At 42.3% G+C, this 57,671-nt stretch carries 40 protein-coding genes and 1 rRNA gene (2 of these 41 only partly in view); 23 read left to right on the top strand and 18 right to left on the bottom strand.

Features of this window, described 5'->3' with window-relative positions; genetic code table 11:
• Together NEE14_RS07630 and NEE14_RS07625 are read right to left on the bottom strand one after the other, a co-directional pair.
• A protein-coding gene (locus NEE14_RS07630; protein WP_251968147.1) for a RagB/SusD family nutrient uptake outer membrane protein crosses the window boundary here: on the bottom strand, positions 1-476 show its beginning. It extends 1,063 nt beyond the left edge of the window; 476 of the gene's 1,539 nt are visible here — the first part of the coding sequence; its start codon is at positions 474-476; its stop codon lies beyond the left edge, outside the window.
• 19 nt (positions 477-495) lie between these two features.
• A complete protein-coding gene (locus NEE14_RS07625; protein WP_251968148.1) occupies positions 496-3,648 on the bottom strand; it encodes a SusC/RagA family TonB-linked outer membrane protein in 3,153 nt (1,050 codons plus the stop codon).
• Positions 3,649-4,391: 743 nt separating this feature from the next.
• On the opposite strand from NEE14_RS07625, the gene NEE14_RS07620 reads away from it, so the two are divergent.
• Entirely contained in the window at positions 4,392-7,571 is a 3,180-nt protein-coding gene (locus NEE14_RS07620) for a SusC/RagA family TonB-linked outer membrane protein (RefSeq protein WP_251968149.1), read from the top strand.
• A 23-nt stretch (positions 7,572-7,594) separates the two neighbouring features.
• The gene (locus NEE14_RS07615) at positions 7,595-9,175 is read left to right on the top strand and encodes a RagB/SusD family nutrient uptake outer membrane protein (protein ID WP_251968150.1); all 1,581 of its coding nucleotides are present in this window, start codon (positions 7,595-7,597) and stop codon (positions 9,173-9,175) included.
• Positions 9,176-9,395: 220 nt separating this feature from the next.
• Here NEE14_RS07615 and NEE14_RS07610 read toward each other — a convergent pair whose 3' ends face one another.
• Entirely contained in the window at positions 9,396-10,142 is a 747-nt protein-coding gene (locus NEE14_RS07610) for a nitroreductase family protein (RefSeq protein ID WP_251968151.1), read from the bottom strand.
• A gap of 55 nt (positions 10,143-10,197) precedes the next feature.
• Positions 10,198-10,809, bottom strand: a complete 612-nt coding sequence (locus NEE14_RS07605; protein ID WP_251968152.1) for an ORF6N domain-containing protein — start codon at positions 10,807-10,809, stop codon at positions 10,198-10,200.
• Between the two features lie 126 nt (positions 10,810-10,935).
• On the opposite strand from NEE14_RS07605, the gene NEE14_RS07600 reads away from it, so the two are divergent.
• Both NEE14_RS07600 and NEE14_RS07595 read left to right on the top strand, forming a co-directional pair.
• Complete coding sequence (locus tag NEE14_RS07600; RefSeq protein WP_251968153.1) at positions 10,936-12,093, top strand: acyltransferase; 1,158 nt, start codon at positions 10,936-10,938, stop codon at positions 12,091-12,093.
• 93 nt (positions 12,094-12,186) lie between these two features.
• Entirely contained in the window at positions 12,187-14,373 is a 2,187-nt protein-coding gene (locus NEE14_RS07595; protein ID WP_251968154.1) for a tetratricopeptide repeat protein, read from the top strand.
• A gap of 3 nt (positions 14,374-14,376) precedes the next feature.
• Here NEE14_RS07595 and NEE14_RS07590 read toward each other — a convergent pair whose 3' ends face one another.
• From NEE14_RS07590 to NEE14_RS07570, 5 genes are all read right to left on the bottom strand, one after another.
• The gene (locus NEE14_RS07590) at positions 14,377-15,228 is read right to left on the bottom strand and encodes a hypothetical protein (RefSeq protein WP_251968155.1); all 852 of its coding nucleotides are present in this window, start codon (positions 15,226-15,228) and stop codon (positions 14,377-14,379) included.
• Between the two features lie 95 nt (positions 15,229-15,323).
• Positions 15,324-16,091, bottom strand: a complete 768-nt coding sequence (gene lpxA / locus NEE14_RS07585; RefSeq protein ID WP_251968156.1) for an acyl-ACP--UDP-N-acetylglucosamine O-acyltransferase — start codon at positions 16,089-16,091, stop codon at positions 15,324-15,326.
• 20 nt (positions 16,092-16,111) lie between these two features.
• A complete protein-coding gene (locus tag NEE14_RS07580) occupies positions 16,112-17,500 on the bottom strand; it encodes an efflux transporter outer membrane subunit (protein ID WP_251968157.1) in 1,389 nt (462 codons plus the stop codon).
• A 5-nt stretch (positions 17,501-17,505) separates the two neighbouring features.
• On the bottom strand, positions 17,506-20,934 hold the full coding sequence (locus NEE14_RS07575; RefSeq protein ID WP_251968158.1) for an efflux RND transporter permease subunit: 3,429 nt from the start codon (positions 20,932-20,934) through the stop codon (positions 17,506-17,508).
• A gap of 37 nt (positions 20,935-20,971) precedes the next feature.
• Positions 20,972-22,180, bottom strand: a complete 1,209-nt coding sequence (locus NEE14_RS07570; protein WP_251968159.1) for an efflux RND transporter periplasmic adaptor subunit — start codon at positions 22,178-22,180, stop codon at positions 20,972-20,974.
• A gap of 677 nt (positions 22,181-22,857) precedes the next feature.
• Between NEE14_RS07570 and NEE14_RS07565 the strand changes: the two genes are divergently transcribed.
• From NEE14_RS07565 to lepA, 3 genes are all read left to right on the top strand, one after another.
• A complete protein-coding gene (locus tag NEE14_RS07565) occupies positions 22,858-23,487 on the top strand; it encodes a hypothetical protein (protein WP_251968160.1) in 630 nt (209 codons plus the stop codon).
• A gap of 80 nt (positions 23,488-23,567) precedes the next feature.
• Positions 23,568-24,386, top strand: a complete 819-nt coding sequence (locus NEE14_RS07560) for a M23 family metallopeptidase (RefSeq protein WP_422394686.1) — start codon at positions 23,568-23,570, stop codon at positions 24,384-24,386.
• A gap of 399 nt (positions 24,387-24,785) precedes the next feature.
• Complete coding sequence (lepA, locus tag NEE14_RS07555) at positions 24,786-26,573, top strand: translation elongation factor 4 (RefSeq protein WP_251968161.1); 1,788 nt, start codon at positions 24,786-24,788, stop codon at positions 26,571-26,573.
• Between the two features lie 105 nt (positions 26,574-26,678).
• On the opposite strand, the gene NEE14_RS07550 is transcribed toward lepA, so the two are convergent.
• The 7 genes from NEE14_RS07550 to NEE14_RS07520 all read right to left on the bottom strand — a co-directional run bounded on the left by NEE14_RS07550 (position 26,679) and on the right by NEE14_RS07520 (position 34,894).
• Positions 26,679-28,400 carry a bifunctional metallophosphatase/5'-nucleotidase gene (locus tag NEE14_RS07550; RefSeq protein ID WP_251968162.1) on the bottom strand — a complete coding sequence of 574 codons (1,722 nt, stop codon included), beginning with the start codon at positions 28,398-28,400 and terminating at the stop codon, positions 26,679-26,681.
• Positions 28,401-28,539: 139 nt separating this feature from the next.
• Positions 28,540-29,787, bottom strand: coding sequence for a DUF1015 domain-containing protein (locus NEE14_RS07545; RefSeq protein WP_251968163.1), 1,248 nt, complete (start codon positions 29,785-29,787; stop codon positions 28,540-28,542).
• 3 nt (positions 29,788-29,790) lie between these two features.
• Positions 29,791-30,714: an NAD(P)-dependent oxidoreductase gene (locus NEE14_RS07540; protein ID WP_251968164.1), complete on the bottom strand. Its 924-nt coding sequence runs from the start codon at positions 30,712-30,714 to the stop codon at positions 29,791-29,793.
• 2 nt (positions 30,715-30,716) lie between these two features.
• The gene (serC, locus tag NEE14_RS07535) at positions 30,717-31,784 is read right to left on the bottom strand and encodes a 3-phosphoserine/phosphohydroxythreonine transaminase (RefSeq protein ID WP_251968165.1); all 1,068 of its coding nucleotides are present in this window, start codon (positions 31,782-31,784) and stop codon (positions 30,717-30,719) included.
• A gap of 259 nt (positions 31,785-32,043) precedes the next feature.
• Positions 32,044-33,318 carry a replication-associated recombination protein A gene (locus NEE14_RS07530; RefSeq protein ID WP_251968166.1) on the bottom strand — a complete coding sequence of 425 codons (1,275 nt, stop codon included), beginning with the start codon at positions 33,316-33,318 and terminating at the stop codon, positions 32,044-32,046.
• A 228-nt stretch (positions 33,319-33,546) separates the two neighbouring features.
• A complete protein-coding gene (locus tag NEE14_RS07525) occupies positions 33,547-34,050 on the bottom strand; it encodes an RNA polymerase sigma factor (protein WP_251968167.1) in 504 nt (167 codons plus the stop codon).
• Positions 34,051-34,225: 175 nt separating this feature from the next.
• Positions 34,226-34,894 carry a helix-turn-helix domain-containing protein gene (locus NEE14_RS07520; RefSeq protein ID WP_251968168.1) on the bottom strand — a complete coding sequence of 223 codons (669 nt, stop codon included), beginning with the start codon at positions 34,892-34,894 and terminating at the stop codon, positions 34,226-34,228.
• 70 nt (positions 34,895-34,964) lie between these two features.
• On the opposite strand from NEE14_RS07520, the gene NEE14_RS07515 reads away from it, so the two are divergent.
• From NEE14_RS07515 to NEE14_RS07505, 3 genes are all read left to right on the top strand, one after another.
• The gene (locus NEE14_RS07515; protein WP_251968169.1) at positions 34,965-37,223 is read left to right on the top strand and encodes a cation:proton antiporter; all 2,259 of its coding nucleotides are present in this window, start codon (positions 34,965-34,967) and stop codon (positions 37,221-37,223) included.
• 22 nt (positions 37,224-37,245) lie between these two features.
• Entirely contained in the window at positions 37,246-38,001 is a 756-nt protein-coding gene (gene kdsB / locus NEE14_RS07510; protein ID WP_251968170.1) for a 3-deoxy-manno-octulosonate cytidylyltransferase, read from the top strand.
• Between the two features lie 214 nt (positions 38,002-38,215).
• Entirely contained in the window at positions 38,216-39,289 is a 1,074-nt protein-coding gene (locus tag NEE14_RS07505; RefSeq protein ID WP_251968171.1) for a Gfo/Idh/MocA family protein, read from the top strand.
• Between the two features lie 128 nt (positions 39,290-39,417).
• Here NEE14_RS07505 and yidC read toward each other — a convergent pair whose 3' ends face one another.
• Positions 39,418-41,355: a membrane protein insertase YidC gene (gene yidC, locus NEE14_RS07500; RefSeq protein WP_251968172.1), complete on the bottom strand. Its 1,938-nt coding sequence runs from the start codon at positions 41,353-41,355 to the stop codon at positions 39,418-39,420.
• 7 nt (positions 41,356-41,362) lie between these two features.
• Positions 41,363-42,973, bottom strand: coding sequence for a CTP synthase (locus NEE14_RS07495; RefSeq protein WP_251968173.1), 1,611 nt, complete (start codon positions 42,971-42,973; stop codon positions 41,363-41,365).
• Positions 42,974-43,283: 310 nt separating this feature from the next.
• Between NEE14_RS07495 and NEE14_RS07490 the strand changes: the two genes are divergently transcribed.
• The 13 genes from NEE14_RS07490 to NEE14_RS07430 all read left to right on the top strand — a co-directional run.
• Positions 43,284-44,807 carry a DUF3078 domain-containing protein gene (locus NEE14_RS07490; protein ID WP_251968174.1) on the top strand — a complete coding sequence of 508 codons (1,524 nt, stop codon included), beginning with the start codon at positions 43,284-43,286 and terminating at the stop codon, positions 44,805-44,807.
• Between the two features lie 231 nt (positions 44,808-45,038).
• The gene (locus tag NEE14_RS07485) at positions 45,039-46,151 is read left to right on the top strand and encodes an acyltransferase family protein (protein WP_251968175.1); all 1,113 of its coding nucleotides are present in this window, start codon (positions 45,039-45,041) and stop codon (positions 46,149-46,151) included.
• Between the two features lie 108 nt (positions 46,152-46,259).
• Complete coding sequence (locus NEE14_RS07480; protein WP_251968176.1) at positions 46,260-46,679, top strand: SoxR reducing system RseC family protein; 420 nt, start codon at positions 46,260-46,262, stop codon at positions 46,677-46,679.
• Positions 46,680-46,688: 9 nt separating this feature from the next.
• Positions 46,689-47,651, top strand: coding sequence for a Fe-S cluster domain-containing protein (locus NEE14_RS07475; protein ID WP_251968186.1), 963 nt, complete (start codon positions 46,689-46,691; stop codon positions 47,649-47,651).
• A 12-nt stretch (positions 47,652-47,663) separates the two neighbouring features.
• The gene (gene rsxC, locus NEE14_RS07470; RefSeq protein WP_251968177.1) at positions 47,664-48,995 is read left to right on the top strand and encodes an electron transport complex subunit RsxC; all 1,332 of its coding nucleotides are present in this window, start codon (positions 47,664-47,666) and stop codon (positions 48,993-48,995) included.
• Between the two features lie 11 nt (positions 48,996-49,006).
• Entirely contained in the window at positions 49,007-49,975 is a 969-nt protein-coding gene (locus tag NEE14_RS07465; RefSeq protein WP_251968178.1) for an RnfABCDGE type electron transport complex subunit D, read from the top strand.
• 1 nt (position 49,976) lies between these two features.
• A complete protein-coding gene (locus NEE14_RS07460) occupies positions 49,977-50,585 on the top strand; it encodes an RnfABCDGE type electron transport complex subunit G (protein ID WP_251968179.1) in 609 nt (202 codons plus the stop codon).
• 19 nt (positions 50,586-50,604) lie between these two features.
• Positions 50,605-51,189: an RnfABCDGE type electron transport complex subunit E gene (rsxE, locus tag NEE14_RS07455; protein ID WP_251968180.1), complete on the top strand. Its 585-nt coding sequence runs from the start codon at positions 50,605-50,607 to the stop codon at positions 51,187-51,189.
• 12 nt (positions 51,190-51,201) lie between these two features.
• Entirely contained in the window at positions 51,202-51,777 is a 576-nt protein-coding gene (gene rsxA, locus NEE14_RS07450; protein WP_022456510.1) for an electron transport complex subunit RsxA, read from the top strand.
• A gap of 18 nt (positions 51,778-51,795) precedes the next feature.
• On the top strand, positions 51,796-52,836 hold the full coding sequence (gene galE, locus NEE14_RS07445) for a UDP-glucose 4-epimerase GalE (protein ID WP_251968181.1): 1,041 nt from the start codon (positions 51,796-51,798) through the stop codon (positions 52,834-52,836).
• A gap of 236 nt (positions 52,837-53,072) precedes the next feature.
• Complete coding sequence (locus tag NEE14_RS07440; RefSeq protein WP_251968182.1) at positions 53,073-54,785, top strand: PNGase F N-terminal domain-containing protein; 1,713 nt, start codon at positions 53,073-53,075, stop codon at positions 54,783-54,785.
• A 117-nt stretch (positions 54,786-54,902) separates the two neighbouring features.
• Complete coding sequence (aldA, locus tag NEE14_RS07435; protein WP_251968183.1) at positions 54,903-56,339, top strand: aldehyde dehydrogenase; 1,437 nt, start codon at positions 54,903-54,905, stop codon at positions 56,337-56,339.
• A 915-nt stretch (positions 56,340-57,254) separates the two neighbouring features.
• Positions 57,255-57,671 (top strand): 16S ribosomal RNA (locus NEE14_RS07430) (it continues 1,110 nt past the right edge of the window).

Here is a 57,671-nt window from a genome sequence, read left to right as displayed (position 1 = left end):
GCGCGGATAGCATGCGCCTGGCCCATGATATAATTGATGTCGGTCTGATCGCCTTCCATTGATTCTTCAGCAGCCAGAATATAGTTGGCATTTGAAACCCATGTATAATATCCGTTCCACAAGTCGTATGAACGCCAAGCCGAAGAAGTATATCTGTCTTTTACCATGTAAAGGCAGTCATACCAGAACCATCCGCTACCTTGAGCAGCCTGGATAAAGTCTTCACCCATGACTTCTGCCATCAGGTTGTAAGAGCTGATACCAAAACTCTGGTGTGTATTGCCTGTTGGTGACCAGGAAGCATACATCGAACGATAGATACCGTTTAATGGAACAAGTGCCGCATTGGCATTTGCCAGCAAGCCCGTTCCTGACATTGAATCGGTCGGAGCTGTCTCCAAAGCACTTTCCAGACAGGATGACAACGTTGCGCATCCCATTAAACCTACAAATAGATATTTGAATATTTTTTTCATCTCTTTTCTTTTTAATTAATTAGAAATTAACTTCAACACCTAATGAAACAGTTCTGTTTGGTGAATAGCTGTAATCAGTCTGTCCTGAGAAATTATACTGCGGATCCATACCTTTCAGATGGCTGAAAATAGCCAGGTTGTCGACAGAACCGAATACGCGGACTGTATTCAGCGTAGCTTTTTTAGTCCAAGCTTTCGGCAACGTATATCCTAAAGTGATGTTCTTGATTGTGAAATAAGAAGCATTGATCAGGAAGCGGTCGCTGGTTGTATTTGAGCTGGCTACTTCAATACGCGGAACATCGGTTATATCACCCGGCTTCTGCCAACGGCGTAAAGCATGTTCGTTCCAGGCGTTGTTGTAGTACATATTTTCCATTGAACCTTGGTACAGGCTATCGTAGATCTTACCACCGATAGAATAGGTTGTCAGGATAGAAATATCCAGGCCTTTCCATGATAAATCGGTGCCTAAGCTACCATACAGATCCGGAATACGGCTGCCTAAATAATATTTACTGTTGGCTGCTTTTGTATAGTCGCTACTGATACGTTCGTTGGTAATATTACCATTTTCGTCTTTGTCATAAACCCAGTATAACTGAGCACCGGTAGCAGGATCAACGCCGGCCGATTTAGCCATATAGAAGGTATTGATAGGCATTCCTTCTTTGATACTGTACACACCACTGATGATTTCAGGAGATTCTCCTGTCAGCTTTAATACTTTGTTCTTTACGGTTGAACCCATCCAGGTTACGTTCCATGTAAAGTTATCCGTACGGACCGGAGTTACTCTCAATTCGAATTCGAAACCGCTGTTACGCATATTACCTACGTTGGCATTGTAACCGTTGAAACCGGTTGAAGTAGCCATCGGGTATGACAACAGCATGTCTACAGTTTTCTTGTTGTAATATTCAGCATTCAAACTGATACGGCTGTCGAACAGTAAAGCTTCGATACCTACGTTCATGTTGCCGTTCTTTTCCCAGGTAACATTCTTGTTTTCCAAAGAGCTGACCATAGCACCGATCTGATTTTCGTTTGCCCAACTCAAGTCATACAAACTCTGCCACAAATAATAGTTGCTGGCACCTAAAGAGTTCAGAATATTATCATTACCCTGCTGACCGTAACTGAGTTTTACTGACAAGTTGTCTACCCAGTTTACATCTTCCATGAATTTTTCCTTAGAAATACGCCAGTTTCCACCTAATGACCAGAATGTACCCCAACGGTTATCTTTATAGAAACGAGAAGAACCATCAGTACGGATAGAAGCCGATACATAGTACTTTTCATCGAAGTTGTAGTTGATACGTCCCATCCATGATTCAATACGATATTTATCTGTATAAGAATCGGCTGCATACAATGTTGTACCCGGACGTAATTCCAAGATACCGTCTACCAGATTGGTTTTACCAGCTTCCAGATATTCGTATTGGTAAGCATAGAATTCATGACCTACCATCACATCGAAGTTATGTAAATTGAAGGAACGGTTCCAAGTCAGCAACTGGTTGAAGGTATAACTCTGCATGCGGCTGTTGTTCTTGGTCAATAAACCGCCGGCTGCAGCTTGGTTACCATGATACATGTTCATGTACGACATCTTATTCTGGCTGCGGTAGTCCATACCGAAGTTGACATTCAGCTTCAGTCCTTTGAATACACCGTATTCATCTTTGTCTGATCCTAACGTGATACCCGTACGAACACCGGCTACGTCATTTTTGATGTTGGCTTTATCATCAACCAGTCCACCTAACGGGTTATAATCGTTGTAACTACCCGGACGTCCGTTTTCACCGTAGTCTAACTGTGGATTACCATTCTCATCCAATACGTTGTTTCCGTTGGCATCTTTGATATAAAGAGGCAACAGCGGTGAAACAAACTGAGAAGAATACCAGACGTTAGACGTAGAAGATCCGTCGTAATCACTGTAATTCTGGATAGAATGAGAAAGAGATGTATTTACGAAAGCATTGAACCAGTCAGTAATCTGAGAATTGACATTGGCACGGGCATTATAACGCTGGAATCCGGTAGTAACCAAAATACCATCTTCATTCAGATAACCCAAAGAGAACATGTACTTTGTCTTTTCAGTACCACCGTTAACACCTAACTGATGTTCGTGACGGAAAGCATTGTTCTTTAATAAGGCATCCATCCATCGTTCATTCCATACTGATTGAGCATCTGCTCTTACCATACCGGTTTGTGGATCAATGATATTGTCCCAGGTATAATTCTTGAATGGGTTATAAAGCTCTCCTCCTAACGTACCGCTCAAATCGACTCTGGCTTGCGCTTCAGCATCTGCCCAGTCATAACCGTTGTTGAAGATATATCCGTTACGTAAAGATTCGTATGTCAATTGAACGAAGTCTTTCTGATTTACGGTACTGTATTCAGGTAATGCTCTGGATGACCAGCCTACTGTTGAACGCCAGGTTACAGAGGTTTTACCTTCTTTACCCTGCTTGGTTGTGATCATAACGACACCATTGGCACCACGTGCACCATAAAGAGCACCGGCAGAAGCATCTTTCAAAACTGTCATGGACTGAATATCCGAAGGATTGATAGATGACAAATCACCATCATAAGGAATACCATCGACTACATATAACGGGTTTTGTGATGCGTTGATAGAACCATAACCACGAATAACGATTTTTGCTGATTCACCAGGCTGACCAGAACCTGAGGTTGTCAATAAACCGGTAGTTTGTCCTTCAAGTCCTTTGGTTACGTTCGTAATAGGACGAAGCTCAAGTTTTTCGTTGCTGATATTAGAAGCAGAACCAGTAAAAGAAGATTTCTTGGCAGTACCATAAGCTACGACCATTACTTCATCCAACGCTTGTGAGTCAGATTCCAGAACAGCTTTTACCTGAGGAGAAACGCGCACTTCCACTTTCTTCATACCGACGTATGAAATCTCCAGATGTTTTTCGTTCGAAGGAACATCTAATGTGAAGTTACCGTCGAAATCAGTTACAGTACCGATTGTTGTTCCTTTTACGACTACTGATGCACCAATTACCGGTTCGCCGTTTTCATCAAGAACTTGACCGGTCACTTTGGTGTTTTGAGCCATTACCGCAGTCATACCCATCAGCAGGCAAGCCGCAGTCATAGTAAACCTTTTCATCATAAATACACTTATTTATTAAACATATAAATATTCAAACCTTTACTAAAAAGACTTAGTCCATACCGAACCGCTTTTTAAGCACAGATGAAACCCTTGTTTGCACAGCTAAAACGCCGATTTTAACCGTGGAAAGTGCATAAAGTAAAGTATAGTAAAGAAAAGGATAAGAAAGTATATTTATTATTGAGAGAGAGTAACGCGCCTACGCGCGAAAAGCGATCAATTATTAGTATTCCGGCCTTCGGAGTGTAAGCCTTGACCTTTTGGTTCTTTTGGGTAAAGCCAAAAGAACGGAGAACCGATGACAGACAACGAAATAAGCATCATATGATAGGGAAATTTCTATTTTTAGCTATTTCTATGCTAAGAATAGAGAATTTTTAGGGGTGAATGATTGTATATTTAAAAAAAAGAGATAAATTTATGGCGAACAAAATTACATTAAAACGTAATAAATACAACAATAGTGTTACGTTGTGTGGTCTGAATTGGTATGTATAATGTTTTATTTTGTGACTTTCTGATATATTTCGGGTGATAATACGTAAATGATTAGATTGTTAAATTTATGATTCGTTGCATTTTTACATTTTTTGTTGTAATTTTGCAGCCTCTAATAAGCGAAAGCAAAGAAACAAAACATTAGAGAGGTCGATGATAGACAGAACTGTAAGTTCGGTATGTACTAAGTCTGTCTTTAGAAAAGGTTTGAATATTTATATGTTTAATAAATAAGTGTATTTATGATGAAAAGGTTTACTCTGACTGTAGCCAGCCTGTTGATGGGTATGACTGCGGTAATGGCTCAAAACACCAAGGTGACCGGTCAAGTTCTTGATGAAAACGGTGATCCGGTAATTGGTGCATCAGTAGTCGTAAAAGGAACAACAATCGGTACAGTAACTGATTTTGATGGTAACTTCACATTAGATGTTCCTTCCAATGGCAAGCTTCTGGAGATTTCATACGTAGGTATGAAGAAGGTAGAAGTGGGTGTTTCTTCAAAGGTAAATGCTGTTCTGGAATCTGACTCACAAGCGTTGGATGAAGTAATGGTCGTAGCTTATGGTACTGCCAAGAAATCAGCTTTTACAGGTTCTGCTGCGACGATTAAGGATGAAAAGATTACTTCTCGTCAGACATCTAACGTAACAAATGCTTTGGCAGGTCAGGTAGCCGGTGTACAGACAACCAGTAGTACTGGTCAGCCGGGTAAAGACGCTACGGTTCGTATCCGTGGTATCGGTTCTATTTCTGCCAGCAACACTCCGTTGTATGTAGTCGATGGTGTTCCTTATGATGGTGAGATCTCAGCTATCAGTACTTCTGATATTGAGTCAATGACTGTCTTGAAGGATGCTGCTTCAAATGCCTTGTATGGTGCACGTGGTGCCAATGGTGTTATCTTGATTACGACCAAACGTGGTAAGACGGGTGATGCCCGCGTTACTTTCGATGCTAAGTGGGGAGTAAACAAACGTGGTATTCCATCATACGAAACAGTTACAGATCCGGGTAAGTTCTATGAAATGGCTTATTCAGCCATCTATAATGGCGACTTGAAGGGCTATGCAGCTGCTGGTGATCTGGCAAGTGCCAATGCATATGCCAACCAGGCCATGTTGTCTTCTTCTTATTTAGGATATCAGGTATTTACCATTCCGAATGGTGAACAGCTGATCGGTATGGACGGTAAACTGAATCCGAATGCAACATTGGGTTATTCTGACGGTACATATTATTATACACCGGATAGCTGGAGTGACGCATTGTTCGAAAACAACACCCGTCAGGAATATAACCTGAGTGTGAGCGGTGCCAACGACAAGATGAACTATTATATGTCTGCCGGTTATCTGGATGATCAGGGTATCGTTCCGAACTCAGGTTTCCAGCGTTATTCTGCCCGTTTGAAAGCAGATTATCAGGTGAAGCCTTGGTTGAAGATGGGTGGTAACGTATCGTTTACGCACTACGACAGCCGTGAGCAGGATACTGAAGGCGGTACTTCGAATGCGAATGCTTTCTACGCAGCCAATATTATGGGTGCCATCTATCCGATGTATATCCGTGATGCTTCCGGAAATATCATGACAGACAACCGTGGTTTCTTACGTTATGATTATGGATCGGATACGAACTTTAAGCGTAACAATGTAATCCCGAATGCTAACCCGTTGGCAAGCTACATGCTGGATAAGATGAGATATGCAGGTGATGTTATCAGCGGTAAGTGGTTTGCAGATATCGATATCTGGGGTGGTATCAAGGCAAAGATCAATATTGGTGTAGATGCCAACAATGTGCGTTATACTAATATGGTCAATCCATTCTATGGACAATATTCTGAAACGAGTGGTGTTGGAGGTATGATTTATGTCGCATCTCAACGTACATTCAGTACGAACCAGCAGTATTTGCTGACTTACAACAAGACATTCAACGAGGTGCACAATTTGGATGTATTGGCCGGTCATGAAAACTACAACTATAAATATCAAGAATTGTATGGTTCACGTGAAAAGATCTATAATCCGGATGTTTCCGAATTGTACAACGGTATTTTGAACCAGAATAATTATTCTTATACGAACAACTATGCAACCGAAGGCTGGTTGTTCCGTGTGCAGTACGATTATGATGGCAAGTACTTCGGTTCTGCTTCTTATCGTCGTGATGCTTCTTCTGCCTTCCACCCGGATAACCGTTGGGGTAACTTCTGGTCAATCGGTGCTGGTTGGTTGATGAACAAGGAAGCCTTCTTGGAAAACCAGAAATGGATTGACATGTTGAAGTTCAAGATCAGCTACGGTTTGCAGGGTAATGATAACTTGATGTACGAAGGTGGTCTGTACCGTAACTATTATCCGTATATGGACCAGTATACATTGGCAAACAATAACGGTGACTTTGCTACTTCTTTGTATTATAAAGGTAATCCGGATATTACGTGGGAAACTTCACACAGCTTCAATACTGGTTTTGACTTCACATTCTGGGGTGGTAAGTTGAGCGGTAGCGCTGAGTATTTCTCTCGTAAGACAACCGACATGCTTTACTTCAAACCGGTATCTCCGTCAATGGGTTACTCTCGTTACCCAGAAAACGTAGGATCAATGGTGAACCGTGGTGTTGAATTGGATTTGAATTCAAACATCATCAATACAAAAGACTTTACATGGGATATCAACTTCAACCTGACTCATTTCAAGAACAAAGTATTGGAACTGGCTCCTGAATTGAACGGTCAGTTGATAGATGGTAGCCGTATCTATCGCGAAGGTGAATCTATGTATCAGTTGTATTTGCCAAAATATGCAGGCGTAAATCCGGAAACCGGTGAAAGCCAGTGGGCTCTGACAGAACCAAATGCAGAAGGTAAGACTGTTACGACTTCTTATTCTGAAGCATCTTCTAACCGTTTTGCTTCAGGCGATATCCTGCCGAAGGTATATGGTGGTTTCGGAACCAGCTTTACATTCCATGGTTTTGATTTCTCAATTGCCTTTGCTTATCAGTTAGGCGGTCGTATCCTGGATTACACGTACCAGGCTTTGATGAGTACAGATGCTATGGGGGCAGCTTGGCACGTAGATATGCTGAATGCCTGGACTCCGGAAAATAAGAATACCGATGTTCCCCGTTTGAATGTGCAAGACCAATATACAGGAACTGTGACGCAAGACCGCTGGTTGACAAGTTCTGATTACCTGAGCTTACAGAACATTACTTTCGGTTATACATTGCCGAAGACATGGACTCGTAAATTGCAGATCGACGGTATCCGTCTGTATTTCGTAGCTGATAACGTAGCGTTGCTGACGGCTCGTAAAGGTTTGGATCCACGTCAGGGGTATGTGACTGCTGATAACGTTTATTCACCGATCCGTACGATTTCTGGCGGTATCTCATTGAATTTCTAATCCGTTAATTGTTTTTAGAGTATATGAAAATGACAAATAAATATTTAATGTTCGCAAGTGCCGCTTTATTGCTGGCTTCTTGTGATTTGGACAAGTTTCCGGAAGGCCAGTATGTGAGTGGTGAACAGAAGGAAGATATCATCGCTGAACGCCCGAACTTGATTACAGCCGAAGTAAATGCAATGGCTGCCAAACTGAATGTGTTTGGAACTATTTCGGACGATGCAACGACTTATCATAACGATTATGGTGTAGCGGCTGTCAGCCAGTTCCTGGAACAAGGTGGTCAGGATATGCCTTGTTCTACATCTGGTTATAACTGGTTTGGAACAGCTCAGAATTATTCAGACCGTCTTTATACCAGCGTAGGTGATGAACTGATCTGGAAGACCTTCTACAATCACTTGAAGGCTGCCAACAATGTATTGACGCTGACAGACGGAAGTGAAGATGAATCGATGAAGCGTTACCGGGGTCAGGCTTTGGCTGCCCGTGCCTACGATTATCTGAATCTGGCTCAGATCTATCAGTTCACTTATGCCGGACATGAGAATGAGCTTTGCGTTCCGATCGTTACTGAGACAATGACGGAAGAAGAAATGCAGACCAACCCGCGTGCTACGGTTCAGCAGGTATATGACCAGATCATGAGCGATTTGAATCAGGCAATCGAACTGTTGGCCGGTTTTGATAATGGTTCAAACAAGGATCAGATTGATGAGGCTGTTGCTTATGGTTTGCGTGCCCGTGCTAATCTGCTGATGCAGAAATGGGCTGAAGCTGCCAGTGATGCAGAAAAGGCCATTGCCGGTGGTACTCCGCAGTCATTGGCTGAAGTTTCTAAACCGACATTCAACTCTGCTACTGCCAACTCTTGGTTATGGGGTGTTCTGATTACTCCGGATAACGATGTAGTAACAACAGGTATTATCAACTGGCCGTCTCACTTGTGTTCATTGACAGGTAACGGTTATACTACGCTGACCGGAACATTCCGTTATGTAAGTTCTGCTTTGTATGATCAGATCCCTGATACTGATATCCGTAAACAGTGGTTCATTTCTCCGGAAGGAACATCTACTTTGGTTGATAATGAAACGGTAGACGGTACTCCGGTGATCGATTACTTTGGTTTGGCTCCTTATACGAATGTGAAGTTCGGTGCTTATCAGGATGTAATGGGTAATACAACCAACTCACAGGACTGGCCTTTGATGCGTGTAGAAGAAATGTATCTGATCAAGGCTGAAGGTGAAGCGATGTCGGGTAACCTGACTACAGCTAAACAGACACTGGAAGACTTCGTGAAGACTTATCGTAACCCGTCATACACTTGCACAGCTACATCTGCTCAGGCAATGCAGGACGAAATCTGGTTGCAGCGTCGTATGGAATTGTGGGGTGAAGGTTTCTCCTTGTTCGATATCCTGCGTCTGAAGAAACCGATTATCCGTAAGAATACCAACTACGAAGCAATCGTTCAGTACAATCTGGAACCGGAATCTCAGATCATGATCTATCGTATTCCGCAGTGCGAAATGGAAACAAACAAAGGTATTGCTGAAAGCGATAACAACCCGGCTGCTCCGCAACCGACTGTATAATGTATGAGGCTAATACATACCTTATATAAATAGTAATGTCCGTCTGGTTTATTCGTAAATCAGACGGATATTTTTTTGCCTCGGTCTGAACTGTAAAAAAACACGCCGGCTTTTCATCAAAAGCTGGCGTGTTTTGAGTAAAAGCCGGCGTATTTGAGATTAAAAGTAACGAGGTTTAAAAAAGCTTCTCGTTACTTTCATCTACGATTCTCGTTATCTTCTATTTCAAGAATCCCTGATCTTTCAGCACCTGAAGAAGAACTTCAGAGAAATGTTCGTTGTTGGCTTTTGTGTAACGCAAGTCGGTGAAGACCTGGGCCAATGTCTCTTTCTGGTTGATGCGTACAAATTCTTGGTTGACAGCCAGCTCTTCCTTTTCCTGATAGAACTGATCGATGGATGCCGGTGTGTAGTCGGTATATGTTTCCTGATGCATGATGGCTGCCAAAGGCAAGCGTTCTGATTGTTCAGGCAGTGGCTCTGCCGGATATCCTAAGGTGATCGTAATAATCGGAACCACTAATTTCGGTAATGAAAGAATCTTTATGATCTGGTCGGCATTATAGGCCGTTGTTCCTAAGTAGCAAAGTCCGAGACCTTTCTCTTCGGCTGCTTCGGCAAAAGCTTCAGCAAAAAGCATTGCATCGATGGTAGCAGCCATGAACATTTGCAGGTTGTCAAAGCCCGCCTTTGCCTTCCGTTGTTCTGCCCATTTGACAAACCGGTTGGCGTCTGCACAAAATGTCAAGACTACGGGTGCACTTGTCACCATCGGCTGGTTGAAATGAGCCGGAGCCAGTTGTGCTTTCCGCTCCGGGTCGCGGGTAACAACCACACTGTAAAGCTGCATATTTCCCGTATTGGAAGCCCGGGAAGCGACTTCCAGTAATTCACATAATAATTCTTCAGGAACATCCTGTTCTGTGTATTGACGGATAGTCCGTCTTTTCTTCATACATTCAATCATAAATAATATAAGTATTTGAATTTATTAGCTGATGATTTAACGGCTGATGTAAACATTATTCTGTTTCGGTGTAATCAGGATCATTTTGTCTTCTTACCCGTTTCACCGTATGCTTTATCTTGCCTATCAAGAAATTGATTTCCAAACTGGACTCTGTTTCAGATGTTTCCAAATCGGGCATGACGATGCTTGAAAGCAAATCTCCAAAATACTGCATCTTGGATTGTTGCTGCTGTTTGTCGTGTTCTTCGTGTAAATTACGGAGTTCCCGTTTCAGATGGCGAACTGTAGCAAAAGTTTCTATAATGGCAATGGTAGTTTGTGTTGCTTGAGAACTTTTTAAGATGGTTGCAAGCATATACAAGCCTTTTTCTGTAAAGGCTTTGGGCATAGTACGGCTCTTAGATTTATTTGCGATCAAAAATTTTGATCGCAACTCTGTAAGTTCTTGCCTATCAATCTCAAATACATACCCTTTTGGAAACTTATTGGGATTGTTGCGTACGGCTTGGTTAACCTCTCGTGTCTCCACGCCATATAATTGAGCAACATCCGCATCTAATATGACTTCTTGATTTCGGAGGAATAATATTTTCTCTTGAACCTCTTTGAATAGGTTAATGGTGTCATGAGGCTCTCTTTTTTCCATCATATGATCTTTTTCCATGTTGTTTGAATTTATTGGAGTGAGACACTTTTTATTTCCTTACAAACTTACATATAAAAATCCGACTGTAGCTTCTATTATTCTTGTTATCTTTATCCCATTAATAATACTTAATCAAATAAAACAATGAAAGAAGCACTTATTTCTAAACCATCTAAACACATTGTCTGGCTTGATGTCGTTCGTTTAGTAGCTATGTTTACCGTTGTCTGTTGCCATAGCGCAGATCCGTTTAACTTCTATGCCGGTGATCCGACGGCAGATATTGCAAGCATCAAATACTGGGGCGCTGTTTATGGCTCTTTGCTCCGTCCGTGTGTTCCGTTGTTTGTGATGATTACCGGAGCCTTGCTGCTTCCGGTAAAAGAGGAGAGTGGTCCGTTTTATAAGAAGCGGATCAGTCGTGTGTTCTGGCCTTTCCTGGTGTGGTCTGTTATTTACAGTCTGTTTCCATGGCTGACGGGATTGTTGGGTTTAGATCCCTCTGTGATTCTCACGTTCTTCCCATACGCAGGTGAAGACGCACTCCGTCAGTCGCTGACCGTATCGTTGGGCTTTATCGGACAAATTCCGGTGAATTTTTCGATTGTCGATGTGCATATGTGGTATATTTATCTGCTGATCGGATTGTATTTGTATATGCCAATCTTCTCGGCCTGGATAGAAAAGGCTTCCGAAAGAGCCAAATTGTGCTTCCTGATTGGTTGGGGCGTTACTTTATTTGTTCCTTATCTCCGGGCATTTGTAAACGAGTATATCTGGGGCGCTTGTGCCTGGAATGAATTTTACATGCTATATTATTTCGCCGGTTTCAACGGCTATTTGCTGTTAGGTCATTATTTACGTCACCACGACTGGTCTTTGCCGAAGATACTGGTGGCAGGTATTCCGATGTTTATCATAGGTTTTGGCATCACCTTTGCGGGTTTCCGACACATGACTTCGCTGCCAGATTTCACCGATGAGCAGCTGGAATTGTTCTTTTATTATTGTTCGCCGAATGTCGTGATGATGACGATACCTATTTTCCTGCTGTGCAAAAAGGTAACAGTTCGTTCGGAGCGGATACAGAAAGCCTTGGCCAATCTGACCGTCTGTGGGTTTGGCGTGTATATGATTCATTATTTCTTTGTTGGACCGAGTGTCGCTTTGATGCGTATGGCAGAAGTTCCTATTTGCCTGCAAATACCGGCGGCGGCAGTCATCGCCTTTCTTGTTTCCTGGGGTTTGGTTATCCTGATCCGCCGCCTAACAGGAAAGACAGCGAAGTATTGGGTCGGATGAACCGGCATCTAAACTTAAAAACTTATAAACATGCCCGCTTAGAAACTCAAAACATGTTATCTTTGTGCAAGGATTATTGTTTATTAGACTTTTATGACTATACAGGATATAAATAAAACATACAGTCGGATTATTGAATGGCTGGACCGGAAAGAACTGAAAAATGCTTTTGATGGCTTGCAGGGCTTGATTGCCGGTTCAGGTCATTACGATTTTCAGGATAAACTGAATGAACTGCAGGAAACTTATAAATATATGTTGCGCTATCGGATGGATGGCATACAAGATCCGATGCAGGAACAGATTTATCGGCAAATACAAGCATCAACTTATGAACTAGCCGACATGGTGAAACAAAAAGCGCTGGCGGTCGATTCTCCGTTGTATTTCTACAGCCGGCGTCGTTCGCTGAAGCAGTCCTGTGCAGTCTCTTATACGTATTTGTATCAACAGCTGAGCAGTGAGCCTGATATACAGGCTGCCCATGCCGATATCAGTGCCAAGCAACAATTGGAGGCGGCTTCTCTGACATTATTCAATAAGATTTGGATTTCCGGACCATTAACGACCGAAGAAGTCTGCGAACTTCAGGCTATTCTGCAGGATACAGAAATGCCGGAGAGTGTCGGTTGCCAGGTCGTTTCAGCCCTGTTGCTCAGTCTCGAGGAATATTTTGACAAAGAGAAAATGACACTTCTGTTTGATGCCGCTTCCAGTCAGAAACAGGAGATTTCGGTCCGGGCTTTGATCGCTATTTTACTTGTCTTGTATAAATATCGGAAACGGACTTCGTTATATCCTTTCATCAGTGACCGGATGCATGCGCTGGCAGAAGCTTTGCCTTCGTTTTCGCAGACCATACAGACCATTATTCTTCGCTTCATTCTCTCCCGGGAAACAGAGAAGATTTCCAAGAAACTGTGGAACGAAATCTTACCGGGAATGATGAAACTGAGTCCAACGTTGGGAGAAAAGATAAACCTGAAGGATTTGAATCCGGAGCAGCTGGGCGATGAAATGAATCCGGAATGGCAGGATTCGATTTTTGCCGACAAAGAATTAAGCCGGATGATGACGGAATTCAGCGAATTACAGATGGAAGGAGCAGATGTTTTACATTCAACATTTGTCCATCTGAAAAACTATCCGTTCTTCCGGGAAATCGGAAACTGGTTTTTACCGTTTGATGCCGGGCATTCAGTGCTTACTTCCGGTTTTAAAGGCAATCAGAACGAGTTGCATCTGTTTGAACAGGTAACGCAGACATCGTTCATGTGTAATTCAGATCAGTATTCCTTTTTCCTGAGCATGCTGCAATTGCCCGAAAGTGCACGGACGGCTATGATGGGACAATTCGACGGGCAGGCGGCAGAGATGCTTCGTCAGAATCAGGAAGAATTGCAGGAAAAGCATTCGAAAGTGGAACAGATTGCCGGGCGATACATTCAGGATTTGTATCGTTTCCATAAACTTTTCCCCAGTCATCTTGACTTTGATGACATATTTACTTATACGCTCGACTTTCATCACCTGGCAGAAGTTAAACCATTTATATCAGATGCGGTCAGCCTGACAGCTATCGCTGAATATTATTTGCGTAAGAATTATTTTCAGGATGCGTTGAACATCTTTGAAGAACTGATCCAGCAAGATAACGAGAATGACATCCTGTATCAGAAAGCCGGGTATTGCCGTCAGATGAACGGTGATCTGGAAGGCGCTTTGAAGGATTATCTGCATGCAGACTTGCTGAATCCAAACAGCAAATGGATTATTCGCCGGATAGCTGTCTGCTATAAAACGCTGAAGCAGCCGGACAAAGCGCTGGAGTATTATCATCGGTATGAGGTGCTGAACCCGGATAATCTGTCTGTTCAGATCAGTATCGGGCATTGTCATCTGGAACTGAAGAATTATAACGAAGCGTTGAAGTATTATTATAAGGTAGATTATCTGGATACGACAAGTCATAAAGCCTGGAGGCCGATTGCCTGGTGTTCGTTTCTGACCGGTAAGTATGATCAGGCCCGGAAATATTATAAGAAGATATTGGAGGCACAACCGAATACCCAAGATTTCCTGAATGCCGGACATACAGAATGGGTCTTACAGAACAACAAGGCGGCGTTGGCCTACTATAAGCAGGCTGTAGAAAAAGAAGGCGGAGACTGGTTCAAGTTCTACAAGCAGTTTGAGCAAGACATCGCAGACCTGAAGAATGCCGGTATTGAAGAAGAGGAAATTCCGCTGATGCTGGATCAACTGCGGTATATGCTGTAACTTTTATCGTTTGAGACGGACATAATAGAGTCGGGTATATTTGATACCGCGGTATTCGAATATCTTAAATATACGAGCCGTAGAGACGTGCAGAATCTCTCCGGCCCGATATGCATGTTCAAGAGCTGATAATTGTCCGGAAACCAGGCTGGGATAAAGTGCCGGGAAAATGATAATCACCCGATTGCCGTGAATGTCGGTGAGTCCGACAATCTGGTTCACATAAAACACCGGTTCATTGCCCTGAACGCCTGTTTTATAAGGATCGTCTTCCAACCGGACATGAGAAACCTTTAGTGTGAGATCTTTGACGGTCTGCCCTTTCTTCCCGAGGTAGTGAGATGTTTCAGTCTGCTTTTTCTTCTGCCAGATGCGATCCAGATAGACAGATACATATACACGGGCTATCTGGACAAAGCGTTCTTGCTTCGGAATACGAGGTGTATATTTGTTGGCAATCCAGACTACATACGCCGGATCTATTTGCAGTATCTCATATAAATAATGACCTCTGTACTTGCCGAACCCGATCAGATCATCCCCCTTTGAAGTCATTCGTTTTGCGTTGTATTCAACAATCAGCAGCTTACGTTTGGAATAAAAGAACATAGAAGTGGCAAGCCTCAGTGATTCCTGAATCTGTTCACTTAAATCCTGAATGAAGAGAATCGGATTTCGTTCGAGTGTAGGCGAGTAGCACCAGAGAGAGTAACACTTTTTCCCATCATGCGGAATCACTAATAAATACACTCCAGCTACTTTATACGAATCGCGCTCTGCATTGTAATGCTGTAATTGTTCATACAGTTTGAGCTGTTCATCTGCCGACATCCCGGGAATAACGGGTCTAGCCATAGTAACCTCCTTTTCTATTTAGAACAAAAAAAGCGGCGTCATGGTTCAATGTTACCAGAACGCCGCTTTTATATATTCAAGAATCTGTTCGGATATCAGTCTCGAATGATTCCTAATTTAGAAGCTTCGACAAATTGTATGATGTGTTCGATTTCTTCACTCATCGGAACCTGATCCCGAATCATCAGCAGGGCATCAAATATACTGCAGTTACTTTGGTAGAGGATACGGTAAGCATGACCGATATGCTTAATGATCTTTTCGTTGTACCCTTCATGCGATAAGATGACTGCATTTACTCCGTAGTAGCTTGTCGGTTCTTTGGCTGCTACAATATAAGGCGGAATATCTTTCCGGAAGCGGCATCCTGTCTGGATCATGGACCATGAACCAACTCGGCATCCTTGGCTGACCAGAATGTTTCCACCAAATATGGTACAATCTTCAATCTCGCAATTACCGGAGATCTTGCTTCCATAGCCAATGACACAGTGATTACCTACTTTTGTATCGTGAGAAATATGGACGCCTTCGTGAATGAAATTCCCATTACCCAGCTGTGTCTGTCCGTCGGCCGTAGCCCGGTTGATTACAACATTTTCACGGATCACGTTATTATCACCGATGACTAACAGCGTGTCACCGCCTTTATATTTGAAATCTTGAGGTTCGGCAGCCAGTACGGCATGCTGGAAAATGCGGTTGCCTTTTCCCATGCGGGTTCCGCTGAGGACACTGGCATAAGGCATAATCTCACAGTTGTCGCCTATTTCTACATTTTTATCAATGTATGCAAACGGATGGACAGTTACATTGTTTCCTATTTTTGCATTTGCATCGACATAAGCTAAAGGACTAATCATAATTGTATTTGTTTATAGGGTTATTCTCTACCACCGCCTAATGCACTGTAAAGATTGATAACAGCCTGGATTCGCTGGATATTATCAGATACTTCTGTTAACTGTGCACTGAGCAGACTTTGTTGTGATGTCAATATTTCCAGATAAGTAGCATCTCCACTTTGGAACAGGTCTTTTGTATAGACAACGGCTTTTTCCAGCTGTTCTACACGAGCTCTGTCTTCTATCAGCTTGTTGTTGCTGGCATCATATAAATGCAAGGCGTCACTGACTTCCTGACCAGCCGCTAAGATAGTCTGCTGATAGTTCATCTTGGCGATCTCTTCTTCTGCTTTAGTTACCTTCAAGTTGGCAATTAATTTACCGTTGTTGAAGATCGGCTGTGCCAACGCCGCCAAAGCCTGGAACATGAACTGTCCGGGATTAGCAACACTGATGCCCGAACCGTTTGTCCATCCCGCAGTAGCTGTGATGTTCAATCCCGGATAGAAGGCTGCTCTTGCCTGGTTCGTAGAATAATAAGCACTTGCCAGGTTCATTTCTGCTATCTTTACATCCGGACGATTGGCCAAAAGCTGGATAGGAACACCGGCTGTCAATTCTTCCGGCATGATCTGCTCGTCTAATGTTCCTCTGTCGATATGCTGAGGCGCTTTTGCCAACAGGACAGACAAAGAGTTTTCTACTTCTCTGATCTGGCGTTGCAAGTCGATCAATGAAGCTGCCGTCTGATGATAAGCCGCACGGGTTTGAGTAACGGCTGCTTCTGTCGTCATACCGGCTATCTTCATGGCTTCCATGACGCGGACATTCTCTGCATAGATATCTACTGTTCTGGCTGTGATATCTTCCTGCTTGTCGAGCATCAACAAGGTATAATACGAATTGGCAATGCCGCAAATGAGCTGTGAGCGGACAGCCTGCTGGCTGTACTGGCTCTGTAGATAAGCTGTCTTCTGGCTGCGGCTTGCGTTCAATAACTGACCGAACAGATCTACCTGCCAGCTGGCTGCAACCGGAAGTGTATAGGCCTTGACAAAATCGCCGCCATCCATAGTGGTTACTGATCCTTGTGGAGCCAGGTTAATGGAAGGCAAGAACGACAAGCGTGCTGATGTCAGCATGACGCGGGCCTCTTCTACACGCAATACGGCTGCCTGCATATCTACATTGTTTGCCAGGCCTTCTTCTATCAAAGCCTGCAGTTTCGGATCCTTGAATAATTCTTGCCAGGGAATGTTTCCCATATTGGTCGTATCGCTGACAGCCAGTGTGTCAGTCAGAGATACGGGATCCCGATAAATTCCATCAGCGTTGATATCCTCAGGACGATCATACGCTTTGTAAATGTGGCAACTGCTTAATAAAGCAGTCGCGCACATCATATAAAATATATTACTTCTTTTCATCCGAATCATTCTTTTATTTGTTCATATTGTTCAATTTCGCTATTCATATCACTGTTGTCCAAATCATCCCATTCAAGCGGTTTAACTTTTTCTTGCAAGTACTGGAATGCGACGAACAATACAGGAACAATAAAGATCTGGAAGATCATACCGATAAACATACCTCCAATGGCGGAAGCTCCTAATGTACGGTTACCGTGTGCTCCAACACCGAAGGCAAACATCAACGGAAGCAAACCGATGATCATGGCCATTGATGTCATCAGGATAGGACGCAGACGAGCTGCGGCTCCTAATACGGCAGCCCAGGATATACTCATACCCATTCGACGTCGGTCGAGGGCGAACTCTACAATCAAGATCGCGTTCTTTGCCAACAGACCCATCAACATGATTAAGGCAATCTGCATGTAAATATCATTTGACATGGTTCCCAAAATCATCTTCAAGGCCGGAATACTACCTAATGCTCCCATACCATTGACGAACAGGAAGCTTCCGAACAGACCAAACGGAATTGACAGCAATACGGCCAGCGGCAAGATATAACTTTCATACTGGGCACTCAGCAACAAGTAAACGAAGACGAAACACAGCAGGAAGATAATAGCTGTCGTTCCGCTACTTGTTTCAGCCTCTTCACGCGCCATACCTCCTAATTCATAACCGAAACCGGTCGGCAGATTCTGCTGGGCTACTTCGGCAATGGCCTGCAAAGCCTGACCTGAAGTATAACCTGAAGCCGGAGCTACCATCACCTTGATAGATGTATACAGGTTGAAACGGCTGATGACATCCGGGCCGTATACTTTCTTCATGGTTACGAACTGGGTGATAGGAGCCATTTCTCCGTTGCTGCTACGAACCTTGATGCTATTCAGTGTTTCGAGGTTTTTCGTAGCGCTTGGTTCTGCCTGAATCATTACACGGTACATCTTACCATAACTGTTGAAGTTAGATGCGTAAAGACCTCCGTAATATCCTTGCATGGTTGAAAGGATGTCGCTCGGACTGATACCTGCTTTTTTACAAGCTGCCGCATCAATATCCAACATGTATTGCGGGAAGCTCGGGTTGAACGTGGTCTGCGCACGGCTGATTTCCGGACGGGCATTCAAGGCGGCGATATAATCTGTAACCACGTTGAAGAAACGATCCAGTTCTCCACCTGTTTTATCCTGCATGTTTAATTCAATATCACTGGATGCTGAATAACCCGGAATCATAGGAGGTGCGAAGAACAGTACCTGTGCGTCTTTGATGATTTTCTGTGAACGCATGAACAACGAACCGACGATGATATCTGAGTTTTGCATCAGCGAACGTTCTTCCCAGTCTTTCAACTTGATGATGATTGATCCGTAAGAAGGACCCTGACCACCGATGAAACCGAAACCGGAGATAACGGTTCTTGACTGAACGGCTGGTTCGGCAGCTATCAGGCTGTCTACTTTGTTCAATACTTCCATAGCTCGTTCCTGAGATGTTCCAGGAGGCAAGGTAACGGCACCCATGATGGTCCCGGTATCTTCATTCGGCACCATACCGGTTGGTGTTGTATTCATCAAAAATACCAAGAGGGCGATGGCCGCAACCACCAGTCCAAAAGAAATAACTGATTTCTGAATGAAGAACAATACGTTTTTCTTATATCGGTTCAAAATCTTTTCGTAAGCAGCATTGAAGGCTTGTTTAAATTTATCGGTTGTCATACCTAACAATGCTAAAACGCTGATAACGATAAAGAGGATACACAAAGCCGGATGGTTGCTGAAACTGAACATACCGAAGATCATACCCAAAATAGCAATGACTGTAAAGATTAAGGTAATGCTTGGGTGAAGCAATCTTCCGATGGCGTCGGTATAGCGGCGCAACATGATTTTACCTGAAGTCTTCACGGCGGTATTCACGCGTTCCTTCAGGGAAGAGTCATCTCCATGAGCCTTCAACAGAATGGCACAAAGGGCCGGTGACAAGGTCAAGGCGTTCAATGCAGAGAATCCGATAGAAATAGCCATGGTCAAACCGAACTGGCGGTAGAAGGTACCGGCGGTTCCTTCCATGAAACTTACCGGAATGAACACAGACATCATGACCAAGGTAATAGAAACGATGGCACCACCTAATTCGCTCATCGCGTCGATAGAAGCCTGCTTAACGGATTTATATCCCTGGTCGAGTTTGGCATGGACACCCTCGACGACGACGATCGCATCATCGACCACAATCGCAATCGCCAGCACCATTGCAGACAAGGTCAGCAAGTTCAAGCTGAAACCGATCAGTTTCAGGACGAAGAACGTACCGATCAAAGCAACCGGGATGGCAATAGCCGGAATCAGGGTAGAACGCATATCCTGCAAGAAGATATATACCACGATAAATACCAGGATAAATGCCTCGATCAAGGTCTTGATAACTTCGTGGATAGAAGCAAACAAGAAGTCGTTGGCACTTTGGGCGATGTTGATACCCAAGCCTTCCGGCAAGGTCTTTTCGGCGTTGGCCAATACTTTTTCCAAGTTAGAAATGGTCTCGGTCGCGTTGGTTCCTGCCATCTGATATACGATACAAGATACGGCTTTATGACCGTTTACCGTATTGTTGAAGGTATAAGCCAGACGACCCAATTCGAGGTCTGCTATATCACCCAGACGCAATACTTCGCCGTCGGGCAATGCCTTGATGACAATGTCGGCAAATTCGCCCGGTTTCTGCAGACGTCCTTTGTAACGGATGGTATACTGGAAGGTCTGGTTTCCGCGTTCACCGAACTGACCCGGTGCCGCTTCAATGTTCTGTTCTGCCAAAGCTGCAGAGACATCGCTCGGCACCAGTTTATACTGAGCCATGATATCCGGCTTCAACCAGATACGCATAGAATAATCCTGACCTAACACATTTGCATCACCTACACCACTTACACGTTTGATTTCCGGAATCAAGTTGATGTTGGCATAGTTTTCGATAAACTCGATGTTGTATTTATCTTCCTTGTCGTACAAAGAGAATACCATCAACATAGAGGTCTGTCTCTTCTGCGTTGTTACACCGACTTTGGTTACTTCGGCCGGCAGCAATCCTTGTGCCATTGACACACGGTTCTGTACGTTGACTGCCGCCATATCCGGGTCGGTTCCCTGGTTGAAGTAAACATTGATATCGGCCGAACCTGTGTTGGAGGCCGTTGATGAAATATACATCATGTTTTCCACACCGTTGATCTGGTCTTCCAGCGGAGCGATGACGGAGTTCAATACGGCGGTCGCATTGGCTCCCGTATAAGTCGCTCTTACCGATACGGTAGGAGGCGCAATGTCCGGATATTGGGTAATAGGTAATGTAGCAAGACCGATAACACCCAGGATGACTATCAAAATAGAAATAACGGTTGATAGCACCGGACGGTTAATAAATCTATCTAATTTCATTTTATTTGTTCTGATTTAATTGTCTATCCTATAAAAATTAATTGAAAGCAGTTGCCAGATTACCATCATGCTGATCTTTTAAGTGCTGCTGGTATTTAGCCTCTTGCTGTGCTTGTGTTATAGGGGTGATCTTTTGCCCGTTGTGCAATTGCTGTACGCCTTCTACAACGATCTTCTCAGAAGAATTCAAGCCGCTGGTCACAATATAGTTCTGACCGTCGTTCAAATCAGAAATCTTGACTTCCGTATATTTCAGTGTGCTGTCAGGCTGCAATACATAAACGAATTTCTTATCCTGGATTTCAACCGTTGATGACTGAGGAATCAGGATGATGTTCTCCATTGTGTACGGGAAGATCACATTTCCTGTACCACCACTGCGCAGGATGTTATTCTTGTTGGAGAAGATGGCACGCATGCTTACTGAACCGGTGGTCTGATCGATTACTCCACTGACGGCGTCGATCTTACCTTCTTCGCTATAAAAACTTCCATCGGCCAGCTGCAGTTTGACTGCCGGCATTTTCTCCAGCTCTTCTTTGAGGGAAGTACCTGTCTTTGTCAGTTGCAGCAGGTCTTTTTCAGTCATGGAGAAATATACATACATATCTTTGATTTCAGATACGGTTGTCAGTGGTTCTGCAATAGAGGGACTCACCAAACTACCGATACGGTACGGGAATGTACCGATCACTCCGTCAGACGGACTGGTTACCGTACAGAAATCCAGGTTCTGCTTAGCGCTGACCAGTGATGCTTCGGCCTGAGCCAGGGCTGCTTTCGCCGATAATAAGTTGTTGACGGCTGTTTCGTATTCAAATGAACTGATGATCTGTTTTTCGAACAACATGTGTTTGTTCTTTTCAGTCAGAGTCAGTGTATTTAAGCTCGCTTTAGCTGTTTCTACAGCTGCTTTGGCCTGGTTAAAAGCGGCCTTGTATTGAGTCGGATCGATCTGGAATAATGCCTGTCCTTTACGAACCGTTGCACCTTCATCTACACAAAGTTTGACGATAAAACCAGAAACTTGCGGACGGATTTCAATATCCTGTGTTCCTTTAATGGTTGCCGGGTAAGATTTCGTCTGGTTGCTCGAAGTCGTTGTTACTGTAGCAACAGCATATTCGTTGTCTCCCATCTTCATCCCACTTTGGCTGTTTCCACAAGAAAACAAAATAAACCCAGTCGCACATATAACCATGTACTTACCCTGGGTTACCATGAACTTCAAAAAATGTTTCTTCATATATTATTAAAAATTTGAAATTATTCTCGAATCTCTATATTAATCCTTCTTTTTTGAAAAATAAGTAAGGAATGTCATTTCCTGCTATTTTCTTTTACTCGCTTTTTTTCCATACAAAGGTAACTCTTTTCTATAAAATAGGGTGATGCTAAAATCTTATTTTAACCATATTTGTATGCATATTATATGATTTTCTGAAAAGAAAAGATACATTTTGGTATGAAATTAATATTAATTGTTCCGTATAGAAATTTGACGTAATCATCTTTTTTAGATATCCGGAAAAAGAGAAAGTTAACTTTAGGCTGGTTCCTGCCGGGATAATTCTTTAAACTCGTTACTTTTTAATTGTTTGACATCTGTCAAAAAGCTTTTTCATATATATAGTAAAGCTTTTTGACAACTGTGATAAAGCTTTACCACATTTGTCAAAAATATAAGTTCTAAGGAGAAACAGATATCAAGAATACGAGAAATGGATTTGTTCTATTTTGTCAAGGAATCATTTATGTGGTTTATTTACCTGAAAAAAATGTTCTTTTAAGGCATTGATGGAAAAGCTTCCTATGTGAAAGAGTAGGAAGAAAAGAGCTTTTGTGTGGATATTTTTAAATAAACCCTTGCTTTTTCGTAATTAATGTTTACTTTTGACCTAAATAACTTAAATTAAAAACATCATGGATACCACGATTATTGTTTCAGACGTATTGAGAGAGAGTTGGAAAAATGTAAAATCTCAGATTTGGATTTTAGCTGGTCTGGTTATAGGTCTGTGTTTGATTTCCTTTACGGTCAGTTTGTTTATGACTCCTTTATCTTCTTCTTTAGGAGGAAAGGTCGTATCTTCCTTGATCAGTTACATCATATCGTCTGTTTTTGCTTTGGGATATATCAAGAACATGTTTCAGACGATGGATGGCGATGAACCTCAGTTTTCAGCCTATATGCAGAATCCGACGAAATTGTTTTCATATATGATTGCCGGAATTCTTTCCAGTGTGCTTGTTTGTATCGGTTTATTCATTTTTGTGATACCGGGTGTCTATTTGTATCTTCGTCTGCAGTTCTTCGGACAGTTTATCGTCGATGAAAATGCAAGTGCGCTGGATGCGTTGCGTAAAAGCTGGTACTTGACGAAAGGCCGGGTAATGCCTTTGTTGGGTCTTTTGTTAGCGCAGTTATTGATATTGATCGTAGGCGTTATCTTGTTCATTATCGGTGTCTTTGTAGCCTATCCGTTGGTTATTATGAGCCAGTGTTATGTTTATCGCCTGATGAATAAGCCGGTTCTGGAAGATATGGAATAATCTGTATATCTGCCATATAACATTTTTTGTATTGGAGTTAGCTTCTTTTTCGACTACCTTTGTTTGAAATTGTTTTAAGAATGAAGTTCCAATTCAGAAAATATGTGTATAGTGGGATGGTATTAGCCATCTTGTTGCTGAGCCATTCCACACAAGATGTTTTTGGTAAGAAAAAGAATGTTTCTCCGGTCTTACCGCCTGCCAAAGCAGCTTTTCCTACTACCGAAGTAACGATTCCGATGGTTGAATTTCCGAAGTATCCGGAAGCTGCCAAGTTAGATTCGTTGGCTTCTCCGCGTAAAGTCATATCGACAAACTTTACCAGTCGTGAAATCAATCATATTGGGGTGGGCGATGTGGCCCGTTTTAAGGATTCGGATACAGAGATCATTGACCTGTCGTTGATTCAGGAAGGCGATTTTGCTTTTCCATTACCGGGTGCCAAAGTTATTTCGCCGTATGGCGGTCGGCGGCGTCATCATTCCGGGTACGACATAAAAACCTGTCCGAACGATACGATTGTAGCGGCCTTTGATGGTGTGGTTCGCTTTTCCAAGCCTTATTCAGCTTATGGGAATGTCATCGTTATCCGCCATTATAATGGGCTGGAAACGGTTTACAGCCATAATTCCAAGAACTTTGTCAAGCCGGGTGATGTGGTGAAAGCCGGAACACCCATTGGTTTAACCGGTCGAACCGGACGGGCTACGACTGCGCATCTGCATTTTGAAGTGCGTTTTAACGGGGTTCATTTTAATCCGAACTATGTGTTCAGCTTTTCCCGGCGTACACTGAAAAAGGAGTGTCTGATTTGTCGTAAAAAAGGAAATCATGTTTCGGTCAAACCGGTCAGAGCTCTCCCTCTCTATCTGATTGATCGTGAGGATGAGAAAAAATAATATAAATAGCTGGTGGATTATATGCGAATAGAAAAGATGAATGGTCTATAAAAAAGAAAAGGTTGTCATCACGACAACCAATCTTCATTGCTAACCTTAAATCTAATACCATGAAAAACACAGTGCAAATATAGAGACTTTGTGTTATTCAGCATAATTTTTCGGCATAAATATTCTGTATTTAACTTGATTTATTATTTGGAAACGCTTTTAGGCTAAATGGATACCTTTTTTAGCTATAAAAGGACAATTGGATTGTTTATGAGCCTTGTTGGCGACTGCATAGAAGACAGGAATGTGTACGGTAGGTTTGTTGGTGAGTCCTTTCCTGGAATACGCGCCGGTAAATGATTTTTTTCGTATATTTGCATGCAAAACGATTTTAGGACAGACAAATAAATGAAGAATATCCGCAATTTTTGTATTATTGCTCATATTGACCATGGGAAAAGTACCCTGGCCGACCGTTTGCTGGAATACACCAAGACGGTAGAAGGAAGAGATATGCAGGATCAGGTATTGGATGATATGGATCTGGAGCGTGAACGTGGTATTACGATCAAGAGCCATGCCATTCAGATGAATTATACCTATAAAGGAGAAGATTATATTTTAAATTTGATTGATACTCCGGGGCACGTCGACTTTTCGTATGAGGTATCACGTTCAATAGCCGCTTGCGAAGGCGCTTTATTGATTGTTGATGCGTCGCAGGGTGTGCAGGCACAAACCATTTCGAATTTATATATGGCTATCGAGAACGATTTGGAGATTATTCCGGTCTTGAACAAGATCGATTTGCCAAGTGCCATGCCCGAAGAAGTGGAAGACGAAATAATAGAGCTGCTGGGTTGTGACCGCAGCGATATTCTGCGTGCCAGCGGTAAGACTGGCGAAGGTGTTGAAAACCTGTTGAATGCCATTGTAGAAAAAATTCCGGCTCCGAAGGGTGATCCGGAGGCTCCGCTGCAGTGTCTGATTTTCGATTCGGTGTTTAATTCTTTCCGGGGAATCATTGCTTATTTTAAGGTTGAAAACGGGGTTATCCATAAAGGGGATCACGTCAAATTCATCGCCACGGGTAAGGAATATGATGCCGATGAAGTAGGGGTATTGAAACTGGAAATGTCACCGCGGGACGAAGTGCGTACGGGTGATGTTGGTTATATTATTTCTGGTATAAAGACATCCAAGGAAGTGCGGGTAGGAGATACGATCACGCATGTTGCCCGTCCGGCACTGGAAGCTATTGCCGGGTTCGAGGAAGTCAAGCCGATGGTTTTTGCCGGTGTTTATCCCATTGAGACAGAAGAATTCGAGAATCTGCGTGCTTCGTTGGAGAAATTGCAGTTGAACGACGCTTCTTTGACTTTCCAGCCGGAAAGTTCGGCGGCGTTGGGATTCGGATTCCGTTGTGGTTTCTTAGGTTTGCTGCACATGGAAATTGTACAGGAACGCTTGGACCGCGAGTTTAATATGAATGTGATTACGACGGTACCGAATGTTTCATATATGGTTTATGACAAGAAAGGAAATTGCAAGGAAGTCCATAATCCGAGTGGCTTGCCTGACCCGACGCTGATTGATCATATTGAAGAACCGTTCATTCGGGCATCCGTCATTACCAATACATCTTATATCGGTCCGATTATGACCTTGTGTTTGGGTAAGCGAGGAGTGCTGGTTAAACAGAATTATATTTCAGGAGATCGTGTGGAAATTATTTACGACTTGCCTTTGGGTGAGATTGTTATTGACTTCTACGATAAACTGAAGAGTATCTCGAAAGGTTATGCTTCGTTTGATTATCATTTGCATGATTATCGTCCGAGTAAGCTGGTCAAGCTGGATATTCTGCTGAACGGTGAGCCGGTAGATGCTCTTTCAACACTGACGCATGTTGACAACAGTGTGACTTTCGGTCGGCGGATGTGTGAAAAACTGAAAGAACTGATCCCTCGTCAGCAGTTTGAAATAGCCATTCAGGCCGCTATCGGAGCCAAGATCATAGCCCGTGAAACCATCAAGGCTGTACGCAAGGATGTAACGGCTAAGTGTTATGGTGGTGATGTTTCCCGTAAGCGTAAGTTGCTGGAGAAGCAGAAAGAAGGAAAGAAACGTATGAAACAGATCGGAACGGTTGAGGTTCCACAGAAAGCCTTCCTGGCTGTATTGAAGCTCGATTAAGACGCGGTTAGATTTTCCCTTATAAAGAAAAAGATCACAACATGTGAAAAGAGTCCATCTTCAGGCATGTTGTGATCTTTCTGTTTTTATACGGATTCTGCTCCCTTAGTCGAATAGCAGTCTGGCGTCTCTTTCCGCAGCCTTTTCAGTCCAGTCTTCCGGAATCATCTTCCACTGGTTGAGAGGCTGAGGAGACAAGGTCTTCTTCTCCCGGATATATTGGATCATATAATATCGCAGATCTTTCTCTGTAGCCGAAATAATCCGGTCTTTTAACTGATCTTGTGGAATTCCCGCTCCTTTTGTGAGCAGTTCGCCACCGCCATTACCTCTGTAAGAATTTAAAGCTACCCGATAAGTCCGGTTGAGATCGAACGGTTCGCCATTGGCCAGGCTTTGTATGCAGACCTTTTGTCCGGCAGGTTTGGTTACATCCACCGTATAAATGATACCGGCCGCCGAATCGAAGTTGAAGCTTGGATTTGTAAATGTGTAGCCATTGCCGTCTTTCCGTTCAGTCAGCAAAAGAACATGATCATCGGCCGATTTCATCTGATTCGTCCAGATTGCATACGATTCTTCCAGGAATCCTTTGATTTCTTTTCCTGTCAGTTCCATGGTATAAAGCATGTTTTCATACTTATAAAGGTTGAACATGTCGCTGATATGAATATCTCCTTCTTTGATTACGGCGTCAAAGGAGAGAGGAGCGGCAAACGAGATGTCGGCTCCGGTCAGATCCAGTTGCAGAGAATGGATGAAATCGATAAAAGCCGACGGGCCGAAATAAGCCGGCCGGGTAGAAATTGTTTCGGTGAAAGTCCCGACTTTCTCAGAAACGAAGGCTTCTACTGCTTGGTATTGTGGAGCAAACTGCTTCATAAAGTCCGGACTTGGTTCCAGTTTGTCCATATCAGCCAGTTTGCCTTGGATTGATTTCCGAATGACTTTATCCCCATCCAGTGTCAGCGTAATTTCTACGTCGCCTACCGTTCTTCCGTTGTTGGCCGGATTAATCAGCAAAACAGAATCTCCCTGAGCATTGGCTATCTTTCCGCAGAAGCGCCGATGGTCGTGTCCCATCATAATGATGTCAAAGCCCGGAATACGTTCAGCTATTTCGGCAGAAGCATCTTCGCGGTATTTGCCTGCTACAGTACGGGCTTCCTTTCCGGCATGGAAGAGGCCGATGATGATGTCCGGCTTTTCCTTTTCCTGAATGATCGGCATCCATTTACGTGCTGTTTGTTCCATATCTGCGAAGTAAAGACCTTTCCATAACGTCTCGGGCAGCCAGGTTGGAATAGCCGGTGTAATCATACCTAATACAGCTATTTTTACACCTTCCCGTTCGATGATTTCATAAGGCTTTAAGTAGGGTTGTTCATCCGATACTTGGATAATATTCGCTCCCAAGACCGGAAACTGGCACTGACTGATCCAGCGGTCGTAAACTGCATGACCCGCTTCTACATCATGATTTCCCATATTCCCTACTACGAATCCCATGTAATTCATCATAGTCGCCGTAATATGCGTTGATACAGTGTCCATAAAGTTATAATAGTAGGCCGAAGGCTGTCCTTGCAGAATATCTCCGTTGTCCATCAGCAATAAATTGTGTCCATACGTCTGGCGTTCCTGTTGGGCGTACGAATGCACACGGGCGAAGCTGCCTTTCCAGTCTTGTTGCGTGATGAAATTATAAGGGAAGAAATTGCCGTGAATGTCGCTCGTTTCAATCAACTTCAGCTTGACTTCGCGCGTGGCGGCAGAGAGGCTTAAGAAAGCCCATAATAAAAGAAAGATACATGAAATTCGTCTCATAAAATGGGTATTAAAGATATGTAATTGATAAAACGGTACAAAAATAATACAGACCAGAGAAACTTCCTTCCTCGGATTATATGAAAATCTGATGAAAGTTTATCTGGTCTGTATGATTATAGATAGACTTACCTGATAATTATTCCAATTTGTGGATTACCAGACCGGAACGAAGTTTCGGTTCGAACCAGGTTGTCTTAGGTGGCATGATATTTCCTGTATCAGCAATGTTCATCAACTGTTTCATGGTTACCGGATACAGTGCCAGAGCCATCTTCATTTCTCCGCTGTCAACCCGGCGTTTCAATTCGCCTAAACCACGAATTCCTCCTACAAAGTCGATTCGTTTGTCTGAACGCAGATCTTTGATGTTGAGGATTTCGTTGAGGATCAGATTTGATGAGATGGTAACATCCAGTACACCGATCGGATCGTTGTCATCATAGGTTCCCGGTTTAGCCGTCAGTGAATACCACTTTCCTTCGACATATAACGAGAAATTATGCAAGCCCGTCGGTTTGTAAATCTCTGTACCTTTACATTCGACAACGAAGTTTTTCTTGAGCTTTTCCAAGAATTCTTCAGGAGTCAGTCCGTTCAGGTCTTTTACCACCCGGTTATAATCTATAATCGTCAGCTGATCATCCGGGAAGCAGACAGCCATGAAGTAATTATATTCTTCATCGCCGCGGTGATTCGGATTCTGCCGTGCTTTTTCTGCACCAACCAAGGCGGCTGCAGCCGAACGATGATGACCGTCGGCAATATACAAGGCCGGAATCTTTGCGAAGAGTTCTGTAATCCGTCGGATATCCTCATCATTATCGATTACCCAGAATGTATGTCCGAAGCCGTCTCCCGGAGCGATGAAATCGTATTCCGGTTCACGAGATGCGTATTTGGCGATGATCTTGTTGAGCTCATCATTATGCGGATAAGCAAAGAATACCGGTTCGATGTTGGCATTGTTGACGCGTACATGCTTCATGCGGTCTTCTTCTTTATCGCGACGGGTCAATTCATGCTTCTTGATGACACCGTTCATATAATCCGGAACGTAGGCACATACAACAAGACCGTATTGGATCTTTCCGTTCATGGTCTGCGCATATACATAATAACATTCCTTCGGATCTTGTACCAACCAACCTTTTTCCTGGAACTTCTTGAAGCTTTCGGCTGCTTTCTGATATACTTCCGGAGCATGTTCGTCAGTTCCTACCGGAAAATCTATTTCCGGACGGATGATATGATACAGCGATTTCTCATTCCCTTTGGCTTCTTCGCGTGCTTCTTCAGAGTTCAGCACATCATAAGGGCGTGAAGCGACTTGTTCCACCAAGTCTTTCGGCGGACGAATTCCTCTGAAGGGTTTTATCGTAGCCATATCTTATTTGTTTACTCTGAATTTTTCAATACCTTCTTTCAAGAAACCTTCAATTTGACGGGCGGCAGCAATACCGGCATTAATATTGGCTTCAGCTGTCTGAGCACCCATTTTTTTCGGAGTTGAGAAATAACGACCGGCAAATTTGGCTGCAAATTCTTCATTGGCCACTGGCATGATATCTGTCACATATTTCAGGTCTGTACGTTCTTCCATCAACTGAATCAGTTCTGCTTCATTGATGACTTCCTTGCGGGCTGTATTGACCAATACGCCACCTTTCGGCATTTTACCTACCAGAGCTGCATTGATTGAATTCTTGGTTTCAGCCGTAGCCGGGATGTGAAGAGAAACGATGTTACAGGTTTCATACAGAGCTTCAGCAGAGTCGACTGCTTTCACACCGGCTTCTTCGATGACTTCTTTCGGACAGAAAGCATCGTAAGCATAGACTTCCATGCCAAATCCTTTGGCGATACGGGCTACATTTCTTCCTACATTACCAAAGGCATGAATACCCAGCTTCTTTCCTTTCAGTTCGGTACCGGATGTTCCGTTGTAGAAATTACGTACAGCCATAACCATCATACCGAAAGCTAATTCTGCCACGGCATTCGAATTCTGTCCAGGTGTGTTCATCACGCAAACCTGATGAGCCGTAGCAGCATCCAGATCTACATTATCATAACCGGCACCTGCGCGTACAACGATTTTCAATTGCTTGGCAGCATCAAGCACTTCATTGTCTACCTTGTCACTGCGGATAATCAGGGCATCAACATCTTTTACAGCATCCAACAACTGCGCCTTATCTGTATATTTTTCCAATAAAACCAGTTCGTCTCCCGCTTGTTCAACCACTTCGCGGATACCTTTCACAGCTATCGCTGCGAAAGGTTTTTCTGTTGCTACTAATATCTTAGCCATAATCAATGCTGTTTTTCAAATTCCTTCATTGCGTCAATCAGAACTTCTACGCTGCTCTTTGGCATAGCGTTATATAAAGAAGCACGGAATCCACCGACTGAACGGTGTCCTTTAATACCTACAATACCCTTAGATGCAGCAAATGTGTTGAATTCACCTTCCAGTTCCTTGTATTCATCATTCATAACGAAGCAAACATTCATGATAGAACGGTCTTCCGGAACAACAGTACCACGGAATAACTTGTTACGGTCGATTTCATCGTAAAGGATAGCCGCATTTTCTTTGTCTTTCTTTTCCATAGCGGCAATACCACCTTGTGCCTTATACCATTTCAATGTCTGCAATGCAGAATAGATCGGTAATACAGGAGGTGTATTGAACATAGAATCTTTTTCAATATGAGTCTTGTAGTTCAACATGGTTGGAATCGGACGGTCTACATGTCCTAAAGCATCGGTACGTACGATTACCAATGTAACACCGGCCGGAGCTAAGTTCTTCTGTGCACCGGCATAGATCAGATCGTACTTGGAAGCATCGATCGGACGAGAGAAGATATCAGAAGACATGTCGGCAACCAGACGAGCCTTAACATCCAGGTCTTCACGAATTTCAGTTCCGTAAATAGTATTGTTGGTTGTAATGTGGAAGTAATCAACATCTTCAGGAACAGTATATCCTTTAGGAATATATGTATAGTTTTTGTCTTTTGAAGATGCAACTACATCAACTTCACCGAATAGTTTGGCTTCTTTGATGGCTTTAGATGCCCAGGTTCCTGTATCCAGATAGGCAGCTTTCTTACTTAACAGGTTATAAGGAACCATACAGAATTGCATACTGGCGCCACCGCCCAAGAATACTACTTCATAACCGGCTGGTAAATCCAGCAATTCTTTAATCAGCGCTCGCGCTTCATCCATAACGGCTACAAATTCTTTACTACGATGAGATACCTCTAAGATAGATAATCCCATATCTGCGAAATTTTCTACCGCTGCAGCTGTGTTTTTGATAGTAAATTCGCTTAAAATTGACGGTCCTGCATAAAAATTGTGCTTTTTCATATGCAATTATATTTAGTTAATGTAACAATTTGTCACTTTCAAAATTGAAAGTCGTCTAAAGTAGAAATTTTTTTTGTAAGAGACAAAGCTTTTCCAGAAAAAAATATGGGAAGTCGTTTTAATATTTCATTTTGCATGAAAAAAGAGCCTGGATGTTCTATTTTTGAAACTAACGAATTCCGTTTTTGAAATAAATGAGAATCAAAAATGAAACTCGTTAGTTATGATGGATGACAAAAAGCAAATGGTGATTTATATATCATTTTTCAAAGCGGCTGCCCCAGAGTTTTTTCATTTGTTCGGTCAGCTTGTATTCGGCCGGATTAGCCTGTCCGTGCCAGATGCGCTGGTTCAGCAACTCTTTGGGCAGATAATCTTGTTTGACGAAGTGGTTTTCGTAATCATGGGCATACTTATATTCTTTCCCATAATTTAATTCGGCCATCAGTTGTGTCGGTGCATTACGGAGGTGAAGAGGCACAGGCAGATTCCCAGTACGGTTAACCAACTCCAGTGCATCATTAATTGCCTTATAGGCCGAATTGCTTTTCGGACTGCAAGCTAAGTAAATGGTGGTTTCGGCTAAAGGTATTCTTCCTTCGGGCCATCCTATTTTCTGTACGGTATCGAAGCAGGCATTGGCCAATAGGAGGGCATTGGGGTTTGCCAGACCAATATCTTCTGCTGCAGAAATGCAGAGACGGCGCGCGATGAATTTGGGATCTTCACCTCCGGCCACCATACGTGCCAGCCAGTAAATAGCTCCGTCGGGGTCACTTCCACGGATGGATTTGATAAAAGCCGATATGATATCGTAGTGCATTTCTCCTCCTTTGTCGTAGGCTGCCGGATTTTCCTGTAGGCGGTCTGTAACTTTCTGATCGGTAATTTCAATGTCATTTCCTTCTTCGGCGGCGATGACTAACTCGAGTATGTTCAACAATTTTCGTGCGTCACCACCAGAATAGCGAAGCAGTGCATCTGTTTCTTTTAGCTGGATATGTTTTTCCTTTAAGATAACATCCTCGGTAATGGCCCGGTGAAGTAATTGGAGTAAATCCTCTTTTCCCAGTGATTTCAGTACATATACCTGGCATCTTGACAGCAGCGGACGGATAACTTCGAAAGACGGGTTCTCAGTTGTAGCTCCGATGAGGGTTACAACTCCTGTCTCGACCGCATTCAATAACGAATCTTGCTGGGATTTACTGAAACGATGGATTTCATCAATAAATAATATAGGTGATACTGTGTTGAAGAAACGGTTCCCTTTTGCTTTCTCAATGACGTCACGTACATCTTTGACTCCCGAGTTAATGGCACTCAGTGTATAAAACGGTGTCTCTAACTTTTGAGAAATGATCTGGGCCAAAGTCGTTTTCCCTACTCCTGGAGGTCCCCACAAAATAAAAGATGGAACTCTGCCCGCATCAATCATTTTCCGTAGAACGGCTCCGGGTCCGACTAAATGTTTTTGTCCGATGTATTCATCCAGTGTTTTCGGACGTAATCTTTCTGCTAATGGCTGATTCATTCTCTTTCTGCTTTAACAACGTATCAACTAAATAAGATATAAATCTTGAAAGCAAATGTACGAAAAGTTTCTGGACGGTTGGATGGAATGTGTCTAAAAACAAATAAGCGCATACGATGGAAACTACCATACGATGCGCTTATATATTAAGTTAACAGATAATGTTCATTTGGGAGTTCGTAGTTTGTCAAACTCAAGATCAAACGAACTATCTTTTCATTTTAATTGTCAACGATAATCTTTCAAAGTCTTTTGTAATTCCTGACGGGCAAAAAAGATTCTGCTTTTAACTGTCCCCAGCGGAAGATTTAACTTTTCTGCTATTTCGTTATACTTATATCCACTTACATACATGGAGAAGGGAATCTTTAAATCTTTATTCAGATTTTCGATAGCTTTGGATATTTCTTGTATCTGATAAGATCCTTCTGGTGAGTCAAAACCTGACTCGTTCGTGATATCCAAGTTATATAAGTCCACACCTTGATCAACAACCGTCTGGGTTCTTACGATTTTATGGTAGTTGTTGATGAAGATATTGCGCATAATCGTTAATACCCATCCTTTGAAGTTTACATTGTCGATGAACTTTTCCTGATTATCCAACACTTTCAACGTTGTGTCTTGCATCAGGTCTTGTGCATCTTCCCGATTGGCGGTAAGCATCAGAGCAAAGTTCATCATGTTCTCCTGCATACCTAATAAGTTCTTTTTAAATTGCAACGCGTTCATGTTTGATATCGAATTAAGTTAGACATTTGCGTGAATACATTCGTGTTTTCCTTTTAGAAAACATACAAATATAAGAAAAAGATTTGGTATAAACATGCGTTTAATGGATTTTAAAGCACTTCGTTGGATATTAAAAAGTTATGGTGTAGAACTTTAAGTTATAGCGTTTTCTGTTTTATTCTATAAAATCCTTATTGTCAAATATATATCCTTCTCTGATCTGGTAGAGGATCTGCTTGTCTATCACTGTATATTCGAGGATATGCATGCTGATTAAGTCGCTCAAAATCTGTTTGGCTGTAAAAATTTTGATATGAGCTGTCCGGCTGAACTGACTCAGGCTGATGGTCGGATTCTGTTCCAAATAGGCAAATAATGCTTTTACTGGCTTGTTGAGTTTTAGCAAAGCTCCTTGTGCTGACCGGCTTTTTTGCCAAGAAAGCACCAGCACTTCATTTGCCAAAATGTTCTCGTCGGCTACGCGGATATAGGCTTTGAATTTACCGTCTTTGTCGGGAGCCAGATAAGGGCGGTTATTTCCCGGCGCAATATAGATTTCCAGAACACATTTTCCTTGTACATTCCACCGGGTTGCCGTAAAATCTACCTGCGGTTTGGTGTACATCTGAGAGGCCGCCTCTATCATATAATATTCTTCTTCACTCTTAATCCCGGAAATATGGCCGTTGTCTTTTACGCCGATAAGTAATCTTCCTCCATCGGTATTGGCAAACGCACTCAAGGTTCGGGCAATCTTCTTGCTGTCGCTCACTTCGAACTTAAAGTCCTGTTGCTGATGCTCTCCTTGATCAATAAGTAACTGTAAGGGATGTTTCTTTATCATTTTGGCTCATTTTTTAGGCCACAAAAATAAAATAAATACCTAACTTTGTCAAAGAAAAATTTAAGAAGCCATGTCAGGTGTATCTGCTTTGATTTCAGATCTGGCCGTTATATTAATCTGTGCCAGTTTAGTAACTATTTTATTCAAGTGGTTAAAACAACCCGTTGTTTTAGGTTATATTGTTGCGGGGATTTTGGCTGGTCCTGCATGTGATTTTACGCCAACCGTAACAGCTACGGAAAGTATAAAAGTCTGGGCTGATATTGGTGTTATCTTTTTACTGTTTACCTTGGGATTGGATTTCAGCTTCAAGAAGCTGATGAAAGTGGGTGGAACAGCTATCACAGGAGCTATCACCGTTGTCGTCGGTATGATGCTGGTCGGGTATGCAACCGGTTTGGCATTAGGCTGGGGACATATGAATGCCATCTTTTTAGGAGGTATGTTATCAATGTCGTCAACGACGATCATTTTCAAGGCTTTTGATGATATGGGGCTGCGGAATCAGCGATTTGCCGGAGTAGTATTGGGAATACTGGTTGTTGAAGACCTGTTTGCGGTTTTAATGATGGTTTTGCTTTCGACTTTGGCAGTCAGTAAGCAAGTCGAAGGCATGGAATTGTTGAATAGTGTGATTAAATTGACCGTATTTCTGCTGTTCTGTTTTGTGATAGGTATTTACCTTATTCCTTCTTTCTTGAATAAATGCAGAAAATATCTGAATGATGAGACTTTGCTTGTCGTTAGTATTGGCTTATGCTTATTTATGGTATTGATTGCTACGAAAGCCGGTTTCTCATCGGCGTTGGGTGCTTTTATTATGGGCTCTATTTTAGCAGAAACCATAGAAGCAGAACATATTGAGAGATTGGTAAAACCGGTCAAGGACCTTTTTGGTGCGATCTTTTTCGTCTCTGTCGGCATGCTGATTGATCCGGAATTGTTGTGGGAATATAAATTCCCTATACTGATACTGACTATTATTGTGATGGTTGGGCAAATTTGCTTTGGTACATTTGGAGTCTTGCTTTCAGGCCAGCCTTTGAAGATTGCTGTTCAGTCTGGTTTTTCTTTAGCTCAGATTGGTGAGTTCGCGTTTATCCTGGCGTCGTTGGGTTTGACATTGAAAGTAACAGACCATTTCCTGTATCCAATAGTTGTAGCCGTGTCTGTTGTAACCACCTTTTTTACGCCTTACATGATACGCATGGCGGAACCGGTTTACAAACGGTTGGATGCCTGGATACCAGACCGCTGGAAACGCATGTTACTGAAATATTCATCAGGGTCTACAACAATACATCAAAAGAGTGACTGGCATCGGTTGTTAAAGTCGTTGCTGCGTATAGTGGCTACCTACACATCTGTTTCTGTTGTTTTGATTTTTGTCTGGTTGCAGTATGTTTCTCCATTGATTTTGTCTTATATACCGGGATTACCTGGAAGCCTTTTGTCATTATTATTGATTCTGGCTCTCATTTCTCCGATGTTGCGGGCTATTATCATGAAGAAGAATCATTCTGAAGAGTTTCAGAAGTTATGGGGAGATAGTAAATTCAACCGGGGTTCATTGGTCTCGCTGATTGTCCTGCGAATTCTTCTTTGCATTGCCTTAGTTATGATTCCGGTAGCTCGTCTACTGAATGTGGCGGTCAGCTATATGTGGGTTGTCGCTTCGATTGTGATTGGAGCCATTATTTTCTCACGGAAGTTAAAACACCAGTCTATTTTGATGGAGCGACGTTTCTTTAGTAATTTAACAGCCAGAGAGCAGGAAGAAGAAAAACATGCAACAATCAATCATCGTTTTGCCAATCATATGTTGGAACGTGATTTGCACTTGGCGGACTTCGAAGTACGCCAGAATTCTCCTACGGTCGGAAAGACTTTGAAAGAACTGAATTTCCGTAAGATATGCAATGTGAACGTTGTTACAATTATCCGCGGTAATATCCGGATCAATATACCAGGTGGAGATGAACGCTTGTATCCGTTTGATAAAATAATAGTAGTAGGTTCTGATGATGATTTGGCTCATTTCCGGACTTATATTGATGAGAAATATCAGGCATATAATAAGAATCTGTCAGAATCAAAGGAAGTGAATATCGAGCAGTTCCAAATACAGAAAGGTTCTAAGCTGATCGGACGTTCAATACAGGAGTCGGGCATTCGTGATAAGGCTACTTGTCTGGTGATCGGTATAGAACGTGGTGAGACCTCTTTGAAGAATCCATTACCTACGACGGTATTTGAGGAAGGCGATATCGTATGGGTTGTGGGTGAACATGAGAAGATTGTTCGCCTGAGTGATGGAGAAGTTTTATAATTTAATGAAGAATAGGTAATATATGAAGTTTATAGGAATAATTCCGGCCCGTTATGCTTCTTCCCGTTTCCCGGGAAAGCCTTTGGCGGATATGGATGGAAAGCCCATGATCCAGCGTGTTTATGAACAGGTAATTCAGGCAGTAGATGACGTTTGTGTAGCAACTGATGACGAGCGGATAGAAGCCGCAGTGAAGGTTTTCGGCGGAAAGGTTGTCATGACCTCAGATAAACATCGGAGTGGTACGGACCGTTGTTTTGAAGCTTATCAGAAGATCGGAAAAGGATTTGATGTAGTGATAAACATCCAGGGCGATGAACCTTTCATTCATCCGGAACAAATTGAGACCATAAAGGCTTGTTTTACGGATGATGAGATACAGATTGCTACATTGGTAAAGCCGTTCCGTCCTGATGATGATTTTGAAACCACCTTGTTTAATCCGAATTCTCCTAAAGTTGTTGTCAACAAGAAGATGGAAGCCATGTATTTCAGTCGTTCGATTATTCCTTATATTCGGGGAAAGAAATACACAGAGTGGTTACCTAACCATACATTTTACAAACACATTGGCATGTATGCTTATCGGGCAGATATATTGGCCGAGATTACAGCTTTACCCCAGTCGACGCTGGAACTGGCAGAAAGTCTGGAACAACTTCGCTGGTTGGAAAATGGATACAAGATAAAAGTAGGTATAACCGAACAGGAAACGATTGGAATTGATACGCCGGCTGATCTGGAAAAAGCACTGGTTTATCTTCGTCAGCATAAATAAACAAGGACATAAGACTTCCTTTTATTTCTTTTATTAAAGCGCAAAATGTAATATTCAGTAGTGGAGATTACATTTTGTGCTTTTATTTTTATTTATTGAATACGTATTTATTATTAACATACGAATCGGGCGCTATTTTCTATGAATCTTTAAATTTGCAATAACCTTTTAGTGCTTTATTAAAAATCAAAATCGAATTAACGCTATTTACATTATGAAAGAAAGAATTAAAGTAGGGATTATTGGCTTCGGACGTATGGGTGGATTTTACCTGACGGAAATGCTGAAGAATCCAAAGTGGGAAGTTGCCTATATTTGTGATGTTGATCCGGAAGCCAGAGCTTATGCTCGTAAATTTTCTCCTATGTCGAAAGTGGTGGCAGATGAGGATATTGTTTTTGCAGATCCTCAAGTGCAGGTTGTGGGGTTATTTACTTTGGCTAATAATCGCCTGGAACAAATTGAAAAGGCTGTTCGTGCCGGAAAACACATTATCTCTGAGAAACCAGTGGCTGATACCATTGATCGGGAATGGGAAGCTGTCAGGCTTATCGAAAGCTCTAAACAATTAGCTACGGTAAATCTGTATTTACGGAATTCCTGGTATCATAATACCATTAAACGTTTTATTCAGAGTGGAGAGATAGGTGAACTGGCGATCATCCGGATTTGTCATATGACTCCAGGTCTGGCTCCCGGGGAAGGTCATGAATATGAAGGCCCCGCGTTTCATGATTGTGGCATGCATTATGTGGATATTACCCGATGGTATGCAGGATGTGAATTCAAAACCTGGCATGCTCAAGCTATCCGGATGTGGAATTATAAAGATCCATGGTGGCTTCAGTGCCATGGTACATTCGAGAATGGTATCGTATTCGATATTACGCAAGGTTTTGTTTACGGACAGCTATCAAAAGATCAAACGCATAATTCGTATGTGGATATAATCGGAACGAAAGGAATTGCTCGCATGACGCACGATTTTAAGACTGCAGTTGTTGAGTTACGTGGTGTCAATCAGACAGAACGGATAGAAAAGCCTTATGGAGGGAAGAATATAGACGTTTTATGTGATTTGTTCGCCGATTCAATTTATGAAAACAAGTTGAATCCTCAATTAGCGATTGCCCGTGATTCGGCCCTTGCTTCTGAATATGCCTGGAAATTTCTGGAAGATGCTCGCCATCATGATCTGCCGGCTATTGGAAATCTGGAAACTTTGGATGAGATCCGTGAACGCCGGAAGCATATGACAAATGGATATGGATTGCTTCATCATCGTTGATCTCTTAAGAGTGAAAGTATTTGGAATTTATTTCTGCCCGTTGGGATAGTCTGACTGGCATAAAATAGAAAAGGTATCGGAATTTTGCATCCGATACCTTTTTTATAAGTTCTCAAACAAGAGCTTTCTCAGCTTTGTTTGTGACGATTGCTTTTCTGCTGTTCGCGTTGTTCACGCTGATGTTTCAATTGATCCTGCTGACGTTTTAACTGCTCCTGTTGCATGCGCTGAGCTTCTTCGAGTCGTTTCATGAAACCTGACTTTTTCATTGGACGACGCTTATTGGCTTCCAGTTTTGCCAACAGCTTTTCTTCATCTATGGTATATCGGAAGAATAAAGTCTGTGCAATTGTGATTAACGTAGAAATAAAGTAGTAATACGTCAAACCTGATGCATAGCTGTTGAAGATAAACAAAAACATTAACGGCATCAGATACATCACAGCCTTCATACCCGGCATTTGTTGCTGTCCGGTATTGGTCATTTCCATATTATATTTTGTATATATAATATTGGTAATGGTCATTAACAGACAGAATAAACTGATATGATTGCCAAAATAAGTAGAGATCAATGGAATTTGTGCATCCCAGCTGATGATAGCATCATACGTTGATAAATCATGAGCCCACAGGAAACTCTCGTGACGTAACTCAATAGCCGACGGGAAGAACATGAAGAGGGCAATCAAAATAGGCATTTGTAGCAGCATCGGGATACATCCACTCATCGGACTGGCTCCTGCCCGGTTGTACAATTCCATAATCTGACGCTGGCGCTCCATGGCCTGATCCTGATTCGGATATTTGGCATTGATTTCTTCCACTTGGGGACGAAGAACACGCATCTTGGCAGATGACATATACGACTTATAGGTCAATGGGAACAAAATCAGTTTGACAATAACCGTCATCAAGAAGATCAACCATCCATAGTTGCCGATAAAGCTTCCTAAGAAATTGAATAATGGAATGATGAAGTATTGATTAACCCATCTGAAAATACCCCAGCCCAGAGGAACCAGTTTTTCCAAACGTAATTCAGGTCCGTCTGAAACTATATCGTTGTAATCTTTCAGCAACGAATATTTGTTCGGGACGAAGAAGTATTGGAAATCAGTACTCTTTGTTCCATTCAAATCAAATGCAATTGATGCTGTAGTGTGGAAATTCTTCATGTATTCACCGGCATTATACATCTTAGAATCAAATTTGACATCCGTAAATCCGTCTTTTGATGCTAATACGGTGGAGAAGAACATATCCTTATAACCTATCCATTGCAAAGATTCTTTAACCGATTTGTTATCATTGCTGGTTTCACTCAGGTTCTCAACATCATCATTCGCTACCTTATAATATAAGCCTACATATCGGTTCTCGAATTTGCGACCTTTTTCCTGTTGGCGTATATCTTGTACCCAGGTAAGCGTAAGCGTTTCTGTTGCCGGAGAAAGAACGCCATTCAAGCCTGTCCCTTTTATAGAATAGTCCATGCGGTAATCGTCTGGTTGCAGCGCATAGATGAAGTCCAGATAACTTCCTTCATTCAGCTGCAAGCGCATTGTCACGGCATTCGGATCATTTCCTTTGATAGGAGTAAAGAACATGTCTTTTGTATTGACCCGCTGATTGGCTGCTGTTACTAATGACAAATCAAAGAATGATTCTTCCTGGTCGAACAAGACCAGCGGTTCGCCCTTATAATTGTCATATTCTTTCAGCGTTGCAGAAACAACGCGTCCGCCTTTGGAACTTAACTTGACAGATACTTTCTCATTCTCGAGAGTGACAAATTCTTCTTTTCCTGTCATCGCTGTGGCAAATGAACCAAAGCTGCTTGACAGACGATCCTGTTTTACAGAATCAGGAAGATTATTAAAGCTGGCCATTGGATCAGCTTGCTGCTTTTCCTGTTCAGCCTGTTTTGCCATTTCGATCTGGGCAATAGAATCCTGATAACGGCGTTGAGCTTCGATTTGTTCTGGAGTCGGGCGATTCAACCAACTAAAGCCAAACAAGACGATGCCGATCAGAACAAATCCAATAATTGTATTTTTATCCATTTAGAAATCAGTTTTTCTTATTAGCAATAGCAGCTTTTACAAAGCTCAGGAATAGAGGATTCGGATTAACAACCGTACTGTTGTATTCTGGATGATACTGAACTCCTACAAACCATTTCAGAGTCGGTATTTCTACAACTTCAACCAGATTCGTTTCCGGATTTTCTCCCGTACATTTCATTCCGGCTTCTTCAAACTGGGATTTATATTCGTTGTTGAATTCGAAACGATGACGGTGGCGTTCCTGGATGTGTTCTTTGCCATAAGCTTCATATACTTTCGAGCCTTTTTTCAAAACACAATCATAAGCACCCAAACGCATAGAACCTCCTAAATTAGTGACATTCTTTTGTTCTTCCATCAAGTCGATGACTTTGTGCGTTGTGTTCGGTTCCATTTCGGTAGAGTTGGCATCTTTGAACCCTAATACGTCGCGAGCAAATTCAATAACCATACATTGCATACCCAAACAAATACCTAAACAAGGAATATCATTTTCGCGGGCAAATTTGATGGCTGCGAATTTACCTTCAATACCACGCTGACCGAAACCCGGAGCAATTAAGATTCCATCCATATCCTTTAGCTGTTCTGCAACATTTGCGTCGTTCAGCTTTTCTGAGTGGAATAAATGCAGATCCAGCTTATGGTCATTGTAAATGGCTGCTTGCAATAAAGATTCGTCGATCGATTTGTAGGCATCTTGTAATTCAACGTATTTACCAACCAAACCTATTTTGACACTTTCTTTGGCAGCTTGTTTCTTTGCCAAAAATTCTCTCCACGGTTTCATTTCTGGCGTCGGGCCTACTTCTAAGCCGGTTTTACGCAAGACGATTTCATCCATTTTCTGGCGTTGTAATACCAGAGGAACTTCGTAAATAGTTGGTACGTCGATAGACTGGATAACCGCTTCTTCTGTTACATTGCAGAACAAAGCTACTTTACGTAGGATATTTCCGCTCAATTCGTGCTCTGTTCGAAGTACCAGGATATCCGGTTGGATACCTAAAGCCTGCAATTCTTTTACAGAATGCTGGGTAGGCTTTGTCTTGTATTCTTTGGCTGCAGCAATGTAAGGAACATAAGTTAAATGTACACAAATACAATTCTTACCTAATTCCCATTTTAATTGTCGTACGCTTTCAATGAATGGCAAAGACTCTATATCACCTACAGTTCCTCCGATCTCGGTAATGACAAAGTCAAATTTGTATTTGCTACCTAATAATTTGACATTACGTTTGATTTCATCGGTGATATGAGGAACTACCTGAACGGTTCTTCCCAGATAATCTCCTCTACGTTCTTTGTTGATTACACTTTGATAAATACGTCCTGTAGTAATGTTGTTGGCACGGGTAGTCTGAACATTCAGGAAACGTTCATAATGTCCTAAATCCAGGTCGGCTTCATGTCCGTCCACTGTTACATAGCATTCACCATGTTCATAAGGGTTCAATGTTCCCGGATCGATGTTAATGTACGGGTCAAACTTCTGGATAGTTACCTTATAACCTCTTGCTTGAAGCAACTTTCCCAACGAGGCGGAGATGATTCCTTTACCTAAGGATGAAACTACACCTCCTGTCACAAAAATGTACTTTGTATCAGCCACGATAGTAATATTTTAGTTCTCTTTTAATGATTTTCGTTATTCTTTTGCATGATTCTCTTTCATTCAGCGATGTGGGCTCTTTGTTTGAAAGAAACTCTCTCTTGAATGGCTAAGAGAATATAGCCTGCATTAAAGAGGCAAAGTTAGTTATTTTATGCTGTTCTTACAAAAAGTTGTAAATAAAATGAGCTTTTTATGCGCTTGTTAATGTTTGTTGATCTAAATATGTACTGAAGTACTGGGTAATTGCCATAATTTATCTAACTTTGCAGTTTAGACAGACTTAATGTGTGATTTTGATAGAATAAAGATGAAAAGAATAGCTATTATATTTTTGTTTTGGTGTTTAGGTTGTACGGGTTATCTGGTAGCGCAGGATTCGGTTTCATTTGTTCCAGTGGTAACTACACCGCAAGTCGAGTCTGCAGGTTTGCAGGATACGGTCATTACTATTGATGAGCGGGACTTACCAGATTTGAGAAGCCGGTTGGAAGAGTTGAATATGGATTATCAGTCGCCTGTCCCTTTAAACGATCGTTTACGTCAGTTACTGACGAAAGATGAATTACGGATGTCGCCTGAAGCGACTTGGCTTATCTCCCGTTTTTATGATCGTTCCAATCAGTTTGGACCGGATGTGACTTTCCGTGATACAATGATTGTGAATCCTTTGTTTTTACCAATCCTTTTCAAAGGTGATTATTTGCCTAAGAATTTGGTTTTTTATGATACAAAAGCCTTGGATCCGAAATATAAGCCGGCACCATTGATGCCGAATGATACGATTCCGGCGTTCAAAGATTATTTGATGGCGCAGGCAAGTGCTGACAGTGCGCATCGATATGTTGAAACGCATTACCCGATGTATTTCAGATATACCCAAGCTTCTTTACCGCAGGATGCCGTAAAGGCAAAGGTGATCAAGAAAGAAATAACAGAGGATTTCCCTTTGGTGGTTACTAAAGATGTTACTTTTGATAATGTTGAGGCTCCTACAAAGTTTATCCCTGAACGGCGTTATTGGACTTCAAGTTTTGAGAGTTCCTTGCAGGTGGCACAGAATTATATCTCTCCAAACTGGCATAAGGGTGGGGCAAGTTCTTTGAATTTGAACCATTATGAGTTTTTTGAGTATGATTATAAAAGAGATCGTATAAAAATAACTAATACGTTGAAGATTAAAAATAATATATATACGGCTCCAAATGATACTCTTCGTAATTATAAAGTAAGCGATGATCTGTTTCAAATCAAAACCAATGTGGGTTATCAAGCTTTTTCAAAGTGGTATTATACTTTTGATTTTGATTTTTCTACTCAGATACTTAGTAGTTTTGAGGAAAATTCAAACGTAAAATTAGCTGGTTTGTTAGCTCCGTATAGCATTACGGTTGGCTTAGGTATGAAATATGATTTGAATAAAACTTTTAAACAGAAGCATAAATCATTGACATTTAATGTAAACATAGCCCCGTTGTCTTATACTTTTAGACAAACAATCGATGAAAATATAAAGTTGGATAAGCATTTTCAGAAAAAAGCTGATGGGACACTTCCTACTGTAGAAAATTTATTGGGATCTTCTGTAGAAGCAACTCTTAATTTTCAAATAAACAGAAGTATAAGTTGGTATTCTCAATTTAAATATAAGACTTCATATGCTCGTATTGAGGGGGATTGGGAAAACCGATTCACCTTTGCCTGGAGTCGGTTCTTTTCATCTAATATAACATTGAATATGCGTTATGATGATGGTGTGGCTAAGAGTGAGGATTTTAATAGCTATCTGCAGATTAATGAGTTGTTGAGCTTTGGTTTTAATTACAAATGGTAAAGCAGATAGAGCCCTTGATTAGTGAATAAAAAGCTGGCGTATTTTTGTCGATTTATGCCGGATCTAAAAATAAAACCAACGGGAATCAAAAATGAAATTAGTGGAAATCATTTTTGATTCCCGTTGGTTTTGTTTTAATACCTCTTTTTACATAAAGAGAAGTTTGCGCTCTTTTCAGAATTTACTACTTTTGTGCATCAATGATCGTGCAGATTTAAACAAAATAATATCATGAAAAAAGAAGTAAAAAATCAGCGTTTGCAATCGCTGGATGCCCTGCGGGGATTTGACATGTTCTTTATTATGGGTGGAGGAGCTTTGTTTGTAGGTCTGGCCACTTGGTGTCCAACGCCTTTCTTTCTGGCGATAGCCGATCAGATGGAGCATGTGCCCTGGCATGGATTTGCCTTTGAGGATATGATCTTTCCTTTATTCCTCTTTATAGCGGGTATATCTTTTCCTTATTCTTTAGAGAAGCAGAAAGCCAGTGGCATGACATCTTCTGCTATTTATCGGAAAGTGATTCGTCGCGGTCTCGTATTGGTTTTGTTGGGTTGTATTTACAATGGCCTGTTGGATTTTGATTTTGCGAATCAGCGTTACGCCAGTGTTCTGGGACGTATTGGTCTGGCCTGGATGTTTGCCGCATTGATCTTTCTGAATGTACAGACTCGGATCCGTATCGGAATTGTTGCTGCAATTTTTATTGGCTACTGGTTGCTTTTGATTGGCTTCCCGGCTCCGGATGGAGACGGTGATCCTTTCTCGATGGGAGGAAGTCTGGTTGGTTATGTAGACCGAATGCTTTTACCGGGCCATTTATATAAGGAAATTCACGATCCGGAAGGTATTTTGGGAATTATTCCGGCGATAGGAACAGCCTCTTTAGGAATGCTTACCGGAGAATGGATTAAGCTGAAACGGGAAGGACTGACTGAAATGCGGAAGGTCGGTATGCTGATCTGTGCAGGAGCTCTGCTGATTGTCGTAGGACTGGTATGGAGTTTGGTTTTCCCGATCAACAAAAATCTTTGGACAAGTTCGTTTGCCTGTCTGGTAGGTGGTATATCCATGCTGTTGTTTGCTTTATTCTATTATATAATAGATGTAAAGAATTGCCGCCGGTGGACCTTGTTTTTCCGGGTTATCGGTATGAATTCTATTACCATTTATCTGGCCCAACATTTCATAGACTTTGAATTTACCAGTACATCTGTTTTTGGCGGACTGGCCTCGATCTTCCCGGAATCATTCCAGCCTTTGGTACTTGCATTAGCTTATATAGCTGTATGTTGGGGCTTTTTATATTTTCTTTACCGGCAAAAAATCTTTTTGAAAGTATAGGTCTGGCAGGAGGGTAAAAAGCCGGATAAGTTTTTATCATTTTATTATTTGCTCATTCATAAATAATATTTACTTTTGCCCACGATTTGCAAAGTCGAGTTTACAACTATGAGCGAAAATATCAATCATCCGGGAATTATAGAGCGCATTGAAAACAATGTAGTCTATGTTCACATCACCCAATATTCGGCTTGTGCCGGTTGCCATGCCAAATCTGCCTGTACGGCAGCAGACAAGAAAGATAAGATCATAGAAGTTGAAGATACTTCCGGAAATTATCAGATAGGTGAAGCCGTTCTTTTGACAGGGCAATCTTCAATGGGAATGGAAGCTGTCGTATTGGCTTTTGTATTACCGGTTATTGTTGTGCTGGTAGCCGTGATTGCCGGGTCGGCGATGGGATGGAAAGAAACGATGTCTGGTTTGTTCGGAATTTGCATGCTGATCCCTTATTATGGGATATTATATGTGTTACGTGACAAGCTGAAAAAACACTTTGTCTTCAGATTGAAAAAACTAAAAGAATAAACAAATATGATGATTTTAATTGCCGTTATTTCATTAGGGGTGATCGGTATAATCGGCGCCCTTTTACTCTATTGGGCATCTAAGAAATTTGAAGTCCATGAAGACCCACGTATCGGGCAGGTACAGTCAGTGTTACCGGGAGCCAATTGCGGAGGATGCGGATATCCGGGTTGTGCCGGATTTGCCGGAGCTTGTGTTAAAGCAGATTCATTGGAAGGAATGCTTTGTCCGGTAGGAGGAGCGCCTGTTATGGCAAAGGTTGCAACAATATTAGGAAAAGAAGCGGTTGCAGCTGAACCTAAAGTGGCTGTTGTCCGCTGTAACGGAACTTGCCAGGCCCGTCCGAAGACGAATACGTATGATGGTGTAAAAAGTTGCGCCATTGCCTCTTCTTTGTATGGAGGTGAAACCGGATGTACGTTTGGTTGTTTGGGATATGGTGATTGTGTGAAGGCTTGTAACTTTGATGCGATTCATATTAATCCGGAGACTGGATTGCCGGAAGTTGATGAAGACAAATGTACTGCCTGTGGAGCTTGTGCAAAAGCCTGTCCGAAAGGTATTATAGAATTGCGTAAGAAAGGACCGAAGTCTCGTCGTATTTACGTATGTTGTGTCAATAAAGATAAAGGAGCTGTCGCACGCAAGGCTTGTGCCAATGCTTGTATTGGTTGTGGAAAATGTGCGAAGGAATGTCCGTTTGAAGCAATTACCGTCGAGAACAATGTGGCCTATATCGATTATACGAAGTGCCGTATGTGTCGGAAATGTGTAGCTGTCTGCCCGACAGGCGCTATTCATGAATTGAACTTCCCGCCTCGAAAAGAAACGGCTCCTGCAGCACCGAAAAGTGCAGCCGACGTTAAACCTGCGGCTCCAGCTGCAGCATCAGCACCAAAGGCTTCTGCTCCAGAAGTAAAGGCGGAGACAACATCTCAACAAACTGAAGTAAAAGAAGAAACTAAAAAATAAAAATCTAAACGTATGCTAAGGACATTTCGAATCGGAGGTATTCACCCACCCGAGAATAAACTGTCTGCCGGTAAGAAGATTACCGCACTGGCTGCACCCAAACAGGTGATTATTCCTTTAAGCCAGCATATTGGTGCTCCGGCACAGGCTGTAGTAAAAAAAGGAGACCTGGTAAAAGTCGGTACCTTACTGGCTAAAGCCGGAGGTTTTGTATCAGCGAACATTCATTCGTCTGTATCCGGAAAAGTAAATAAGATTGATAATGCGCTTGACGCCAGTGGTTACAAACGCCCGGCTGTCTTTATTGATGTGGAAGGCGATGAATGGGAAGAAAGCATTGATCGTAGTGAAACATTGGTTAAAGAATGTACACTTTCTTCCAAAGAGATTATAGATAAAATAGCTGCCGCCGGTATTGTAGGTATGGGTGGTGCTACATTCCCGACACAGGTGAAATTATTACCTCCTCCGGGAAATAAAGCCGATATTCTGATCATTAATGCAGTTGAATGTGAGCCTTACCTGACTGCCGACCATTCATTAATGTTGGAAAAGGGCGAAGAAATTTTAGTTGGCGTATCGATCCTGATGAAGGCTGCCAATGTAAATAAGGCAGTAATCGGCATTGAAAATAACAAGCCTGACGCCATTGCCCATATGACAAAACTGGCTGCTTCTTATTCAGGAATTGAAGTTATGCCGCTGAAAGTGAAATATCCGCAAGGAGGTGAAAAGCAACTGATCGATGCGGTGACTTCCCGTCAGGTGAAGAGCGGCGCACTGCCTATTTCTGTGGGTGCGATTGTTCAGAACGTAGGTACCGTATTTGCTGTTTATCAGGCTGTCCAGAAAAATAAACCTTTGTTTGAACGTGTTGTGACTGTAACTGGTAAAGCTGTTGCGAATCCCTCTAATTTCCTGGTTCGTATCGGAACGCCGATAAGTGTACTGATAGAAGCTGCAGGTGGTATTCCTGAAAATACCGGAAAGATCATTGGTGGTGGACCTATGATGGGTAAAGCCTTGATTAGTCCGGAAGTTCCAGTAGGAAAGGGTAGTTCTGGAGTATTATTACTGACAAAAGAAGAATCTGTACGTAAGCCTATGCACGATTGCATTCGTTGTGCTAAATGTGTACAGGTTTGTCCGATGGGATTGAATCCGGCCTTCCTGATGCGTTCTACTGTCTTTAAGAATTGGGAAATGGCAGAAGCCGATCATATACAGGATTGCATAGAATGTGGTTCTTGTAGTTTTACTTGTCCGGCTAATCGTCCGTTGTTGGATCAGATTCGTGTGGGCAAGAGTAAAGTAATGGGTATAATCCGTTCAAGAAAGTCATAAAAAGAGCAAGTATGGAAAATAGTTTATATGTTTCGCCGTCTCCTCATATTCATAGTGGCGACAGCATCAGTAAAAATATGTATGGAGTACTGATTGCCCTGATTCCGGCTTTCTTGGTTTCTCTTTACTATTTCGGATTGGGGGCCTTGATCGTAACGCTGATATCAGTTGTATCATGTGTCCTGTTTGAATATTTGATTCAGAAATTCCTGATGAAGAAAGAACCTACTATTTGTGACGGTTCTGCTATTCTGACTGGAGTTTTGTTGGCATTTAACTTGCCTTCTAATCTGCCGGCATGGATTGTTGTTATCGGTGCTTTGGCTGCTATTGGTATTGGCAAGATGACTTTTGGTGGTTTGGGAAATAATATATTCAACCCGGCTTTGGTCGGACGTGTATTTTTGCTGATTTCGTTTCCGGCACAAATGACAACCTGGCCTTTAGTAGATGCAACGAGCGCTTTCCCGCTTACCTATACCGATGCACAGACGGGTGCTACCGTTTTATCTCTTTTGAATGAAGGTGTTACTGATCTGCCTTCTCATATGGAGTTACTGGCCGGCTGTCGTGGTGGTAGTTTGGGAGAAGTTAGTGCAATTGCCTTGTTGTTAGGGTTTGCTTATATGTTGTGGAAAAAGGTTATTACGTGGCACATTCCGGTTACAATTATAGTAACCGTATTTACTTTTACGGGAATTATGCACTTGGTTAACCCGGCAGAATATGCAAGTCCGTTTATCCATGTGCTTTCAGGTGGTTTGATGTTGGGTGCTATTTTTATGGCAACTGATTATGTGACATCTCCTATGACAACGAAAGGCCAGGTAATATATGCTGTAGGTATCGGTTTGCTGACAGCAATTATTCGTTTGTTTGGTTCTTATCCGGAAGGAATGTCATTTGCCATCCTGATCATGAATGCATTGACTCCGCTTATCAATGCTTATGTAAAACCTAAACATTTTGGAGAAAAGTAAGATGGAAAAATTAAAATCGACATTACCAAATATGCTCCTTTCCTTAACCGGTATTTGTGTGGTGGCAGGAGCTGTACTGGCGGCTGTGAATAATTTGACTGCCGGTCCGATTGTTGCTTCTAAAGCTGCTGCTTTGGAAACAGCCATCAAAGCCGTTACTCCGGAATTCAATAACAAGCCATCTGAAGAGTCTTATATGGCTGCTACGCCGGAAGGAGATTCACTTCGGATTTATCCGGCCAAGATGGATGGTAAGTTTGTGGGTGCCGCTGTTGAGAGTTATTCCAAGAAAGGCTTTAGTGGTGAGATCAAAGTAATTGTTGGCTTTGATACGGAAGGTACGTTGTGTAACTATTCTGTCTTGCAGCATTCTGAAACTCCGGGTTTAGGAGCCAAGATGCAGGATTGGTTCAGAACGGATAAAAATAAACAGAGTGTTATAGGGCGTAAGTTGGATGGTAGCGGATTGAAGGTTACGAAAGACGGAGGTGATGTAGATGCTATAACGGCTGCTACCATTTCCAGTCGTGCCTTTCTGGATGCTGTGAACCGTGCTTATAGTGCTTATGCTGGAACAGATGCCATGGGTGGCGCTACATCGTCAAAATAAAAGTAGGGAGGAAAAGAAGATGAGTAATCTGAAAGTATTATTGAACGGTCTCTTGAAAGAGAATCCAACATTTGTCTTGTTGTTGGGTATGTGTCCGACTTTGGGTACGACTTCATCAGCAATGAATGGTTTGAGTATGGGCCTTGCCACTACTTTTGTATTGATTTGTTCCAATTTTGTCATCTCTGCCGTGAAGAAATTGATACCAGATTTGGTTCGTATTCCGGCATATATTGTGATTATAGCAACATTCGTAACAGTTGTTCAGCTGTGTATGGAGGCTTATACGCCGGCTCTTTATTCAAGCCTCGGACTTTACATTCCGTTGATTGTAGTTAACTGTATTGTTTTGGGCCGTGCTGAATCATTTGCGGCTAAGAATGGTGTAATTGCTTCTGCATTTGACGGTATTGGTATTGGACTCGGATTTACCTGGGCTTTAACTTTGCTGGGCGCTTGCCGTGAATTATTAGGTTCCGGGAAATTATTCGGCATTACGCTGATGCCGGAAGAATATGGTTCGCTGATATTCATCCTGGCTCCGGGTGCTTTCATCGTATTAGGATATTTGATAGCAATTGTAAACAAACTGCGTAAAGCTTAAAAACGGAAGAGTATGGAATATATATTGATATTTATTGTTGCGGTATTTGTCAACAATGTTGTATTATCGCAGTTTTTGGGTATTTGTCCGTTCCTGGGTGTTTCAAAGAAGGTTGAAACGTCTATCGGTATGGGTGCTGCCGTTACTTTTGTGTTGGCTATTTCTACGATCGTAACATTCTTGATCCAGAAATATCTGTTGGATCCTTTTGGTTTAGGATTCATGCAGACCATCAGTTTTATTTTGGTCATTGCAGCATTGGTACAAATGGTGGAAATTATCTTGAAAAAAGTTTCTCCGGCATTGTATCAGGCCTTGGGAATCTTCCTTCCGTTGATTACGACTAACTGCTGTGTTCTGGGTGTTGCTATCTTGGTTATCCAAAAAGAATATAATTTGTTGGAATCAATCGTATATGCTATATCAACAGCCCTTGGATTTGCGTTAGCTTTGATTATCTTTGCAGGGATACGAGAGCAACTGGCTATGACGAATGTGCCGAAAGGTTTGCAAGGCACACCGATCGCATTGATCACAGCCGGATTGTTGGCAATGGCATTTATGGGATTCTCTGGTATCGGATCCTAAATCTAAAATAATAAAGATATGAAAAAGAAGATTTTGGTAGCAGGTGGAACAGGTTATATTGGTTCACATACTACGGTAGAGTTACAGAATGCGGGTTATGAAGTAGTCATTATTGACGACCTGTCTAATTCGAACATTGAAGTTCTGGATGGCATCGAACGTATCACGGGTGTACGTCCGGCGTTTGTCAAACTGGATTTGAAGGACAAAGAAGGTACTCGCAAGGCTTTGGAAGCTCATCCGGGTATTGAAGGCGTTATCTTGTTTGCTGCGAGTAAGGCAGTAGGAGAATCTGTTCAGCAGCCGTTAAAGTATTATCGGAACAACATCACTACTTTGATCAATATCTTGGAGCTGATGCCAGAATTCGGAATGAAGGGAATTGTATTTTCTTCTTCTTGTACTGTCTATGGTCAGCCGGATCCTGAATTCTTACCGGTAACGGAAAGTGCTCCAATTAAGCCGGCTATGTCTCCTTATGGTAATACAAAGCAGATTAATGAGGAAATTATCCAGGATACAATTCATGCAGGAGCTCCGTTTAAGAGCATTATCTTGCGTTATTTTAATCCGATTGGAGCGCATCCGACGGCAGAAATTGGTGAATTGCCTAATGGCGTTCCACAGAATCTGATTCCTTATCTGACACAGACCGCCATTGGAATCCGGAAAGAACTGAGCGTTTTTGGTGATGACTACAATACGCCTGATGGTTCATGTATCCGTGATTATATTAATGTGGTAGATTTGGCTAAGGCTCATGTTATAGCAATGGACCGTATGTTGGAGAACAGGTCTGACGAAAAGGTAGAGATTTTCAACTTGGGTACAGGAAATGGTGTTTCTGTATTGGAATTGATCAACACTTTCGAAAAGGCAACAGGCGTGAAAGTTCCGCATAAGATTGTAGGTCGTCGTGAAGGTGATATCGAAAAGGTTTGGGCTAATCCGGAAAAAGCGAATAAGGTTTTGGGCTGGAAGGCTGTTGAAACTTTGGAAGATACATTGAGATCGGCTTGGAACTGGCAGGTTAAGTTACGCGAAAGAGGTATTCAATAAGTATAGAAGTCTCGGTAAAGAATAAATGCGGATTGTATTTCTTGGTGTGAAGTTTTCACGCAGGAAATGCAATCCGTTTTATTTTGTATGAGGCTCTTGTTTAAACTGAATGGAAAGCGTGTGCTGGTCATGTTTTTTAGTGTTTCTTTGTGCATAGTTACCAATAATTTATATCTTTGTAAATACGTGTGTTTCTAAGAAGAATCTATACAAAAACTCAAATAATAAATAACATCATGAAAAATGACAGAATGAAAACTTTCGCATGGTTGTTGCTGGGACTTCTGATTACGGTTTCGGCTGATGCAAAGAACTATCGTAAGAAAGTAAAAAACGCCAAAGGTATTGAAGTGATTTATCAATCCAGTTATAAAGGAGAGGTCGGGCCTGACCAATTGCTAATGACGGTTTCGGGTGATCAGGTCTCATTGCTTCGGGTTGAAGCGGAGCCGGAAGATGAAAAGAAGAAAAATCCGGAAGAAGAGATTGCGCAACCGGATAAGCGGGATTATCTGGACTATTCGCAGTTGAAATCCTATAATTGGGCAGAATTACCTAATGGAAAGATCATATCGGCTGAGACTCCTTTTGAACTGAATGCCGGTTTCACTGAGGTCGGAAAAGATCAGCTTTTGGGATTTGACTGTCGTGTTCTTCGGACGTCTGTCCGTTCAAATACGATTGAAGTCTGGGTTACGAATGATATTCCTTTCCGGGGAACACCGCAGGCTGGTGTCGGCGTTCCGGATGGTTTGGTACTGAAAGTGGTTCGTAATGGCGATATGGTGACGGAAGCGGTCGACATAAAGCCTTTGAAAGAGGAACAGCGTTTATTACCGACAACGTGGGGTGAAAAGATGGATGCGTATGACTATCAGTATGAGATTAATCAAAGTTCGGTGATAACGGTTCCGGTATTCGACCAGCAGACTATTTGTTTTAATGGAGCTAAATTACCTGATGCCTTGAATGACGGCGAAGTGTACGCGGCAGGTGGCGGAACAATTATCTTGAAGAAGGTAAAGTTGCCGGAAGTTGTCAAGAACCGGAGTGTATTCGTTGAAGTGGCCCAGTATTCTGATGGTGATGCTTATGACCGTACAGGTTCTATATTTGTGATTCCAATGAGTAAGAAACAGTCTTTCCTGGATGCCATTCGTGATTTGAAACAAGTTCCTTCTTTTCAGTCGGAAGGGCAGGCATATCCTGGTTTGATTTCGACTCCGGATTATGATGCACCGCTGGAGCTGATGCGTTTCTTTACGGGCTTTGGAGTTCGTCAGTTCAATCATGTTAAGGTAAAAGGACAGAGTTGGGTTGATTCAGTTGTTTATAAATCCGATGTAACGACATTATCGGAAGCGCTGAAAGGTGAAGTCTGGGTAGGAGCATATATTGGCAACTGGGATGCCAAGGGCCACCGTTTGTCGTTGAAGCTGAAATATTATCCGGATGAGGAGCGTCGGGTTTACCATACAATGCCTTTGTTTAATACAGTAAATTATCTGGAACAGGCGGGTCAGGCATATCCAGTATTTTTCCTGCATGATTCTTTGAAGGTATCTTTTACGATGAAAGAGCCGGCTAAGAATGTTCGTTTGTTTTATCTTACAACCGGTCATGGAGGTTGGGGAAATGGTGATGAGTTTAATCAGAAACCAAATACGATTTATTTGGATGGAAAGCAGGTCATTTCCTTCGTTCCTTGGCGGGAGGATTGCGGAACATACAGAAATTGGAATCCGTGTTCCGGTAATTTTTCCAACGGATTGAGTTCTTCTGATTTGAGCCGTTCCAACTGGTGTCCGGGAACATTAACTAACCCGGAATATATTTATTTAGGGGATTTGGAAGCTGGCGAGCACACAATCGTGGTACAGATTCCGCAAGGTGAACCGGAAGGAGGAAGTAATAGTTATTGGTGTATTTCCGGAACGTTATTGTATTGATTTAAAAGTTAATTGGGCTATATTTATCAATTCTGAAAGGTAATCTGTCAAAATTTATAAGTGATTGATAGAATAGATGGATAACTTTATAACGAAATCATAAAATTATCTTGTGCCATGAAAGAATTGAAAATGTTTATTGATGGGAAATTCGAAGAAAATGTTTCCGGAAAGTGGATTCAGGTCTTAAATCCTTCGACAGAAGAGGTTATCTCTTGGATGCCGGATGGAACAGTTGAGGACGCCCGCCGGGCGATTAATGCGGCCGAGCAGGCACAGCCGGGTTGGGAAAAGCTTCCTGCTGTACAGCGGGCTGCCTATTTGACGCAAATAGCTGCTGGTATTCGCAGACGTGAACAGGAATTGACGGATATCATTGTTCGTGAAGGTGGTAAAACGCAGCAGCTGGCTCGTGTCGAAGTATTATTTACGGCTGACTACATGGATTATATGGCGGGCTGGGCTCGGCGTTATGAAGGAGAGATTATTCCGAGTGATCGTCCGAAAGAAACAATTATGCTGTTTAAGAAACCTATTGGGGTTACGACTGGAATATTACCCTGGAATTTCCCGTTTTTCTTAATTGCCAGAAAAATGGCTCCGGCTTTGGTGACGGGTAATACAATTGTTATCAAACCCAGTCAGCTGACGCCAGAGAATGCTTATGTGTTTGCTCAGATTGTTGAAGAAGTAGGTTTGCCAGCCGGAGTCTTTAATGTAGTCAACGGACGTGGTTCGGTAATAGGCCATGAGTTGGCTGCTAACCCGAAGGTCGGAATGGTAAGTCTGACCGGAAGTGTATCGGCTGGGCAGCAGACGATGCTGGCTGCTGCTCCCAATATAACGAAGGTGTCTTTGGAATTAGGCGGCAAAGCCCCGGCTATAGTGATGGCTGATGCCGATATTGATTTGGCTGTTCGGGCGATAATAGCTTCGAGAGTAATTAATACCGGGCAGGTTTGTAACTGTGCAGAACGGGTTTATGTAGATCGCCGAATCAAAGATGTCTTTATGGATAAGTTATTGGCGGGAATGAAACAGATTAAGGCTGGTGATCCGTCTCTCCATACCGATGTAGACATGGGGCCACTGATTGATGCTGCTGCCTTGGATTCTATCGAGAAAAAGGTTGAGAAAGCTATACAGCAAGGCGCTAAACTGTTGTGTGGTGGGCATAGAATTGGAGATAAAGGATATTTTTATGCTCCTACATTGCTGGATGAGGCTACACAAACAATGGATATTGTTCGGGAGGAAACCTTTGGTCCGGTATTGCCAGTAGTTGCATATTCAGAGGTAGATGAAGCCATTTCATGGGCTAATGATTGTGAATATGGACTGACTTCTTCTGTCTATACGCAGAATTTGGATCAGGCATTTCGGATGATGCGTTCGTTAAAGTTTGGTGAAACCTATATTAATCGAGAAAATTTTGAAGCGATGCAAGGCTTCCATGCAGGATGGCGTAAATCAGGTATTGGTGGAGCCGATGGTAAACATGGTTTAGAAGAATACTTGCAAACTCATGTAGTTTATTTGGAAACTCAAATTTAAAGACAGATATCGAGAGCTCATTCATTGGGTGCTATAAAAGATTTTTGAATCATACATCTTGTTCCGTTTTTAAACTAAACGGGAATCGAAAGTAAATCCAGTGAGGATCGAAATCGATTCCCGTTTAGTTCATTTAAAAAGGTAGGCAGGGAAGAGAAAAAAGCCGGCGTATATTGATGAAAAGCCGGCGAGAAATGATAAAAACACGCCAGCTTTTGGTCAATTGAAAATGGAGGATTGAAAATTGATAATTAATGGAAGAAAATAAAAGGAAAGAATGGAAAACAAGAGAAGAACAGGACCGGCCTAACGGAGAAGGCGTAAAGCAAATTGCGAGCGGAGCGTAAAGAAATCCCGGCTGTCTGAGCGCGTAGCGCGAGTTATCCGGGATTTTAGCGGAGTGAAGTGAATTTGCAGCCTTCTCAAGTGTAGCCTTGACCTTTTGGTTCTTTTGTGTCAAGCCAAAAGAACGGGGAAGAAAAAGTGCATTTATAACATCCTGACAATCAGGAAAGGCAAAAAATAATTGAAAAAAAGTGGCAAAAACATTTGGAGGATATGTTATAAAGCAGTACTTTTGCACCCGCAATCGAGAGAGATGCGTGAGACAACATGATGGAACGGGCTAAGGACCCGGAGAGGAAAGAGGATGAGGTTGGAAGAATCCAAGCAGATATCCGAATCCGCCCGGCGGTCTTCCAAAAAAATAAATCGAAAAAAACTTCAAAAAAATTTGGAAGATAAAAATAAAAATCCTTACCTTTGCACCACGTTTCGCAAGAAACCGATTGAGAAGAGTTCTTTGAGAGAATTACATATACAACAGTAGTACAAGTATTTAGAATGAATACCGTCAATAATACTTGAACCTGAAAAGAATAACGGAATCTTGAGCAAAGACATAAAACAATTTCAACAACGAAGAGTTTGATCCTGGCTCAGGATGAACGCTAGCGACAGGCTTAACACATGCAAGTCGAGGGGCAGCGGGGAGTAGCAATACTCCGCCGGCGACCGGCGCACGGGTGAGTAACGCGTATGCAACTTACCTATCAGAGGAGAATAGCTCATCGAAAGATGAATTAATGCTCCATGAAACAGGGGTCCCGCATGGGAATATTTGTTAAAGATTCATCGCTGATAGATAGGCATGCGTTCCATTAGGCAGTTGGCGGGGTAACGGCCCACCAAACCGACGATGGATAGGGGTTCTGAGAGGAAGGTCCCCCACATTGGTACTGAGACACGGACCAAACTCCTACGGGAGGCAGCAGTGAGGAATATTGGTCAATGGCCGAGAGGCTGAACCAGCCAAGTCGCGTGAAGGATGAA

This window comes from Parabacteroides sp. AD58, from assembly GCF_023744375.2.
In the GTDB taxonomy this organism is placed as follows: Bacteria; Bacteroidota; Bacteroidia; order Bacteroidales; family Tannerellaceae; genus Parabacteroides; species Parabacteroides absconsus.
The sequence above is the reverse complement of the archived record's forward strand: the minus strand, read 5'-3'. Positions and strand labels throughout refer to the sequence as shown.

Coding starts and splice junctions, on each gene's coding strand:
- NEE14_RS07545 (WP_251968163.1), bottom strand. CDS start 29,787: ATGGCTACGATAAAACCCTTCAGAGGAATTCGTCCGCCGAAAGACTTG.
- NEE14_RS07475 (WP_251968186.1), top strand. CDS start 46,689: ATGATTTTAATTGCCGTTATTTCATTAGGGGTGATCGGTATAATCGGC.
- NEE14_RS07525 (WP_251968167.1), bottom strand. CDS start 34,050: ATGAACGCGTTGCAATTTAAAAAGAACTTATTAGGTATGCAGGAGAAC.
- NEE14_RS07520 (WP_251968168.1), bottom strand. CDS start 34,894: ATGATAAAGAAACATCCCTTACAGTTACTTATTGATCAAGGAGAGCAT.
- NEE14_RS07540 (WP_251968164.1), bottom strand. CDS start 30,714: ATGGCTAAGATATTAGTAGCAACAGAAAAACCTTTCGCAGCGATAGCT.
- yidC (WP_251968172.1), bottom strand. CDS start 41,355: ATGGATAAAAATACAATTATTGGATTTGTTCTGATCGGCATCGTCTTG.
- aldA (WP_251968183.1), top strand. CDS start 54,903: ATGAAAGAATTGAAAATGTTTATTGATGGGAAATTCGAAGAAAATGTT.
- NEE14_RS07460 (WP_251968179.1), top strand. CDS start 49,977: ATGGAAAAATTAAAATCGACATTACCAAATATGCTCCTTTCCTTAACC.
- lepA (WP_251968161.1), top strand. CDS start 24,786: ATGAAGAATATCCGCAATTTTTGTATTATTGCTCATATTGACCATGGG.
- NEE14_RS07440 (WP_251968182.1), top strand. CDS start 53,073: ATGAAAAATGACAGAATGAAAACTTTCGCATGGTTGTTGCTGGGACTT.
- NEE14_RS07530 (WP_251968166.1), bottom strand. CDS start 33,318: ATGAATCAGCCATTAGCAGAAAGATTACGTCCGAAAACACTGGATGAA.
- NEE14_RS07625 (WP_251968148.1), bottom strand. CDS start 3,648: ATGATGAAAAGGTTTACTATGACTGCGGCTTGCCTGCTGATGGGTATG.
- NEE14_RS07615 (WP_251968150.1), top strand. CDS start 7,595: ATGAAAATGACAAATAAATATTTAATGTTCGCAAGTGCCGCTTTATTG.
- rsxA (WP_022456510.1), top strand. CDS start 51,202: ATGGAATATATATTGATATTTATTGTTGCGGTATTTGTCAACAATGTT.
- NEE14_RS07565 (WP_251968160.1), top strand. CDS start 22,858: ATGGATACCACGATTATTGTTTCAGACGTATTGAGAGAGAGTTGGAAA.
- rsxC (WP_251968177.1), top strand. CDS start 47,664: ATGCTAAGGACATTTCGAATCGGAGGTATTCACCCACCCGAGAATAAA.
- galE (WP_251968181.1), top strand. CDS start 51,796: ATGAAAAAGAAGATTTTGGTAGCAGGTGGAACAGGTTATATTGGTTCA.
- NEE14_RS07570 (WP_251968159.1), bottom strand. CDS start 22,180: ATGAAGAAACATTTTTTGAAGTTCATGGTAACCCAGGGTAAGTACATG.
- rsxE (WP_251968180.1), top strand. CDS start 50,605: ATGAGTAATCTGAAAGTATTATTGAACGGTCTCTTGAAAGAGAATCCA.
- NEE14_RS07490 (WP_251968174.1), top strand. CDS start 43,284: ATGAAAAGAATAGCTATTATATTTTTGTTTTGGTGTTTAGGTTGTACG.
- NEE14_RS07580 (WP_251968157.1), bottom strand. CDS start 17,500: ATGAAAAGAAGTAATATATTTTATATGATGTGCGCGACTGCTTTATTA.
- kdsB (WP_251968170.1), top strand. CDS start 37,246: ATGAAGTTTATAGGAATAATTCCGGCCCGTTATGCTTCTTCCCGTTTC.
- lpxA (WP_251968156.1), bottom strand. CDS start 16,091: ATGATTAGTCCTTTAGCTTATGTCGATGCAAATGCAAAAATAGGAAAC.
- serC (WP_251968165.1), bottom strand. CDS start 31,784: ATGAAAAAGCACAATTTTTATGCAGGACCGTCAATTTTAAGCGAATTT.
- NEE14_RS07600 (WP_251968153.1), top strand. CDS start 10,936: ATGAAAGAAGCACTTATTTCTAAACCATCTAAACACATTGTCTGGCTT.
- NEE14_RS07465 (WP_251968178.1), top strand. CDS start 49,007: ATGGAAAATAGTTTATATGTTTCGCCGTCTCCTCATATTCATAGTGGC.
- NEE14_RS07575 (WP_251968158.1), bottom strand. CDS start 20,934: ATGAAATTAGATAGATTTATTAACCGTCCGGTGCTATCAACCGTTATT.
- NEE14_RS07590 (WP_251968155.1), bottom strand. CDS start 15,228: ATGGCTAGACCCGTTATTCCCGGGATGTCGGCAGATGAACAGCTCAAA.
- NEE14_RS07595 (WP_251968154.1), top strand. CDS start 12,187: ATGACTATACAGGATATAAATAAAACATACAGTCGGATTATTGAATGG.
- NEE14_RS07610 (WP_251968151.1), bottom strand. CDS start 10,142: ATGATTGAATGTATGAAGAAAAGACGGACTATCCGTCAATACACAGAA.
- NEE14_RS07605 (WP_251968152.1), bottom strand. CDS start 10,809: ATGGAAAAAGATCATATGATGGAAAAAAGAGAGCCTCATGACACCATT.
- NEE14_RS07550 (WP_251968162.1), bottom strand. CDS start 28,400: ATGAGACGAATTTCATGTATCTTTCTTTTATTATGGGCTTTCTTAAGC.
- NEE14_RS07485 (WP_251968175.1), top strand. CDS start 45,039: ATGAAAAAAGAAGTAAAAAATCAGCGTTTGCAATCGCTGGATGCCCTG.
- NEE14_RS07515 (WP_251968169.1), top strand. CDS start 34,965: ATGTCAGGTGTATCTGCTTTGATTTCAGATCTGGCCGTTATATTAATC.
- NEE14_RS07560 (WP_422394686.1), top strand. CDS start 23,568: ATGAAGTTCCAATTCAGAAAATATGTGTATAGTGGGATGGTATTAGCC.
- NEE14_RS07480 (WP_251968176.1), top strand. CDS start 46,260: ATGAGCGAAAATATCAATCATCCGGGAATTATAGAGCGCATTGAAAAC.
- NEE14_RS07505 (WP_251968171.1), top strand. CDS start 38,216: ATGAAAGAAAGAATTAAAGTAGGGATTATTGGCTTCGGACGTATGGGT.
- NEE14_RS07620 (WP_251968149.1), top strand. CDS start 4,392: ATGATGAAAAGGTTTACTCTGACTGTAGCCAGCCTGTTGATGGGTATG.